Origin of the sequence: Micromonospora sp. CPCC 206061, assembly GCF_036906915.1 — a bacterium.
Lineage (GTDB): Bacteria > Actinomycetota > Actinomycetes > Mycobacteriales > Micromonosporaceae > Phytohabitans.
In genome coordinates, this window is the sequence record NZ_JBAKHX010000034.1 from 1 (window position 1) to 54883 (window position 54883).

Here is a 54883-nt window from a genome sequence, read left to right on the forward strand (position 1 = left end):
CCCGCCGAACCAGCGCCTCGTCGTTGCCTGACCCTGCCCGCGAACACCAGACGTTCACCTCCGATGGCGGTAAGTGCATACCTGCATTGATTGGCCAATTGACCTTAAGCCAACTCGCCACGTTCCGTAGGTCGACCGATCGGCCGACGCGAACAGTTCAACGGTGGTGAGGAATTCTTCGATTCGTTTCCGCTGCGCTGCTCGGATCTTGTGCAACCCGTGCACGTAGCCAAAGATTGCCGTGTAGCACGACGCAACAGATAGATCAGGAGGTGCGAAATCTCGAACAGGTTGCCCCGCTCCACTCTCAGTCGTGACTTCGTCACCGCGATCTCCTGCATGAGACTTCACCGAACCGTGGAGGACGTCGACCTGCCGGCGATCGCCGCGACACTATCCCGCGGGCTGCTCGACGACCCCGTCGCTCTGATCATGGATCTCACCGCCGTCCGCGATGCAGGGTGGAGAACGATCACCGTGTTGGCCGACGCCGGCGGGCAATGCGCGACGCCGGCATTGCCGCACGCGCCCTAACGCAGCGACCCAATCGCCGGCACCGACACCTGCCACCGCAGCCGTGGTCGGTGACGTCGACCCGCCACATGGTGGACGCGGCATGCGCCGCCTGGCAGATCCCTGCGGTGACGCAGCCGGCGCAGGCGATCGTGTCAGAACTCGCCGGCAACGCGGTCCTGCACGCCGCCACCGAGTTCGACGTGACGTTAAGCCTGCTGGCTGGCCACCTGCGCATCAGTGTCCGTGACCGATCCACAACACTTCCCCACCGCAGCATGGATACAAAGTCTGCACTTACCGAAGGCGGCCGGGGCCTGATGATCACCGAGGCGCTGTCGGCCGACGATGGGAAGACCGTCTGGGCGATAGTGCGAACCTGAGCGGTGAGCGACAAGGTTTGACCGCCGGGCCCGAGGGTAGCCGCCGCCCGACGTCGAGGAAAGGAGGACGATGATGTCCACACGTCACATGCGCGGCTCGACGTGGCGCCCCGACGACACGTCCGCATTGAGCGGCGGCGCCGAGAGCTCACGCAGGTACCAGAGCGTCGCCTCTTACCCCAGGTACCCAGACGCCGAACGGGCCGTCGATCGCCTGTCCGACAACGGCTTCCCGGTGCAGAACGTGGCCATCGTAGGGCGCGGGCTCAGAAGCGTCGAACAGGTGACCGGCCGGCGCACCTACTGGACCGCCGCCGGACAGTACGCCCTCGCCGGTGCCATCGGCGGTGCCCTCATCGGCTGGTTCCTCGGCCTGTTCGACCTCGTCGACCCCCTGGTCGCGGCGTTCTGGCTGGCGGCGTCAGGCGCGCTCATCGGCGCCTTCATTGGCACTGCGCTCGGGCTGCTCGTGCACGCCATGACCGACGGCCGGCGCGACTTCTCGTCCGTCGGGACCGTCCAGGCCGACAGGTACGACCTCCAGGTCGACACCCGGTACGCCGACCAGGCTGCCAGGGTCTTGGCCGCCGACCGCGGGCGGTGAGCGGCGATGAAACAGCACCCTGATACCCACTCCCGCGTCGCCGGCCTCTGGATTGGGCTGATCGTGGCGGCGGTAGTGTTCGCGCTACTGCTGATCTTCATCCTGCAGAACGGGCGGCGGGTCGAGATCTCCATCTTTGGCGCGGATGGCACCATGCCGCTCGGCGTGGCCTTGTTGCTAGCCGCCATCGGCGGCGCGCTGCTGGTGGCGATACCAGGCAGCATCCGGATCACTCAACTCCGCCGGATGCTCCGGCCCGAACACCTCCGGCCGGACAGGGAGTGACCGGCCCGGACGACGCAGCGCGCAGGAGGCGGGCGTTTCCATGACACCAGGGCGGGTACCGACCGTTTCAGGCCGATAGCCGGCGTGGTGGAGGTGAATGTGGCGGGCCGCATCGAGGACTACGCGCTGCTGGGCGACCTCCAGACCGGCGCCCTCGTCGGCCGGGACGGCTCCATCGACTGGCTGTGCCTGCCCCGGTTCGACTCGTCGGCGTGCTTCGCCGCGCTCCTGCACGACGAGAGCGCCGGCCACTGGCGCCTCGCCCCCGCCGGCGCCGACCGCGCGAGCCGCCGCCGGTACCGGGACGACAGCCTCGTCCTCGAGACCGAATGGCACACGCCGGACGGGGCGGTGCGGGTGGTCGATTACATGCCGCCGCGCGGCCAGGCGCCCGACATCGTCCGCGTCGTGGAGGGCGTGTCCGGCGCGGTGCCCATGCGGATGCGGCTGCGGCTGCGCTTCGATTACGGCAGCATCGTGCCCTGGGTACGCCACCACGACCGGGACTTCGCCGCGGTCGCCGGGCCGGACGCGGTCTGGCTGCACACCGAGATGCCACTGCACGGCGACGAACGGCTCACCGAGGCAGATTTCACCGTCCGAGCCGGCGACCGGGTGCCGTTCGTGCTCACCTACCAGCGCTCGCACCTGTCTCGCCCGGAGCCGGTCGACCCCGACCGGTCCCTCCACGAGACGCAGCGCTTCTGGAAGTCTTGGATCGATCGCTGCCGTTACCGCGGCCCCTGGAGCGACGCGGTACGTCGCTCGCTGGTGCTGCTCAAGGCCCTCACCTACACACCTACCGGCGGCATCGTGGCCGCGGCCACCACCTCGCTGCCCGAGCAGTTGGGCGGGGCACGCAACTGGGACTACCGGTACTGCTGGCTGCGCGACGCGACGTTCACCCTGCAGGCGTTGCTCGGCACCGGGCACGTCGCCGAGGCCCGGGCGTGGCGGGAGTGGCTACTGCGCGCAGTGGCCGGCGACCCCGCCGACCTGCGCATCATGTACGGGCTTGACGGCACCCGCCGCCTCCCGGAGTCCTCCCTGGACTGGCTGGCCGGGTACGCCAACTCTCGCCCGGTGCGGGTGGGCAACGCGGCCGCCGACCAGTTCCAGCTGGACGTGTGGGGCGAGGTGCTCGACGGGCTGCACCTGGCACGTGAGAGCGGCCTGTCGGCGAATGAAGCCGCCTGGGACCTGCAACGCGCCCTCCTGGACTACCTCGAAGGCAACTGGCGGCGCGTCGACAACAGCCTCTGGGAGGTACGCGGCCCGCGCCGGCAGTTCGTGCACTCCAAGGTGATGGCCTGGGCCGGCTTTGACCGGGCGGTGCGCGCGGTCGAACGGCATCGCCTCGACGGGCCGGCCGACCGGTGGCGCGCGGTGCGAGACGAGATCCACGCGGAGGTGTGCGCCAAGGGCTTCGACACCGGCCGCAACACCTTCACCCAGTTCTACGGCTCCCAGGGTCTGGACGCCGCGCTCCTGCTGATCCCCCGTGTCGGGTTCCTGCCGCCCACCGACCCGCGGGTGCTGGGCACCATCGACGCGATCCAGCGAGAGCTGTGCGTGGACGGGTTCGTGCTGCGCTACCAACCACAGAACGATGACAATGTGGACGGTCTGCCCGGTCACGAGGGCGCGTTCCTCGCCTGCAGCTTCTGGCTGGTCGACGCGCTGCACACGGCGGGGCGCAGCGGTCAGGCGCGGGAGCTGTTCGAACGACTGCTCGACCTGCGCAACGACGTCGGCCTGCTGGCCGAGGAGTACGACCCGGTCAGCCGCCGGCACCTGGGCAACACGCCACAGGCGTTCAGCCTGGTCGGCCTGGTCAACTCCGCTCGCCAGCTGGCCGGCGCCACCACCCGCACCTCGGCCGAACCGTCCGAACAGGACACCCAGACCCGCCGCTTGCGCAGCGCTGGCCGGTCCCGGCGGATGCCGTAGATCCGGTTGGCGCCACGCTCGATCTGGCCCATGGCGACGCGCTCCCGTGGGTCGCCGTGGTCAGGCGGGTCGTTCATCCTCCGCCGCGAGGCCGTGCACCCGGTCCTGGACGGCCCGGCGCACCGTGCGGCCGGCCAGGTCGGCAGTGGTCCTGCCGACGATGCGCAGCGGAGGCGGCCCCGTACCGGACTGGGTAAGCGCGGAACCAGTCATTTGGGCTCGAAGCCGTCCACCCCGCGCAGGGCGGTCAGGGCGCCGGCCGCACCGTGGGGGATGACACTCAACTGGCCGTCGGTCTCCAGCACCACCGCCGCCACGTGGGCCAGGTCGCCGATTCCCTGACTGCGCACGGCTTGGCGGACCTCCCCCTCGGTGACCCGCTGGGCTCGCAAGGCGCCCGGCCGCAGTTGCCCGTCGCGCAGCAGCAGCGTCGGCGTGGACTTGATCGTGGTCCGAAATCCGCCGAACCGAACGGACAGCCACGTCGCCGCGAACTGGAGCAGCACCAGCAGCACGAGCGCGGCCACGCCCTCGACGAGCGAGACGTCGGCCGACAGCAGGATGGTGGCGAGTGTGGAGCCCAGCGCGACCGTGACGACCAGGTCGAAGGCGTTCATCTTGGCCAGCGTCCGCTTGCCGGACAGCCGCAGGACGGCGATCAGCGCCGGGTACACCAGGGCGCCGACGATAACGACCCGTGCCAGGTCGGACCAGCTCTGGAACAGCATGTGCCCGGCCTACCAGGCGCTCACGACTTGTTACCCGGTTCCTGGGTGCGGGACTCGAACTCGGTGTGCCCGTTGGGGCACTTCGGAATCGTCTGGCCCTGCTTGACGGAGACCCTTCTCGTCGCATTTCGCGCAGTGGAACACGCCCGTCTTCTGCGCCTTCTCGCCGGCGTGCGCGGTCATCTCGATCACCTTCCCGACTCGTTGGCTGGTATCGCACCGCCTACCCCGCCTTGGCCGATCCAATCGCCGAGCGCGGACCCGCATGGGGTTTCATCCTGCGGGCGATCTGGTACCCGACGGGCATGAAGCGAACAGCGTCCAGGACGCTGACAGCGGCCGGGCTCGTCGCCGCGCTCGCAGCCGCACCCGGCTGCGTCAGCGACCCGCAGGACGTCGTACAGGCCGGCGTGATGGGCGCCAACGCGGAGGTGGGAGATATCCGGCTACTCAGCGTGTATGTCGAGGCCCCCACGGCGCCGGCCTACCCGGCCGGCGCCGACGCGCGAGTATGGCTCACGCTGCTGAACCAGGGCACCACGCCGGATGCGCTGACCGGGGTCACGACGCCGGCCGCCGATCGGGTGGAGATCCGCTGGGATCAGAACTGTGACGGCGTGTACCAGGCCGTCCCCCAGCTCGCGTTACAGCCCACCCAGCCACCGCGGGCCAGCACTACCGGCGTGCCGCCGTTCGACGCGTACCACCTGCGGGTCGTGGGCTTCCAGGATCCGGTGCTCGCCGGGTCGGCCATCGAGCTGACGTTCGCCTTTCAAAAGGCCGGGACGGTGACCGTCGAGGTCCTCGTACAGCCCAGTGACGCGCCTCGCGCCGAGCCCAGTGTCCGCTGCGCTGGATAGGGCGACTCGACGTTTACCTGGCTGGCCGCCGGGTAGCCGGCGCGCCGGCTGACAACGAGAAAGAGCGGAGGTCGGCTGATGAAAGACGCGGCAACACCGCCGATGCGGCCCAGCAACGAGGCCACCAAGCGTCAACGGGACATCGCCGCCGTGCAGGGCGAGGCGTATCGGCTCGCGGTCGAGGCGATGGCCGTGGAGAACGGCATCCGGGAGACCCGTGCCGGCGGCTACGTGATCGGCTTTACCACGGAGGCGGCCGAAGGCGCGTACACGCCACAGGACAGGCAGTTGGCCAGGGCCGAGCCCGCCGGGGCCAACACGCACATGGAAGTGATCGTTGCCGACGGCAGCGACGGCCGGTTCGTCCCTCAGCTCGACGTCACGGTCACCGTTTTGACCGACGGGCGACAGCTGTTCACCACCGCCGTCCCCTTCCTGTGGCACCCGTTCCTGTACCACTATGGGATCAACGCCGAGGTGCCAGGCGAAGGCCCATTCGACGTGACCGTCCGCATTCAACCGCCGGATTTCATGCGCCACGACCCGGTGAACGGCCAGCGGTTCGCAGAGCCGGCGGAGGCGGCCTTCACCCAGGTGCGGTTCAACACGGGGGTGAAGCGGAGCCCGGACGTCTCACCACACGCCGGCACCGTGCCGGAAGCCAGCCACTGACCTAGGCCCGATCGTCTTGCGCCAGAACCGCCTCACGCCAGCCGCTCGGTCAGGAACTGCTCCCAGGTACGGCGACCGGAGGAATCGGTGGTGAGGTTGGCGCCGGCGCGCAGGGCCGCCGCGGCCTTACCCGGCATGCGGATCGACGCCATCGGCCGGCGCCTGCCGGTCGCCCGCAAGTATCCGCGGTACGCGGTCCGCGCCGACGGTCGGCGAAACCTTCAGCCGCCGTTGAAGCGGGCGACGATGACGCATCGATCCATGTCGTCACCGGCCTCGTCAAGCAGGCCGGACACCGTCTCCGGCTCGATCCGAGCCGCGGCGCCGGCTAGCGTGTGGACGGCCGGTTGGCCCGCCGGCATGTGCACGTGCAGCAGCAGGCGGTCGCCCGCGGCTACCGGAAGCTCCCGTTCCTCGTATGCGGTCGCCGGCTCGGCACCGAGTGGGGGCGCGTCCGCGCTGGCCAGGATCGTGCCGGCGGCCTCGCCACGGAAGTGGATGGGCCTGCCCGTGCCGGCGGACGCCCAGCGGACGCGGCGGTGTGCGTGGGCGTAACGGGCCAGGACGATGCCGGCGGTCAGTCCGGGCCGGTCGAAGCGGACCAGCGCGTTGGTGGCGGTGAGGATCTCGCCCGGACCCCGCCGCACCACGGCATACGAACGGACGGCATGCCGTATCCGCCCAGCGCCCACCATCGCGTCGGGGGCGCTACCCGCCGCGAGTCCGGCCATGAGCAGCACATCGCCGCCGGGCAGTTCGGCCGCGTCGTGCCATGCGGTGCCGAAGGAGTGGGCACCTGGCCGGCAGGCGCCGTCCGCGGTCACATGCTTGGCCGCCAACGGTTTGGGCGCCGGCAGCATCGCGGAGGCCAGAGCAGTCCGGACGGCGGCCGCCTGGCGCTGGCCGGCCAGGTCTATCTCGGTCTTGCGCAACCGCGCTTCCAGCAACCGCTGCTCAGTGACGTCCTGCACGGTGCCGACCACCACGGCTGCGGCCTGGGCTGGCTCCACGGTGACCTGCAGCGATCTGCCAAGGATCCGGCCGGCACCGCGAAAGACCTGCGTCTGCGGCGCCCTTCCGCCGCCCGTCATCAGAGCGCGCAGCAGCCGGCGGGCGGCCGGACGGTCCGCCTCGTCGATCCGGTCGAGGACGGCGTCCACGTCCGTGAGCCGCTCATCATCGAGGCCGAGCAACATCATCAAGTACGGCGACAGGTGTACCACGCCGCTGTGCGGCTCCCAGCGGAAGGAGCCGATCCGGGCCACCGCCTCAGCCCTCAGCAGTTGCTCGTAGCTGGACTCCGCCGAGGTGTGGGGATGCCACACCAGCAACACCTTGTCCGCTACGGCGGCGACCCGGGCGCTCACGCTGCCGGCGTCCTGGCCGCCCACGTCGTCCGGGCGCAACCGGACCAGGTCCAGATGGTGCAGCGCCGTGCCTGCCACAACATCCCGGCAGGCGGCTAAGAGCGCCTGACTGCCCGCATAGGGAAACAGGGACAGCAGCGTCGCTCCAGCCAGCTCGACACCGCCCGCGCGGCACAGCGCCTTCGCATACGAGTTGGCCCGAACCACCCGGAAGTCAGTGGCGATCGCGGCACCGGACGGCACCGGTGCGAGCAGCACGGCCGGGTTGTGCATCGCCTCCAGCGGGATCGACAGCCAGGCGCCGGCGGCCAGGTCCGCCCCTCCCGACAGCTCACTTAGCCGGATGCTAACCGGCTCGGCCAGCGCCAACAGATAACGCTCGGACTCGCCGCGTAGCCGCAGCGGAGTCGACCAGCTCAGGCCCGCACTGCCAACGATGTCCTCACCATCCGTCAGCGGCAGCGCGACAGCGGCGGCCGGCGGGTTGGCGCTGTCCGCCAGCGCCGGGAACTCCTGCTTGACCACGTCCGGGGTACTCGCGACGACCGGCGCCCGGCAGCGCACCGCCCGCGTTACAGGCACCTCCAGCTGCGGCGGCATCCGCGTCCACTGCGACCGCTGCAACACCGTCAGGCCGTGCGCGCCGAGCAGGCGCAAGGCGCCGTCCGGCTCCAGGCCGCAGATGGAGACCGCCCGTGGCTGTGGCCATCCAGGCGCGGCGACCGCCAGCGCCTCGGCGAGTTCGTCGTGATCACGGGCCGCCGCGGCCCGCGCGCCGATGATCTGGTGAAAGGTGTGCAGCGCCTCCACCCCGGCCGGCCGTGCCGGGGGTGTCACCGGCTGCCCACCCTGGCTGGCCGGCAGTTCTTCGGCCACCCGGGTGCGTAACTGGTCGTCGACCACCGGTTCGGTCTCCGGTTGCGGGGGATCCGGGATCGCCGCGCCCACCACCGCCGCGGCCACGCCCGCGACCTTGGTGTTCGTGTCCTGGGACAGCTTCATCAGGCGGTCGAACGCCTCCTGTGGCGGAACCCCGAGCCGGGCCGCCATGACACCCTTGGCCTGCTCGATGACCGCCCGGTTCAGCATCGCGCGACGTAACCCGGCGACCTCCGCACGCAGACGCGCTACCGTCTCCTCCAGCGCACGAGTTGCGGCCTCTCTGTCCGACAGCGCCACCGTTCCCCCTTCCGAACTCTCGCACGGTGGATTCCCCGGCAGCCCTGGGCAAACCTGTCGGTGGGCGCACAGTCTCATGACAGAAGCGTGACGGCCGCGCGCCCCATGACGACTGTGTGACAAAACGCCGCAGTCCAACACATCAGCCCGCGACTGGCGTAACGTTCAGAGGAGCCGTTCGTACAACGCTGGAGCGGCCACTCGACAGGCGAAAGCGATGGCGGAATGCCGATCCTCGCCTGACGGCACTCGAGACCAGGGTGCCCTGCCAACGGCCTTCCCGCCGGCGTCACGTTGCAAACCGCGCCTTACGCGGTGAACGCTGGCCACTGCCTCGCAGGGGTACCCATGACAACCGTCGCCATCTCCCCCGAAACCACCGTCGCCGTCGAACCACCGGCCACGCCCCGGCCCAGCCGACCCGATCCGATCGAACGCGCACACACCGACCAGGCGATTGAGCGGCTGCTGCGCCGGATGGACGCCGAGCCCCCCAACAGCGCCACCCGCGCCCGCCTGCGGGAGCAAGTGATCATGTTGAGCCTGCCGATCGCGCACCGCCTCGTGCGTCGCTACCGCACCCATGGCGAGCCGCTGGAGGACCTGTGCCAGGTGGCGGCCCTCGGGTTGGTCAACGCCGTCGACCGGTACAACCCCAAGTTCGGCGAACACTTCCTCAGCTATGCCATCCCCACCATCCTCGGCGAGGTCAAGCGGCATTTCCGGGACCGCACCTGGAGCGTTCACGTGCCGCGGCGGTTTCAGGAGCTGCGCCAGCAGATCGCGGTCGCCTCCGACCTGCTCGCGCAACGCTTGCACCGCTCCCCCACACTCGACGAGCTCGCCGCTTACCTGGATATCGAGGGGGACGAGCTCATCGACGGCATGTACGCCGCCACCTGCCACGACGCCGTGTCGCTGGACGGGCCGGGCGCGCGCGCCAGCGTGCTCATGGATGAGGTCGGCGGCAACGATCCCAGGTTTGGACGCACGGAGGTGAACCTCGTCGTGCACCCCGCCCTGCGCTGCCTGCCCAAACGGGAGCGGGAGATCTTGTACCTGCGGTTCTTCGAGAATCTGACGCAGTCGCAGATCGCCGCCCGTGTTGGGGTCTCTCAGATGCACATCTCGCGGCTGATCCGCCACTCCCTCGACCAGCTCCGCCAGCATCTGTCCGCCGACCCCGATGCCGCCTACGGGAATGGCTAGCGATCACCGCTGGGCCGGCGCTGCCGGCGCCCCAGCACGGCGTGGATGTGCAACTGCGGCTCACTCCCGCGCAGCCTCATCTTCGGCACCTTCCCCTCACTGATCGGCCATGAGCTCGTGGCGGCCGACCTTGAGAACCACAGTCCCGTTGTCGACCTCGGAGATCTCGTCCGCCGCGACGTACCGGTCGACGCCGTACACGCCGGTACCCAGCACCTTCACGTAGCCATCGGACATCAGCCGGTCGGCCTGCCCATCGACGACGTCCGGGGCGTTGTCGACAGCGCCTCCGACCATCGCGCCACCGTCGTGCCGGCGGGGCCGCAGATCGCCGTCCGCCGGCTGGTCGCCGACGGTGACGTGGCTGACCGTACCGACGGTCTCCCCTTCCGCGTCCACGACTCGCATGCCGGCGCGGACCTTGCCGATCGGGCGAATCGGCCCGTCAGTCAGATCGGTCATTGTTTACTCCTCCCGCCTGTTCACGGTTATGCGCGCTCGCGACCGCCTACCCTCGGCGCGAAATGCGAAACGGTGTGCGGCCTCAGGCGTCGTCCCAACGGAACAGGTACACCGCCAGTGCGGGGACAACCACCGTGAACGCGAGCAAGATGCCCAGGGCCGGCAAGACACTGGCCGGCCCCTCGTCGCGGACCTTGACCGCCTGCATCGCCTCCACCAGATGCTTGAGTTGGAGACGGTGCGCAGCCACGCGAGAGCACCCGCCCTCGTGCCACGCCTCGGCGACCCGCTCGGGGTCACGCCCGGCTCGGACCGGAAGGACACCTCGTGATCCGATTCCTCATCCGCCGCCTACTGTTCGGCGCCGTCGTCCTGTGGCTGATCAGCGTCGCCGTGTTCGTCCTGTTCTACGTGGCGCCCGCCGACGTCGCCCAGCTGCTGGCCTGCCGGCCGGCCAGCCAGACCACCGTCGAGGCGATCGCGTCGACACCTACGTAATCCAGGACGGGTTGATCGTCGCCCAGAGCGAGGGTGAACAGCAGCCGCGGCGGCGACCATGAGGCGCCTTGTGCCGTGCCGTTTCACCGCGCCCTCCTCACCGGTTGACACATCCCGCCTGGTGGGTGGGCCCGAGCGGAGCGATAGCCACATGCCCGGGCCCACCGTTGGCACCGCCGAAGAGCGCCGTTGCGCTACCCCTCGAACTGCCGGCGCCGGTTCCGGTGCCGCCGGCCGACTAGCCGCGGGCCGCCGCGTTCAAACCTCGGCGACGCGATCCGTTCGCCGTGGCGCGGTGAAACCGCGTCAGCGTATGGCGTCGCCGTCCCGCGGCGGGCGCCTGTGCGAAACGAACGGAAACCCGGGATAGAGATATCCGGGACTCCAGAACGGCGGGTAGCCGTAGTAGCCGTAGACATCCTCGTAGTACGGCAACTGGTCGACCAGGTCCGGATCGTAGCGAGGAGCGCCGGCCAAGCGCTCCTTGGACAGGTCGACCACGACCTCGTCATCGTTAACCTCGGCGACGGCCTCGACGGGGATGAACGACGGCGTGGCGCCGAAGCCCAGAATCCCACCGTGATCGACGCGCAGGAAGCGGACTTTCTCCTCATCCGAGTCGACGAGCAACGTCTCCACCTTGCCCAGTTCATCGCCGGCCGTGTTGCGGACCTTGCGGCCGCGTACGTCCTCGGCCGGGTCGGCCACGGCCCGCCCCGAGTCCTTCAACTGGACCAGCGCCGCTTTCTCCTCTGCCATGTCAGGTCTCCCTCCCACGTCTGGACGTCGGGGAACGTCGTGCGGCTACCCACGCGGGCATGTCCGAAACGCCAGCGAGGGCCTGGAGTCACGCTGAACGCCGCCAGTTCAGCGTTCGATCTGCCCTAGGGTGACCTTGGCTGTGGCGGTGTCACCACCGCGCAGGTAGGTGACGTCGACGACCTGGCCCGGCTCCACCGCACGAAGGGCTCCCAGGAACTGCTCGACCGTCGCGGTCTGCTCGCCGTGGAACGTCGTGATGATGTCACCGGCGTGCAGGCCCGCCGCCGCGGCGGGGCCGTCATCGACGACGTCCAGCACCAGGACGCCGCGGTCGGTCGGCGCACCGAGCCGGTCGGCTATCTGCGGGGTGAGCCGGCCTGGCTGGATGCCGACGAAGGGATGCGTGGCCTTGCCGTCGTCGAGCAGATCCTCGGCGACATCCTGGGCGGTGGCCGCCGGGATCGCGAAGCCGATCGACACGGCGCCGCTCTGGGGCGGTAGGTAGGCGTCGTTGATGCCCACCACGCGGCCGGCGGTGTCTACCAGCGCGCCTCCGGAGTTGCCCGGTGAGATCGCCGCGTCGGTCTGGATCAGGTCGACCAACGCCTGGCTCTGCCCGGCGCTGCCAGGGATTTCCCGTCCGACGCCGGAGACCACGCCCATCGTGACGCTGTTGCGGAAACCGAGCGGGGTGCCCATCGCCAGCACGATCTCGCCGGTAGCGGGCAGCTCGGTGCGGAAGCTGGCCGGCGGTAGGTCGGTCCGCTCTGCGCGCAGGACCGCCAGGTCGGTGACGGGGTCCGTGGACACGACGGTGGCCGCGATGCGTTCGCCGCTGGCCAGCGCCAGCTGGACCGTCCGGGCACCCTGAACAACGTGCTCGTTGGTGAGCACCAGACCGCCGTCCCGGAACACCACGCCGGAGCCCAGGCCGCCGCCGACGAGCACGGTGACGACGGAGGGCTCGACGCGGGCGACCACCTCCGAAAAGCCACTCGCCAGGTCGGACGCGGGGGTCGGCGACAGGTCCGCCGCGGATCGTTCGTCGTCGGTGCACGCGGTCAGGGCAGCAGTGGCCAGTGCGGCCGAGGTGGCGAGAGCGGCCAGTGAGCTTCGGGTACGCATGCGGTGCGGCTACCCAACCGCCCGGCGGTTACGCGCGAACCTGGCCTCAACCTCCAGTGCCGCCGGGGCGGCCGCGAACCGCCGATGGTTGACCGAGTCTCCCGGTGGGTAGGCGGCCGGTCCCAACACGGTAGGACGGCGTGAACCGGTCGGGAGGAATCATGCGATCTTCACGACGGGCCGCGATAGTGGCCGCGGCCATGGCGGCGCTGCTGCCGGTCACCGCGTGCGGCGGCGAGGGCGGCAGCGGCGACAATACGGTCGAGGTGTTCACCTGGTGGGCCGACGGCGGTGAGAAGGTGGGCCTTGACGCGCTCGTCGGCGTGTTCGACACCAGGTGCCCAGCGCAGACGTTCGAGAATGGCGCGATCGCGGGCGGCGCCGGGGCGAACGCCAAGCAGGTGCTCGCCTCGCGCCTGCAGACCGGCTCCCCGCCGGACACGTTCCAGGCGCACGCCGGCGCGGAGCTGGTGGACTACATCGCCGCAGGACAGATCGAGGACCTGAGCTCGAGCTACGACGACTGGGGCCTGCGCGAGGCGTTTCCCCCGGGCCTGATCGACAACCTCACCTACGAGGACAAGATCTACTCGGTACCGGCCAACATCCACCGGGCCAACGTCGTGTGGACCAACAAGCAGGTCCTCGCCAAGGCCGGCGTGACGCAGGCCCCCACCAGCATGGCGGAGTTCGTCGACGCGCTCGACGCGGTCAGGGCCAGCGGCGTCACCGCGCCCCTCGCCGTCGGCACGGACTGGACCCAACTGATGCTGCTGGAGACGGTGCTCATCACCGTCCTGGGGCCGGATGAGTTCACCGGCCTGTGGAGCGGCGACACCGACTGGCGCGGCGCCGAGGTCACCAAGGCGATCGCCGACTACGACCGGCTGCTCGGCTACTCCAACGGAGACCGGGACGCGCTGGACTGGACGGACGCCGAACGGATGCTGATGAACGGGCGGGCCGGCTTCCAACTGATGGGCGACTGGGAGGCCGCCGACCTAGATGCCATGGGTTTCCGCGACTACTACGGCTACTTCACCTTCCCGGGTAGCGGCGAGACCTTCCAGTGGCTGGCCGACTCGTTCACCCTGCCGCGCGGCGCGTCGAACGTCGACGGCGCGCGCTGCTGGCTCGAGACGGTCGGCAGCAGCGACGGCCAGCGGGAGTTCAACACCAAGAAGGGCTCCATCCCCGCCCGCACCGACGCCGACCCGGTGAACTACCCGCCATACCAGCAGTCCGCCATGGCCGACTGGAAGACCGCCACCCAGGTGCCATCCTGCGCCCACGGCTCGGCCTGCTCGCAGGGCATGCAGGAGGCGGCGAACTCGGCCGTGGCCAAGTTCTCCACCGACCACGACGCGGCCGCCCTCCAGAACGCGCTGGCGCAGGCCGCCGAACAGTTCGCCACGAGCTGACCCCGCGTTGAGGAGCGGCCCCATGCGAAAGGTGCGGCACTGGGGACCTGGCCTCCTGCTGATATCGCCGTCACTGGTCCTGTTGGCGATCTCTTCTCCACATCGCGCATCAGCACCCTGCTCACGGGACGACGGCATGACCGTGTGGGCCCTGCTGCCAACCTGAGCGACTCAGGCGGCTGATCAATCGTGGGTGATCAGGGAGGCATAGTCGGCGGCGGTAAGGGGCACCTCCGATAGGGAACCGTCAGCGCGCGGGATGCCGATCCGTTCGCCACCACGGGTGAAGGTGATGCTGGTGATCTCCGGCCGGGCCGTTAGCGTCGTGACGACCTGACCGTAGGCGAGGACTTCGTCGCTGCGGCCGGTGCCGGCCACTGGTTCGTCCATCTCGATCGTGATCTGGCTACCGTGCCGGCCGGCGAGCGTGAGCGTGGTGCCGGTCAGCGCGCTGGCCAGCCCTGCGTTGCGCTCGGCATCGTTGGGCCCGGCGACCAGGTCGCGGACGAGTGTTTCGGCGGTGGGAGCCACCCGAACGCGACGCGTCGTCGGTACCAGCGTGCCGTCCCTGGTGAAGTAGAGCAGTTCCTCGGCTGTGCCGGGATCAGGCGTATCCGGCAGGCCGGAGGCCAGGATCCGATGCGGGCCACGCGGTGGCTGTACCTCCTGCGGCTGTTGCTGAACGGTGACACCGCAGCCAGCCGCCAGCACGAGCACGGCGGCGGCGAACGCCGTCAGCGCCCTCCGGCCGGTCATCTCCCGCATCCTGGCAACTCGATCCGGAAGCGGGCGCCGCCGCCGGGACGATCGTGTACGGTGGCGCGGCCACCGTGGGCGCTGGCGTGCTCGGCGACCAGGGCGAGACCGAGACCGGTACCGTCGACGTCACCGCGGGCCCGCGCGGTGCGCCCGCGTACGAACCGATCAAAAATCACTTCCTTGTCCTCCGGACTGACTCCCGGCCCCTCGTCGTCCACCTCGATGTAGTGCGCGCCCTCCTGGCACCCGAGCCGGATGGCGGTGGGGCCCCCGCCGTACCGCAGAGCGTTGTCGACCAGGTTCGCCAACAGTTGCTCGATCCGGTGCTCATCAACCAGCCACGTCCCGTCTTCCCCGTCGATGATCTGGTCGGAGATTCCCCGTGTGCGGCAGACGCGGCGGGCCAGCTCTGACACGCGGACGGGGCGGCGGTCTGCGGGCTGGTCGCTGCGGGCCAATTCCAGCAGGTCGTCGACGAGCGCCTGGAACCGGGCGACTTCGCCGGTAACCAGGTCCGCGGCCATGGCTGTGCGGTCGTCAAGACGCTCGCGGCGCCGGCCCAGCACGCTCGCCGCGGCCGCGAGCGTCTGCAGCGGCGAGCGCAGTTCGTGACTGACGTCGGCGGCGAACCGGCGGTCGCGTTCCATACGCCGGGCCAGCTGGTCGACCATGTGGTTGAACGACGTCGTCAGCTGCACCAAGTCGGGTTCGCTGGCCGGATCCAGACGCGCGCTGAGATCACCGGCGGTGATCTCCTGCGCGGCCGAGGCCACCGACCTCAACGGGCGCAGCACGTATCCGGTGGCGTACCACCCGAGGGCGGCGCCGGCGCCGGTGGTCATGGCCGCTACCAGCGTTAACACCGCCGCGAGGGTCTGGAACGTACGCTCCAACTCCTGCAACGAGTCGATCTGGTAGAACACCGTGGAGTCGGACAGCGGCACGGCGACAACCACCGCCGGCTGGCCATCGGCGCGGATGCGCTGCTTGCCCGGCGTGCCAGCCTCGGCCATGCGCAAGAGCGGGTCCGGGATCGACGCGGTAACGCCGCTGTCCGCGCTGCGCGCATACCAGATTCCGGCGCGGCGCAGCACCGGCCGCCGGTCGCTACCAGTGTCGAGCGAACGCAGGATTTCCACCATGTCCGGCTCGTCACCAATGAGCCCGGCGTTGACGACCGTAGCGTTGAAATAGGCGGCGCGCACCGCGGTGCGCTCCCGCTCGGCCAGCAGCGAACCGCGGATCAGTTGATACGACACCAGCGCCATCGACGCGGACAGGGCTAGCGCGCCGGCGGCGAACCCGGCGATGACCCGGCCGCGCAGCCCAACCGGTCTCATCGCTGCAGCTTGTAACCGAGGCCGCGGACAGTGACCAGATGGCGAGGGGCGCTCGAATCCTCTTCGATCTTCTGCCGGAGCCGTCCGACGTGGACGTCGACAAGCCGATCGTCGCCGACCTCGTACTCCCACACCCGCCGCAGCAACTGCTGTCGCGACAACACCCGGCCCGGATGCTCGGCCAACTCGCACAACAGCCGGAACTCGGTGCGGGTCAGCGCCACCGGCCGCCCCCGCACAGTGACCTCGCCGGCCTCTGGCCTGATCACCAGGTCACCGAAGACCAGCGACGGAACCGGATCCGCCATTGCGCGCCCGCGCCGGCGCAAGGCCCGCAGCCGCGCCGACAGCTCCTTGACCGCCACCGGCTTGACCAGGTAGTCGTCCGCGCCCGCCTCCAGCGCCGCGACGATGTCATGGGTGTCGTCGCGGGCACTGACCACCACGATCGGTACGTCGTCATCGCGACGCAACTGCCGGATGCATTCGAAGCCATCGATTCCCGGTAGCATCAGGTCGACCAGCACCGTCTCGGCAGGGTCATGGCGCTGCTGGCGCAGCCCGTCCTCCGCCGTCGCCGCGCCACGCGCGGCGTACCCCTCGTCCTCCAACGCGAGCACCAGGGACAGCCTGATCCGGTCGTCGTCCTCGATCACCAGCACACCGGTCATACCCGCATCATGCCCACACCGCGCCGGGTGACGGAAACACTCCCCCCGACCACGGCACCTTGTCATGAAACCGTCACATACCCGCGGACCAGCCTCCACATCCGCCGATCACGCTGGGCACGACCGCGAACGAAGGGGATACAGGTGAGCGTGGCAACAACCCAGCCGGGCACCAGAGCCTGCACCGTGCCGCTCGTCGAAATGCGGATCACCGGCCCGTTGGACATGACCGCGACACAGGCGATCCGCACGACGCTGGACACCGCCATCGCCCTCAACCCGCACCAACTCGTACTCGACCTGGCCGAGTGCCCCGTGATCGACGCGGCCGCGATCGGCCTGCTCCTGGACATACACCGGCACCTGTGGCGATCCGGCGCCGTCCTCACGCTGCGCTCACCCACACCCCGCCTGCGCCATATCCTGCGGATCGCACGGGTGGACAACGTCCTGCGCATCGAGCCCAACGTGGCAGCCACCGAGTCCCCGGCGGCTGCCACGGCCGACACCCCACCAGTCGCCGAGGAGGACCAGCAGTGGCGGTCGCTACCGCCTCCGCCGGTGCCCAGCGCCTTCGTGCGGGCCCACGGACGGGCGCGGCCAGGCGGCGCCGGTCGCCAAGGGCAACCGCCCCAGGACCAATCCGAGTGAGCCGCCCTCCCCGTTCGCTGGCTTGGAGCTGACGACCCATGACTGTCGTACCCGGTAGCGACACCGGCAAGTTCAATTTGATCTGTGACCGTTGCGGTGCCGCCGTCACCGACGTGGTCGGTGACCTGCGCGACGAAGAGGTGGTGTGGACGCTGCTCACTGAACAGGGCTGGACCGGCTCGGCGTTCGCCACCGGTCCGCACCGGTGTTCCCGGTGCCTCGACGCACCGCTGCCCGGTCCACTTGCCGCCGTCAGCGACGACCCGGCCGCACCGCCGCCAGCCCGGCCGTGCCGGCTGGAGACGGCCGGCCTCGACACCGCCGTCCTCAGCCTGACCGGTGACATCGACCTACAGGTAGCGGAGCCCGTCCGCGACGCGCTCGCACACGCCATCGCATTGCATCGCGCGGTCATCCTCGATCTTGCCGCCGTCGACACGATCGACTCCACCGGCCTCGGCCTGCTGGTGCGCGCCCACCAGGACGCCAAGCAACGCGGCGGCCAACTCTGCCTCGCGGCGCCGTCCCGGTTCATCCTCACCGTACTGCACACGATGCGCCTGGACCGTGTATTCGCCATGTACGGCAACCGCGAAGAGGCCATCGCGGAACTCACCCGTGCCCGACAGCCGTCACCCGACCTCGAATCTAGGGAGCAGGACGTGATCAACCCCTGGCCGTACCCCGACGACAGCGCTGTCCCCCACCACCGGTCGGACGAGCCGACCCCTCTGGCCAGCATCGACGAGCGCCTGGCCGACAGCGTCGTCGAACAGCTACGCGCCGACGGACGCACCAGTGGCCAGCACATCACAGTCACAGTGCAGAACCGGGTCGCCATCCTCAACGGCTGGGTGGACTCGGTCGACGCCGCCCACGCGGCCAGCGACCAGGCGTGGCGCACCCCCGGGATCATCGACGTCTGCAACAGCCTCGACCAACCCGACGACGACCCCGCCGACAGCTGATCCGGATACCGCGCCCTTTCACATCGCAGGAGCTCATTCGATGGTGACCTTGACCGACAGCGCGATCGCCCTGATTCGCCGCCTGACCGCGGCGCAGGAGGTGGGCGACCACGGTGGTGTGCGGATCGCGTTAGGCCCGGCGCGCGGTTCGCTGTCGGTCCAGATGGCCCACGAGCCACGCGACGGCGACCAGGTGGTCGACGCCGACGGCGCCCGGCTTTTCCTGGACTGGGCGGCCGCGCGGATCCTCGACGGCAGCAAGCTGGACGCGTCGGTGCGTGACGGCAGCGTGCGATTCGCAATCTTGTAATGGGGCACTGCCGCGGGTCGAACCCTCGGTCGGTCGTCGAGCCCATATCATCCAAGGTCAGACTGCGCCGTCCCGGTCGGCGATCATCCGATAAGCGCGGGTACAGCCCTCGACCAGGAGCGCAGTGGTCAAATGCGCAACGCCCGCCCGTGCGGCGCCGCTCTGATGCGCCAGGTAGTCGGCGACCATCACCACCCGGCACAGTCCTCGGGTCAGTGAACGTCGACCGGCCACGCGCGCCGGCGTCGCGCCGACGCTGGCCAGGTCACGCAGTACCTCAGCGGTGTCGAGGCCGCAATGCCGCAGGATCGCGACGGCGCGTTCGGTGTGACAGGCGGCCCACATCAGGTCGTCCGTACCGGTACGCAGGCGGCCCATGGCACCGGCACGCCGCGCAGCCAGGTCGACCATTGCCTTGGCGGGACGATCGAGCAGGCGGGTGAGCCGCGGATCGAGAAGATCGCTTCGGCTGCCAGCGGCCAACAGCCGGCCGTACAGCCCGTCACCGACGTGCTCGGCATCCGGGTCGTAGCCGCCCGGACCGGTCACCCGTCCAGCAACCCGGTCAGACCGTGCCGCCGCAACTCATTCCGCACCATCGGGTGTGGATCGACCAGAACCAGGCTGGCCTCGCGGTCAGCGGCCGCATCGCACCCGGAACGTAGCGCCCCCAGACCGGCCTCGTCGATGGCCGGTACGGCACTGAGGTCGACGACGATACGACGTGGTCGGGTCGCCGCCAGCACGGCGGTGATCCGGTCCCGCAGCATGTACGCGTTGTCCGACACGATCTCGCCCTGCGGTTCCACCGCAATCGTCATCGTGGGATCGGGCGTCCGGTGTGTGGTGATCACGAGTGTCATCGCATCTCCGTCCGGGTCTGAGGCCCAGCCGCGCCGCAGGCCTCGCCAACCCGACCAGACTCAACGGCGGATTTGGCGATCATCATGCGGATGTACAGCGGTTGTGTGACGGTTTCGCCGACGCCGGACGTGCCGCAGTCTCCGCGCATGACGGTGGCCCTGCGGTTACCGCGCCCCAAACGGCGCTACCCGCTCGCGCGCGTTTGAGGTGCGCGGTCACGGGTAGCCGCGCCGAAAGCGATTCTCGCGGCGTTCAGGAGATGGGCGGCAAACCCGTGACAGTGACTCTCCGGCTGGGAAGGATCGCCGGCCATGCCGTCGGTTGGCCTCGTGACGCTCGACCGGGTCCGCCAGGTCGCGGTCGAGTTCCGCGGCCAGACGACAAGGAGCAGAGATGAGAATCATGGTCACGGCGCTCACACTGACCGCGATGGCACTGACCGCGGCAGCGTGCGGTGACGACGAGCCAGCACAGCCCGAGCCGGGCGGCGACGCCAACGCCAGCCCCACGCCCGGCGGCCCGTTCGCCTCCTGTCTGGTGGGCGACTGGCGCAGCACCGGCGTCGAGGGCCGCGCGGGCGGTGACGTGGCCAGCGCGACCATCCAGGGCGGTGGCGGGGTCGCCGTCACCATCCAGGACAGTGGCGAGGTCCGCGCCGACTTCCGCGACATGCGGCCGATCACGTTCACGGCTCGACTCGGCGACGCCGACCTACAGGGCGAGTTCAGCTATGCCGGTGAGGCCAGCGGTACATTCCGCACCGAGACGGTGACGCCCGGCGGCACCGCTCCGGCGTCCGGGTTCGGCGTCTGGGAGCCGGTCGGGCCGGTGGACTGGGAGGCGGTACGCCTCACGCTGCGCCTCACCGATCCCGCCGACGCAACCCTGCTGGACAACGCGCCCGTCGGCGACTATCTGGGCGAGGCCGCGGAACGCACCGGCGACATCGTCGACACCGATCCGGTACTCGGCGAGGGCGGCTATGAGTGCCGCGGCGACACCATCGTCCTGCGGCCGGACGAGGACGAAGAGGGCGGGATCACCTGGGCCCTCGCCCGTGCTTGAGTCCTTCATCGGCTCGCTGGCCCTGGGTCGTGACCGTCTCCGGGTCGCCCAAAGCAGCTGGGTCGTTCATCGTGGCCCCTTGTCGTCGCGTTCGGCCGTATGCCGTTGGTCAGTATCTTTCTCGGGTGGCTCACCGCGGCCAGCGGCATCGTCTGGTACGGCCATCGGCTCGATCGCCCGCCGCGCGGACGCCGGTGACGCCGCTACCCGCCGCGGGCCTGGTCCGGCGGGCGGGCCTCGCCGATCAGCGTGCTGCCGGCCTTGTAGACGACCGCGGTCAGCGGCACGGCGACAAGCGCGCCGGCAATCCCCGCGCTCAACGTGCCGGCGGTCACCGCGACCAGTACCACCGCGGGATGCAGGCGCAGCGAGCGACCCATGATCAACGGTTCGAGGAGGTTGCCCTCGGCCTGCTGGACCGCGATCACCGCCGCCAGCGTGAGCAGCGCGTCGACGGGTCCGTTGCTGGCCAGCGCGACCAGCGCGGCCAGCACCCCGGCAACGGTCGCGCCGACGATAGGCACGAAGGCAGCCAGGAACGTCACCAAGGCGAGCGGCAATGCGAACGGGACCCCGATGACGACCAACGCGATGCCGATACCGACCGCGTCCACGGCGGCGATCACGACCGTGCCGCGGGCGTACTGGCCGAGCGTCCGCCACGCCTCACGGGCGGCGGCAGCCGCCCGTGGCCGGCTGCCCTCCGGGACCTGCGACACCAGCCACCGGGCGATGCCGGGACCGTCCTTGAGCAGGAAGAACACGAGCACCAAGGCGAGCAGTGCGGCCGCCAGAAATTCGATGACAGTGGGTGCGAAGGTGGCCGGGCTGGCGACCGCGTCCCGCGCGTACTCGGCGGCCTGCCGCTCGACTTCGTCCAACCGTTCGGCGCTGATGCCCAGCGGGCCGGTGACGAGCCAGTCCCGGGTGCGGGTCCAGCCCCGTTCGAGCTGGCCCGGCAAATCAGCTAATTGCGGCGCGAGCGCCTGCCACATCAGGATGCCGGCGCCTGGCAACAGGCCCGGCAAGGCCAACGCGCCGCCGAGCGCGGCCAATGGTCGCGGCACCCGCAAACGGTCGAGCACAGCCACGAGCGGTTCGAGCAGCGCCGTGAGCAGCAGGGCGGCCACCACCGCCAGCGTGAGGGGCGCGAGCGCGGCCGCCAGCCGCAGCGCCAGGTAGGCGGTGGCCGCCACCAGCAGGACGCAGGCGCTGCTGACCGCCGCGTACCGCAGCGGCCACGGTATGGCCCGCCACACCGCCGGCGACCTGTCCGGGACGTCGCTCATGGCGGTCGCGTACCCGAATGGGGCGGGCGCACACCGGTCACCGGCCTTGCCTACGGCGCAGCAGCGGCAGCCCGAACCAGGTCGCCGCGGCGAGCACCGCGACACCTGCCCCCGCCAGGGTCGCCGTCGGTCGGCTCGTCCAACCGGCGGTCTTCGGTGCGTTGACGACTGGTGTCTGGCACGTCATTCTGACTGGTCGGCGGACAGCATCCGACGGCTGATACGCCAGCTCACCATCGCCAGCACGATCACCAGCAGACCGACCAGGATGTCGTTCCACGTGGCTCGGGGCGAGTCGGTGCCGTCGTTGTACCCCAGAACGAACGGCGCCGCGATCAACCAGCCGCCGAGAACCACGTTGATCAGGCTCAACTGTGCGCTGATCAACGGGACGATCATCCTGACCAGCGCGAGCAAGGCGATAGCGACGCCGATCACCGTGTCGTTCCACCGGCCGTTGAAACCCTCCCCGGTGGCGCGGTAGTCCAGGGCGAACGGAGCGATCACTAGCCAGACACCGGCCAGGAACACCACCGAGCTCGGCAGGATGGCCATCACTGGTTCAGGAGTCAGGGAAGGGCGGCCAGCTCCGGCGTCGCCGTACGGCATGGAGGCACGCAGGCGCTCGATGTCTGGGCGGGTGCGTCCTTTGGCGGGCCTCATCACGGACACCTCCGATGCGATCGAACGAATCCCTTTTTCACCCCCCGGGGGGGAAGGAAGCGGGGGGAGGACCTGGCGGCTACCCCATCCGGAGCACGCCGAAACCGCCCGAGAACGCCGGCGGGCAGCCGCCAGGTCTGGTCAGTCAGCCAGCATCCCGCCGGTCAACGCCTGCCAGGTCAGAGGAGCGACGATGCCGTCGACGGGGAAGGCGGGCACTGCCCGCGCGACACCTTCCTGGAACATGCGGACCGCTGCGTCCGTCTGTGGTCCGAAGATTCCGTCGACTTCGACCTCGAGGTCAGGGTTACCGGCCTCGACGCGGATAGCCAGCTCCTCCTGGACCGCGCGGACCGCGTCGCCCCTGCTGCCCTGTGCAACTTGGACGATGATGGCCGCCCAGGTGTTCGGGCCGACGATACCGTCGACCACGAGGGACCTGTCCTTCTGGAAGTCGCGTACGGCGCCGTCGGTCAACGGGCCGAAGACGCCGTCGACCGCCAGCTCATACCTGTTCTCGCGAAGCAGGTGCTGCACATCGCGGACCGCCTGCCCGCGGTCACCTTCCCGGACGAGAGGCCACGGCCTCAGTTCGTTCGTCACGTTAACCTGCCTTCCGGTTGTGATGGATTGCGACATCGCCGACTGTGGGGACGCCATTTCCGGACCGGGCGCGCCGGCTACCCGCGGCAACCGGAGCCAAACACGGCATCACATCCGCTTCGTCACCACTCGGTAAGGACGCACGTAAGGTGTCATCCGTCAAAAGGTGGTAGATGTAAAGGTGTAGGCGCCCGTCGCCCCGCTCCTGTCCACTGGTGGGGTGGCGGGCGCCTGTCACCGCCTTTCAGCGGCCCCGACCGGGCCGTATCCTGGTCGGGTTTCGACCCGGTCCACGTGAGTGCCCCGCCGCGGACCGGCCGGACGGCAATGGCGATCCCTGCGGTGTCAACCTGTACGACGCCGGAGATGTCGACCACGATGACGCGAGGAGGAGTGACACGCTCAATCTCCGCCGCGATGGCTCGTAGAACGTGCCGGAGGTGCTGTGTTCCAGCGTTCCTCCCAAACACGAGCACCACGGACGGACTCCCGTACGGCTGCCGGTGAGCGATGGACAACCCCATCGTCCCCTGTAGACGCTCCGTGCTCCTTAGGCCGGACGAGGACTGCCGGTCATAGGCGGGAGTGGCCGGGGCCGCGGCGAACCGCCGCGACCCCGCCCGGGATCGCGTATCGCCTAGCGCAGCAAGCCGATGGCAAACCCGCACGGCGGGCCGCGGCGGCCGCAGCCGCATCACCCCCGGCCACCGCGGCATGCTTCCCCAGTTGCGGTCCCAGCTTCGTGCCGTCCTATGACGCGTTGTCCGCGGACATATGACAGTTCGATGACAACTTCGGCGTTCGAGCGGTTCAGCAGCCCAGGTCGCGACGGCAACGAACGACTTGGTCAGACTGGCGATCTCGACCGCCCCCGTCGTGGGCGTCCACATGAGACTCCCCAGGTCCAGCGGCCGCCTCGGCCGCCGGAGCCGCGAGCCGCCCGGTTGACAACAGAGGAGTTCTTATCGACTATCAATATATCGGTATTCGATAAGGAGGTGGAGGTATGTCGGGCAATCTCCGCGGCGGGCGCGACTGGTTGCGCGTGGCCGAGACCGCCGTCAGCGTCTTCCTGGGCCTGACCATCGTGTTCGCGCTGTTCGTCGTGGCCGGGGCGGTCCGGCGCAACTCGGTGCACGTCCCGGTGGACGCGGCAGGCGCCGGCGCGGCAGACACGCCGACGGGCACCACCTTGGTGCAGAACACCCACGTCGATGTTCACGTGACGGCGGCGACCTGGTGGCAGGCGATCCTGCACGCGGTCACGATCCTGCCGACCCTCGTCGTGGTCATCACGGCGTTGGCGCTGCTGGTGCGGTTGTTGCGGCACGCGCGGCGCGGCGATCCTTTCACAGCGGCTACCGTGCGCCGGTTGCGGTGGCTTGGAGGATTCCTGGTGGTCGCTGGCGTAGCCAGCGACGCGGTGGAGTTCGCCGCCGCTACGCTGCTGGCGCACAGCCTCGAACCGGCCGGCGCCACCGCGCACTACCGGTTCTCCGCGTCGTGGATCCTCGCCGGCGTGGGGCTACTGGCCGTCGCCGAGCTCGTCAACCGGGGTTACCACATGCGTGCCGAGCTCGACCGGGTGATCTGACATGGTGCGAGCGGCTCGGGGCGGCCAAGCTCGCCGCACGAGCCGTCACCCGTCCACCGCGTCTCCCCCGACCTAGCCGAACGACTCCTCGCCTGCCGTCGGGCACTCGAGCAGCCCACCACACCGAACCCGGTGACCTTGCCGGCGGCCGGCAACGAACGTGGCCGGTTGGTTAGCTGTGTCGGTCCTTGGTTCGGAATCGCTGCATATCATAGGGTTGGGGTTCGAGGGGTTGAGGGCGTTACTGGCGGATCGGCGACGGGAGAGGTTCATGCGTGCTGCCGATGTCATGGAGACGCCACCCTCCGTGCGGCTGGACGCTGCCTTCCTGCCGGTGTTGCGGATGGTCTCGCAGCACGGATGGCCGGGCTCGGTCGTCGTCGAGATCGCCAAGCGGGTACCGGTGGCACGCCCCCAGGCGACGGTTGTCGAGGATGGCGACACTCTCGGGGTCGTCAGCGCCAATCGCCTGCTCGGGGTGGTGGCGGCCGCGACCGAGGACAGGTCGAGGTGATCGTTGCCTCCCTGGGTGGCTTGAGCGCTCGTGGTCCCCTGTCAGCCGACGATCTCGCGGTTCTGGCCGCGAAGGCCAGCGACGACGCGGACCGGGTGCCGGCCGAGTTGCTGAACGGTTACCTGCAAACCCTGGTCGAGGTGAGCCAGAGCGGGCGGCGGCTTCACGAGGACGAGTTGGAGCGGTGGCGCGGGATCGGGGCAACGGCGGCCGAGCGCGGCATACCGATGCGGGGGTTGATCAATCTTTACCTGGTTGCGACCCGGTTGGCGTGGCCGTTGTTGCCCGGCGTGCGGGGTGCGGCACGTCCGGAGCAGTTGCGGCTGAGTGGGGAGTCCGTCCTGCGGGCCGCGGACGCGGCCGTTATGACGTTGACGGAAGGTTACGAGGAGGTGCAGCGGTGGGTAGTGCGCCGGGAGGAGTCGCTGCGCCGTGAATTTATCGATGACCTGCTCGACGGGCGCGACGTCGGGCGGCTGGCCGAGCGTGCCGAGCGGTACGGTCTGCATCTCGGCGGCACCCATGTCGTGGCCGCTGCGCGCGCTGCAGAGGCTTTTGTGGACGGAGGGTCGGCGGCGCGACAGGTCGAGTCCGGGCTGCGGTCCCAGTTCGGTCCGCGCGACGTTCTGGTGAGCACGAAGGATGGGTTGTTGATCTGCCTGGCGCCGCACGGCCTTGACCTGGTTCCCGAGGAGTTTGTCCGCCAACTCGCCGGGGCCCTCCGGCCGGACACCTCCTGGAGGGTCGGCATCGGCCAACCCCATTCCGGGCCGGGCGGCGCTGTGCGTTCGTTCGAGCAGGCGCGCAACGCGCTGGACATCGGTGACCGTCTCGACGTGCCCGAGCGAGTCCTTCGTGCCCGCGACCTGCTCGTGTACCAGGTGCTGCGTCGTGACAGCGCCGCGTTGTTCGAACTGGTCGTGGAGGTTCTGGAGCCGCTTCGCAAGAGTCGGCTCGGTCCGGGTCCACTGCTCGAGACGCTGTCGGCCTACTTCATGGCCGGAGGGGTTGCCACGGTGGCCGCTCAGCGCCTGCACATCGGCGTACGGACGGTTACCTACCGACTGCGTCGGGTGAAGGAGCTGACGGGGTACGCCGCCGACGATCCTGCCCAGGCGTTCATCTTGCAGGTTGCGGTACTGGGCGCTCGCCTGATTGGTTGGCCCGAGGACGACGGCGGCTTCGCGTGAGGAGATCCGACGGTGCTGCCGCCGCCGGAGCGGGGTTGAGCGAGGGTGACGAGGCGACGCAGGCGGTGTTGCGGACCGCGCCCGTTCTCGTCTTGTTCTGGCTGGTTCTCTCCGGGCACTTCGAGGTGCTGTTCCTGACCCTCGGTGCGGTGTCGGTCCTGCTCGTGTGTCTGCTCTCGCGTCGTGCTGGCGTCGCCGAGCGCGACGGGGTCACGTTGCCTCTCGTGCTGCGCCTGCTGCGTTACCTGCCATGGCTGGGTCTGGAGGTGCTTGTCTCGGCGTTCGCTGTGGTGCGCAAGGTGTGGTCGCCGCGTCCGGCGCTGCGGCCGGTGGTGGACTCGACGCCTTCCTCGGGCCTGTCGGTGCTCTCGCAGGTGGTTTACGCGAACTCCATCACGTTCACGCCGGGCACTCTGTCCTTCGACGTGGACGACGACAGTATCAAGGTTCACAGCCTGGACGAGTCAGGCGTCGAGGGCCTGCGGGCCGGGGCGATGCTGCGTCAGGTCCGCCGCCTGGAGCCGCGCCGATGATGTTCGCTGTGATGGCCGCGCTGCTGGTCACCATGCTTCTCGCGCTGGTCCGTGCGTTCGTGGGTCCAGGTCGTTACAACCGCATCCTCGCGATCAACACCTTTGGGACGAAGACCGTGCTGTTTGTCGCGGTCGCCGGGTTCCTATTCGGTCGGCCGGAGTTCCTCGACATCGGGATCCTCTACGCGCTGGTCAACTTCGTCGCGGTCGTCGCGGTGCTGCGACTGACCCACGACGACCCGGTCAGTAGCCAGAACGGGGAGGACGGGACTTGACCGTACTCGACGTCGTCAGCGGCGTGCTGTTGTCCGTAGGCGCTGTCTTTGTCCTGTCCGGCGGGGTAGGACTGCTGCGGTTCCCGGATTTCTACACGCGCATCCACGCCGCCGGCATCACGGACTCGGCCGGCGCCGGACTGATCCTTCTCGGCCTGCTGGTGCAGACGCCGAGCTGGGAGACCGGTGTCCGCCTGATGATCATCATGCTGTTCATGGTGTTGACGGGCCCGACCGCGACCTATGTGCTTGCCTTCGCCGCCCGCCGGGACGGCCTACCCATCTGGCACGAAGGTGACGGGCGCCGCTGATGACGACGTTCGTACTGATCAATGTCACCTTGCTCGTGATCCTGACCGCGACGGCGCTGACCATCTCGCGGATGCGTGCGCTCTATGAGGCCACCATGCTGACCGCGTTGTTCAGCCTGGTAACCGCGTGCCTGTTCGTGTTGTTGGACGCGGTGGACGTGGCGTTCACCGAGGCCGCGGTCGGTGTCGGCATCAGCACGGTGCTGCTGCTCGGCGGGCTGAGCCTGACCCGTTCGCGGGAGACGGTCACGCCGCGCCGTCGTCGGCTGCCCGGTGCCGCCGTTGCCGCGCTGACCGGTGGCACGCTCATCTACGCCGCTCAGGATCTGCCCGGGTTCGGTGCAGCGGATACCCCGGTGCAGAGCCACCCCATCACCGACGTCTACTTGCGACAGTCCCAAGAGGACATCGGCATTCCGAATACGGTCACCTCCGTGCTGGCCAGCTATCGCGGGCTGGACACGCTCGGCGAACTGGTCGTGGTGGTTACCGCCGGGGTCGCCGTCCTGCTGCTGCTGGGGCCGCTCACACGGCCGGAGGACGCCGGCTGGCGTAAGGCTCTCGACCTGGTCGACTATCGGGTGCTGCGTGTGGTCAGCGGCCTGTTAATGCCGTTCATCCTGCTGTTCGCACTGTATGTGCTGTTCCATGGTGACTTCGGGCCGGGCGGTGGATTCCAGGCCGGTGTGATCTTCGCGACCGGGTTCGTGCTGTACGGGCTGGTCTTCGGCTTGGACAAGGCTCAGCGGGTGCTGCCGAAGGCGGTGCTGTGGTCGCTGATCCCGCTAGGCCTTGTCCTGTTCATCGGCCTCGGCGTGGTGAGCATGCTGCTCGGCGGCTCGTTCCTCGATTACGACACCCTCAGCCCTGGCGATCCCGCGGCCGGACAGCACCTGGGGATCCTCTTGGTCGAGGCGGCCATCGGTATCACGGTCGCGGCCGTCATGACGTCGGTCTTCTTCAGCTTCGCCGGCCGGAGGGCGACGCGGTGATCAGGTCCCACTATGTCTTCTGGCTGGTCTTCGCGCTCATGATGATCGGCCTCTACGTCGTCATCAGCCACGGCAACCTGCTCAAGAAGCTGATCGGCCTCTCCATGTTCCAAGTCGGGGTGTTTCTGTTCTTCATCAGCCTCGGCAAGGTCGATGGCGGCAGCGCGCCGATCATCTCCGAGGGCGTTGAGACCTATTCCCATCCGCTACCTCAGGTGCTGATCCTGACCGCGATCGTGGTGGGTGTGGCCACTTTGGCGGTGGGCCTGGCTTTGGCCGTCCGCGTGTTCGAGGCGTACGGCACGGTCGAGGAAGAGGAACTGCTCGAACGCGACCAGGACGAGGCCACCACGTGACGGCGCACCTGCCCGTGCTGCCGGTCCTGGTGCCGTTGGCCTGCACGCCGCTTTGCCTGCTGCTGCGGTCCCGGACCATGGCCTGGTTGATCTTCATGCTGGCGGCCCTTGGCTCGCTGCTCAGTGCAGTGCTGCTGGCGGTACGCGTGGCCGACGGCGAGACGATGCGCTACGCGATGGGCGGCTGGCCGGCGCCCCAGGGCATCGAGTTCGTGATCAGCGGTTTCAACACGCCGGTGCTGCTGCTGGTGTCGTTGATCGCCGTGATCGCCGCGGTCTACGCTCGGCGCAGTGTCGCCGCCGAGATCGACGCCCGCCGCGTTCCCCTGCTCTACACGTGCCTGTGCCTCACACTGACCGGGCTGCTGGGCATCACGGTCACCGGCGACGCGTTCAACGTGTTCGTTTTCCTGGAGATCAGCTCGCTGTCGTCCTACGCGCTGATCGCCATGGGGCGGCGCCGACGGGCACTGGTTGCCAGCTTCCGCTACCTGGTGATCGGCACCGTCGGCGCCACGTTCGTCCTGATCGGCATCGGCCTGGCCTACGCGGTCACCGGCACCCTCAACATGGCCGACCTGGCGCGGCGGCTGGCCGACATCGACGGCAACCGCGCTTTGCTCGCCTCGGTGGTGTTCGTCTTCGTCGGCCTCGCGGTCAAGATGGCCGTGTTCCCGCTACACGCCTGGCTACCGGCCGCGTACGCGGAAGCTCCCTCGGCGGTCAGCACGTTCCTCGCCGCGGCCAGCACCAAGGTCGCGATCTACGTGTTCTGCCGGTTCGCATTCACCGTTTTCGGCGCCACTCTGGTATTCGGAACCATGCCGATCGGCCGGGTGGGTCTACTGCTCGCCAGCTTGGCGATGCTGATCGGGTCCGCTGTCGCCTGTTTCCAGACCGACCTCAAGTACCTGCTGGCCTGGTCGAGCGTCGCGCAGATCGGCTACATCGTGGCCGGCATCAGCTTGGCGACCTCAGCCGGCGTGTCGGCGGGCTACCTGCACATGATCAACCATGCCGTGCTCAAAGCGGCGCTGTTCGGCGCGGCCGGACTGCTGTTGTTGCGGCTGGGTTCGGTGCGGCTCACCGCGCTGGCCGGCCTTGGCCGCCGGATGCCCTGGACCTTCGCCGCCGTCGTGATCGCAGGCCTTGGCCTGGTCGGTGTGCCACCTACCGCCGGTTTCGTCAGCAAGTGGGCACTGGCGGCCGCGCTGCTCGACCAGGGGCAATGGCCGGTGCTGGTGGTCATGCTGGTCAGCTCGCTGCTCGCATTGGTCTACATCGGGCGCATCGTCGAGGTCGCCTGGTTCCGGAACCCGGTGGAGCTCGGCGAGACACCGAAGCCACCGGCCTCGATGGTCGCGGCGATCTGGGTCCTGGTCATTGCCTCGCTCTACTTCGGACTCGACGCGACGTTGCCGGCCGGCCTCGCCGACGCCGCGGCGGATGCCCTGCTCGGGAACCGGGGTGAGTGAGCTGTTCGCCGCGTGGACCTCACCAGGCCAGGCCCTGGCGCTGCCGGTCACGGTGGCCCTTCCGCTGCTGGGCCTGGGCGCCCTGCTGCTGTTGCGGCGCCACCCCAACGCGCGCGAAGGCGCGTCGCTGCTCAGCGGCATCCTCCTCGCCGCCGCCGTGCTCGCGTTGTGGCCGGTAGTCGACCGCGGCCTGCGCTTCGAGCTGTGGACCTGGCTGCCCGGACTGTCGCTCGAGTTCTCCCTGGAGCCGCTGGGGTTGCTGTTCGCGACGGTCGCCGCCGTGCTGTGGCCGGTGACGACCGTGTTCGCCACCGGCTACCTGCGCGCCGACGACGAGCGCGACCAGACCCGCTTCTTTGCCTTTTTCGCGCTGACAATCACGGCAGCTATGTGGATCGCGCTGTCGGCGAACCTGGTCACCCTGTTCATCGGCTACGAGCTCATGACCCTGGCAACCTGGCCGCTGGTCGCCCACAAGGGCAGCGCGGACGCCAGGCGGGGGAGCCGAACCTATCTCGTGGTGCTGCTGGCCACGTCCATCGGGCTGCTGCTGCCGGCGATCGTGTGGACCTGGCTGCTGGCCGGCAGCACCGATTTTCGGCCCGGCGGGCTGCTGGCAGGCCAGGCCGGGACAGGCGTGCTCACCGTGCTGTTCGCCCTCTACCTGTTCGGTATCGGCAAGGCGGCGCTGATGCCGGTGCACCGCTGGCTACCAGCGGCGATGGTCGCACCCACCCCGGTGTCAGCGTTGCTGCACGCGGTGGCCGTGGTCAAGGCCGGGGTGTTCACGGTCCTCAAGGTCGCCGTCTACGTGTTCGGGCTCGACACGCTCAGCGGCAGCGGCGCCGCTCGGCCGATGATGTGGGTCGCGGCGTTCACGTTGCTCGCCGCGGCATTGGTCGCGCTCCGGTCGGACGACCTCAAGCGGCGCCTGGCCTACTCCACGGTGAGCCAGCTGGCCTACATCGTGCTGGCCGCGACTGTGGCCCGCGACGTGGCCGTGGCCGGCGGTGCGCTGCACATGGTGACCCACGCCGTCGGCAAGATCACCCTTTTCTTCTGCGCCGGCGCCATCTACATCACGGCCAGGAAGTCCCGCGTGAGCGAGTTGGACGGGCTGGGCCGCGCCATGCCGTGGACCTTCGCCGCCTTTCTTGTGGCCTCGATCTCCATCGTCGGCCTGCCACCGCTCGGGGGCACGTGGAGCAAATGGCTCCTGCTACTGGGCGCCGCCGAGGCCGACCAGGTGGTGATGCTGGTGGTCCTGCTGGTGGGCTCGCTGCTGGCTCTGGCCTACCTGATGCCGATTCCGATGCGCGGGTTCTTCCTGCCGCCACCCGGCCCGCTGGCGCACGGCGAGGCCCGCTTGACCATCGCCGGGCCGCTGGTCTTGACCGCGGTCGGCTGCGTCGCCCTCTTCTTCGGCGCGCAAGCGGTGCTGGCACCGCTGGCCGGGATTCTGGAGCTGCCGTGAACGACGACGACCCTCGCTGGTTGGACAACCCCCGCAATGTGACCCGCGTGGTGTATGGGCTGGCCGTGCTCTGCGCCCTGGCGCTCGTCGCCGACCTGTTCTACCGCAAGCATCCACACTTCGGCTTCGAAGGCTGGTTCGGCTTCTACCCGGTTTACGGATTCATCGGAAGCGTGGGGCTGGTGCTCTCGGCCAAGTGGCTGCGGCGGTGGCTGCGACGCGACGAGGACTACTACCAGCGGCCGGAGCACCGCGATGACGACTAGCCCCGCCCTGTTGCTGATGGTCGGCGCGCTCGGCGTGCCGCTGCTGCGCGGCTGGCCGCGCAGGGTCCTGATGGTGGCGCTGCCCATCGCGGCGCTCGTTGTGCTGTGGCTGCTGCCCGAGGGCACCGGCGCCACCTTCGAGTTCCTCGGCCTGGTCCTGAACCCGGTGCGGGTGGACGGGCTGTCCCGCGTGTTCGCCACCGGGTTCCTGATCGCCGCCGTGCTGACCGCCGTCTACGCACTCCACCTGCGGGACTCGGTGCAGCAGACGGTGATCCTGATCTACGCGGCCAGCGCCGTCGGCGGCACCCTCGCCGGGGATCTACTGACCTTGTTCGTGTTCTGGGAGCTGGCTGGCCTGTCCTCGGCCTTGCTGATCTGGGCGGGTCGAACCGAGCGCAGCCATCGCGCCGCCATGCGCTACCTCGTCGCGCAAACGATCTCCGGACTGCTGATGCTGGCCGGAATCGTATTCCGCGTAGCGTCAGGCGAAGGGCTGGAGTTCAGCTACCTCGGGCTGGACGGACCGGGCGGAGTGCTGATCCTGCTCGCGGTCGGCATCAAGTGCGCCTTCCCCGTGCTGCACGCCTGGTTGACCGACACGTACCCGGAAGCGACGATCGTCGGCGCGGTGGCACTGTCGGCGTTCACCACCAAGTTCGCGGTCTACACCCTGGCGCGCGGCTTCCCGGGCGCCGAACCGCTGGTGTGGATCGGCGCGATCATGACGGTGTTCCCGATCTTCTACGCGGTCATCGAGAACGACCTGCGCCGCGTGCTCGCCTACAGCATGATCAACCAGCTCGGGTTCATGGTGGTGGGCGTCGGTATCGGCGGCTCGCTGGGGATCAACGGTGCCAGCGCGCACGCCGTGGCCGACATGGTGTTCAAGGGGCTGCTGTTCATGAGCATGGGCGCGGTGCTGATGCGGACCGGCACCGTCAAGGGCTCAGAACTCGGTGGGCTCTACAAGTCCATGCCGCAAACCACCGCGCTGTGCATCGTCGGCGCCGCCTCGATCTCGGCCTTCCCGCTGTTCTCCGGCTTTGCGACAAAGTCGCTGATCCTGGAGGCGGTCGCGCAGGAACACCGGACCGTGATCTGGCTACTGCTCCTGTTCGCCTCCGCAGGCGTGTTCCACCACGCCGGCATCAAAATCCCCTACTTCGCCTTCTTCGCGCACGACCGCGGCTACCGCGTCGCCGAGCCCCCGGTGAACATGCGCGCGGCAATGGCGCTGGCCGCCGTGGTCTGCGTCGCGATCGGCGTGGCACCGGCGCTGCTGTACGGAATTTTGCCCCACGACATGGACTACGTGCCCTACACGACGCCGCACGTGGTCAACCAGCTGCAGCTGCTGCTGCTGGCCTCGATGGCCTTCACCGTGCTGATCCGGACCGGCCTCTACCCGCCCGAGCTCCGGTCGGTGAACCTGGACTTCGACGTGGTCTACCGTCGAATCCTGCCGTCGAGCTGGCACGCCCTCAACGACGGCGTGGTGCGCGTGCGCAACCTCGGCGCTCCGCTACGCCGTCACGCGGCACGCGTGTGGGAGGTCGGGACAGGCCCGCTGCGGCTGGAGGGACAGACCGCCGTGGGCTGGTCGACACATTTGATGGTGTGGTGGGTCGTGCTGCTCCTCGGCCTCGTGCTCCTGCTGACACTGCTGTGAGTCAGGACACCTGAGACCAACACGTTCTCCACCTGGCTGGTCGACCGCTGACGATGAGGACGAACCACGCCTCGATGTCGTCGTCGGCCACAGGGAGGCGGTCGCGTTCGCCGGGCACTCTAGGCTGGATCGGCCTCTGCCGCCGCACCGCCTGCCTGGCCCGCCGCACAGGAACCTGCCCGTCGCACGGGTTCGTACACTGTCGAAGTGGACCCCGGCAGTGACGCCTCTCCAGTCAGCTACTGGAAGGACGGCCAGCACAGGCGCATCGGCACTGACGCGGACGTCGCGTGGATCAAGGAATCGACTACGCCAGGCCTGACCATCACGTCGGCGATCCCGCCGGTCTTCGCGGCATACGCGACCGTCGTCGTCCCGGACAAGGACGAGGGACGATCAGAGCACCTCAATCTCATACTGCGGTTGCTCACCGAACAGTCCCGCGACCAGCCGTGGTGGCTGGGCTACCTGGACACCGGCGCCGACGATCTGGTCTTCCCGGACGCGCCTCGGGTGACCCTGTACGCGGGCTGGCAATACGTGCTCGTTCAGGCGGGCCAAGCCCAAGCGGCACGGTGGCGCCACGACCTGCGATCGTGGCGGGCTCCCGGCCCAGATTTGATCTTCCCGGCCAATCACTCATGGCTACTGTCGTGGCTCTGGGACGACGACTGGCGATGCCTCGGAGGGCCGGCCGCGCTCGTCAACCGGTTCATGGAACAAGCGCAACTGCAGGTGCGCAGAGTCAATCTCGGCGAGGACGCCACACCACCGGGTTACACGGCGCGCTGACAGTCAGGTCCGCCCGCTCGTGGCCAGCCCGCCAGCACGACGCGACACACGAAGCATGTGTGGCCGCGGTGCTATGTGTGGTGGGCGGGTTGGGTTGTGGCTGCCGGGCGTGGGTTGGCACCGTCGGCTCGGGCGGTGAGGGTGTCGACGAGGCGGAGCAGTTCGATCGGTAGCGGGAAGATGAGGGTGGAGTTCCGTTCGGAGGCGACTTCGGCCATGGTGGACAGTACTCGCAGCTGCATGGCGGCGGGGTGGGCCTCGAGTACCTCGGCGGCGCGGCCGAGGTTGGCGGCGGCCTCGAACTCGCCGATGGCGTGGATGACTTTGGCGCGGCGGTCCCGTTCGGATTCGGCCTGGCGGGCCATGGCCCGGCGCATGGATTCCGGGAGTTCGACGTCTTTGACCTCGACCAGGGTGACCTTGACACCCCACGGGTCGGTGACCTCGTCGATGATCTGCTGCAAACGTTGGTTGATCTCGTCGCGCTTGATCAGCAGCTCGTCGAGGTCGACCTGGCCGAGGATGCTGCGCAGGGTGGTCTGCGCGATCTGCGAGGTGCCGACGATATGGTCCTCGATGGCGATGACCGACCGGACCGGGTCGGTGACGTTGAAGTAGGTGACCGCGTTGACCTTGACGGTGACGTTGTCCTTGGTGATGACGTCCTGCGGTGGGATGTCCATGGTGACGGTGCGCAGGGAGACCCGGACCATCCGGTCGACGATCGGGATGATGAAGAACAGGCCGGGGCCCTTGGCGGCGATCACCCGGCCGAGCCGGAAGATCACCCCACGCTCGTACTCGTTGACGATGCGCACCGACGCGGACAGCAACAGCAGGAGCGCGGCGGCGGCGATGAGCCAGGCCAGGATGCTAGTGGACATCGGGGTCCTCCGTGGCGTCGGCGGGTTCGACGAGCAGGGTCAGGCCCTGCACGTCGGTGACCCGTACGGCTTGGCCATCGTGTAGGTCGGCGCCCGGGCTGCGGGCGTTCCACCAGGCGCCCTGCAGTTGCACCCGGCCGGTGTGACCGGTGGCGGCGTTGACGACGGCGGTGGCGCCGAGCAGGGTGTGCGGACCGGACAGGGGCGGGTTCTTGCGGGCACGCCAGGCGAGCCGGCCGGCCAGCAGCGACCCGCCGCCGACGACCAGCGCGGTGGGTAGCAGGACGGCCGGGTTGACGCGCACCGCCTGGTCCTCGAACAGGAACAGGCCGGCGACCAGCAGCGCGATCGCCCCACCGGTGGCGAACACGCCCACGCCGGGGGTAAATACCTCGGCGGCGAACAGCGCCGCGGCCAGGACCAGCAGGGCGATGCCGGCGACGTTGACCGGTAGGACGCTGAGAGCGAAGAAGCCGAGGACCAGCAGGATCGCGCCGGTGACGCCGCCGAGGCCCATGCCGGGGGTGGCCAACTCGTAGATCACGGCGAGGGTGCCGATGGAGATGAACAGGAACGCCAGGTTCGGGTCGGCGATCAGGGCCAGCAGTTGCCGCAGCAGCCCCATCTCGTACTCCACCGCCCGGGCGCCTGCGGTGTCCAGCCGCACCTGCTCGCCGCCGGCGAGGGTGACGGTCCGACCGTCGACGGCGGCCAGCAGCGCGGCCCGGTCGGCGGCGATCAGATCGACCGCGCCGATGCGCTGGGCTTCGTCGGCGGTCGCGGCGCGGCCCTCCCGGACGGTGGCGACGGCGAAGTCGACGTTCCGGCCGCGCTGGCGGGCCACGGACTCGGCGAACGCCGCCGCATCGTTGATCACCTTGTCGCTGGCGGTCTCGCCGGTCTCGGCGTTCACCGGCGTCGCCGCCCCGATGGTGGTGCCCGGCGCCATACCCGCGATGTGGGCGGAGAAGGTGATCAGTGCCCCGGCGGAGGCAGCCCGGCCGCCCGGCGGCGACACGTACACGATCACGGGGGTGTCGGCGGCCAGGAACGCCTTGATGATCTGCCGCATCGAGCTGTCCAGCCCGCCGGGAGTGTCCATCTCCACGAGCAGCGCCTGATGCCCGCCGGTCGAGGCCTCCTCGACGCCGTCGACGAGGTGCTGCGCCACCACCGGGGTGATCGGCCCGTCCACTGTGGCCACCAGCACTGTGGACGACTGGGCCATGGCGGCGGCCGGCGCGGCCAGCAGCGCACCGAAAACGCAGACCGCCGCCCACAGTCCACCGAACGCCGCCCACCGCGTCCGGGTACGGTCGACGCGCCGGCTATCCCGCCCTCGCGCTGACATCGATCCACTCCCCGCCCGGCGTACCGGGCTCCGTGGTCTCGCCAACCGGCCCGGTCAGGTCCGGCCCGTCGTGCCGCCGGTCCTTGGGCATCCCGAGCAGCTGACGGATCAGCGGCGACGGGTTGGACACCGCGAGCTCGACACCGACCTGGGCGCAGATGCGGTTACCCACGACCAGGGTGCCCACACCCGTGCGGTCGATGAACGTCACCCCACTCAAGTCCAACACGATCATCGGCGGGCGCGGGTCGCGGACCGCGACGGCGGAGATCACGGCCCGCAGATCGGGCGCACTGGCGTAGTCGAGTTGACCGCGCAGCGCCAACACGACCGACCGGTCAAGGGTGTACCGCAAACCCATGGACAGCGTCACCGCAGCGCCCTCCCCACCCTCGGTAGGGCCCCAACACACGAAGACCGACACGACCCAAGCGGACCGCGAGCCACGGTCCAACGAACGGTCGATGTCAACCCACGCAGCGTCGAACTCGCGGACCCATCAGCCCGCACCACGCAAAAGGGAGGGTCACGCTCATTAGATGCGATACCGGGAGCCGCGTTACCGCCATGGTCAGCCTCCTCGTGCTCGCCGACCAGGCTTCCCGGCACACCAACCACAACGTAGCTCGCCCGGTGCTGGCAAGCAACTGTCCCGCGCCCCGGAGTAGCCTCCGCGATCGTGGAAGACCGGGCACCCCGCAAAGAGAAGTGCTCTGTTCGTTACGAACGACCCCGCCGCCGGACGCGCGGCGATACCGACGTCGTTATCCGGCCACTGTCGGCAAATCAGTCATCCCTATCCCGTCGACCCCGCGACTAGGTCATCAGTCGCCACGCCGCGCACACGTTGGTCACCAGCAGGTCCGTTATGCTCGGCGGGCACTATTGGAGCGCCGGGAAGTCTGGTCGGCACGTGACGTTCGCCGTGCCGTCTGGAGGGGGACCCGATGTTGTTGCTGTGCTTCGCCGTGGTGTTGCTGGCCGCGGTGCTGCTGTCGAGTCTCGCGCATCGCACGATCCTGTCCACGGCGGTGCTGTTCCTGGCGGCCGGGTTCGTGCTCGGGCCGGAGACGCTCGGCGTACTGGAAGTGACGCCGGAGTCGTCGATCGTGTCGACGTTGGCGGAGCTGGCTCTATTCGCGGTGTTGTTCACCGACGGCATGCGGGTCGGCTGGGCAGATCTGCGCACCGCGTGGCGGCTGCCGGGTCGGGCGTTGGGCTGGGGTCTGCCGCTCACCTTGCTCATCACCGCGTTGTTGGCCCGGTACGTGGCCGGGCTGGACTGGCCGGAGGCGCTGCTGATCGGCGCGGTCCTCGCCCCGACCGACCCGGTTTTCGCGGCCGCGCTGGTCGGCAACGAGAAGGTACCGGCCCGGCTGCGGCATCTGCTCAATGTGGAGTCCGGCGTCAACGACGGCCTGGCGCTGCCGTTCGTCATCCTGTTTCTCGCGGTGGCGGCCGGCTCCGACGACCTGCACCTGGGTGAGCTCAGCACGGAGCTGGCCGTCGGCCTGGTGATCGGGGTGGCGGTGCCGTGGCTGGCGCTGCGGCTGGAGAAGTCCCGGTTCTTCTCGGCGTCCACGGCCTACGAGCCGCTCAACGCGGTCGCGATCGGGGTGCTGGTGCTCGCGCTCGGCAAGGTCACGCACGGCAACCTGTTCCTGGCCGCGTTCGCGGCCGGCATCACGGTCGCGACGTTCGGCCCGCGGCAGCGGGAAGCGTTCGAACACTTCGGTGAGCTGATCGCCGAACTGTTCAAGCTGGGCGCGCTGCTGGTGTTCGGTGCACTGATCTCGCTGGAGTTCCTGGGTGAGATCCCGTGGACCGGATGGGTGTTCGCGGTGCTCGCGATCGTCGTGGCCCGGCCGGTGGCTTTGTGGGTATCGTTCCTGCGCTCCGGCTTGTCAGCCCGGGAGCAGGCCGCCGCGATGTGGTTCGGGCCCAAAGGCTTCGCCTCGGTGGTGTACGGACTGCTGGTCCTGGAGGCGGCCATCCCGCAAGCCGACGAGGTGTTTCATCTGGTGGCGCTGACGATCGTACTGTCCATTGTGGCCCACTCCTCCACCGACATCGTCGTGGCCCGCTCGTTCGAACGCAGCGGCGGATACCGAGGCTGGCGCGGCACACTACGGGCGGCCGCCGCCCGCCGCGCCAACCACCACAACGGGTCCGGTGCCACCGCGACGGCCACGCGGGAGCCCGACGAGAGCGAGCCGGACGCGTAGGCGGGCCTGCCGTGATCGTCGGTGCCAGCGAACTCCGCTCGGCGCGCCGAACCGTCCACCGTGTACTCCGCCACGACGGTCCGCGCCCCGTGCGCCAGCCGCAAACGGCTACGTGATGATCGCCACGTGCGGCGAAGGGGAACTCTTCTCTGACTGGAGGGTAGGGTCAGGATCGGTCGTCGAGGTGTGGCGTCTGACCCCTCGCGGCATTGTGTGACCGGGCAACCGCGTCCGGTGCCGGTCGTTGAAGCCGGCTGGGAGCCTCTGGTGGTCTGGCGGCGTCCCATCGTGGGCGTGTTTGTGCGTGCGGCGTAATACGTACGCCCAAGTGGAAAAGGCTGTATGTCTTCGTTGCTGTCAGCGGTCCGCGGGCCGCGGTTGTCCCGCCCGGCGTGGCTGTCCCCGTCCGTGTTGCGTACCGAGGTTCTGGCCGGTTTGGTGGTCGCGCTCGCGCTGATCCCGGAGGCGATCTCGTTTTCGATCCTGGCCGGGGTCGACCCGCGGGTCGGGCTGTTCGCCTCGTTCACCATGGCGGTGACCATCGCATTCTGCGGCGGCCGCCCGGCGATGATCTCCGCGGCCACGGGCGCGATCGCTCTGGTCGTGGCGCCCCTGGCCCGCGAGCACGGCCTGGGCTACCTGATCGCGGCGGTCATCCTGGGCGGCGTCATCCAGGTAGTCCTGGCGGTGCTCGGGGTGGCGAAGCTGATGCGGTTCATCCCCCGTAGCGTCATGGTCGGGTTCGTCAACGCTCTGGCCATCCTGATCTTCGCCGCCCAGGTGCCGCATCTGCTGGGCGTGCCATGGCTGGTCTACCCGCTCGTGGCCGTCGCCCTGGTCATCATGATCGGGTTGCCCCGACTGACCAAGGCCGTCCCGGCGCCGCTGGTCGCCATCGTGGTGCTTACCGCGGTCACCGTCATCGCCCACCTCGCGGTGCCTAACGTCGGCGACGAGGGTGAACTGCCCAGCAGTTTGCCGCTGTTCGGCCTACCGGAGATCGCCTACACATGGGACACGCTGCGGCTGATCGCACCGTACGCGGTGGGGGTCGCGTTGGTCGGCCTGATGGAATCCCTGATGACCGCCAAACTGGTCGACGACATCACCGACACCCACTCCAACAAGACCCGCGAGTCCTGGGGTCAGGGCGTGGCCAACATCGTCACCGGCTTCTTCGGCGGCATGGGCGGCTGCGCCATGATCGGCCAAACGATGATCAACGTGAAGGCGTCCGGGGCCCGTACCCGGCTGTCCACGTTCCTGTCCGGGGTGTTCCTGTTGATCCTGGTGGTCGCGCTCGGCGATGTCGTGGCGGTGATCCCGATGGCGGCGCTGGTCGCCGTCATGATCATCGTCGCGGTGTCGACCTTCGACTGGCACAGCATCGCCCCGGCGACCCTCAAACGGATGCCGTGGGGCGAGACACTGGTGATGGTTTCCACCGTCGCCGTTGTCCTGGCCACCCACAACCTGGCCATCGGCGTCGTGTTCGGTGTCCTGGTCGCTATGGTCATCTTCGCCCGCCGCGTCGCCCACCTGGTCGAAGTGACCAGCGTCCTGGACCCGGACGGCGGCACCCGGATCTACTCCGTGCACGGCGAGTTGTTCTTCGCCTCCAGCAACGACCTGGTCTACCAGTTCGACTACGCCGGCGACCCGGAAAACGTGGTGATCGACATGACGCACGCCCACATCTGGGACGCCTCCTCCGTCGCCGCCCTGGACGCGATCACCACCAAGTACACCGCCCGCGGCAAGACAGTGGAGATTGTCGAGTTGAACAAGCCCAGCGCCCGCATGCACGGCACCCTCGCTGGACAGCTCAACACCGGCCACTGAGCCCGATGGCGCGCCTCCCACCCCGATGACCGGACTGGTCGGGCATGGACGACGCGCTCACTGTCGGAGGCGTTAAGGCAACGCGGCCACCAGATGAGCCACACCAAGAGTCGATCGTGGGCATCGTGTACGCCCAGGCACGCACCACCCGGCTCTACACGGGCATACCCGACGCGGCCGCCTGCGGCGCGGCAGACGACGAGCACCGGGTGATCGTCGAACGCATCAAGGCGCGGGACGCGCTCGGTGCGGCGCAGGCCATGAGCTCCCACATCGAGCAGGCGTGGAGCAGACGGCGGACCCCGGCGCCCGGGCGGGACGTGGCGGTGACGTGAACAGGGCGGGCACGGGGCCCGAAGCCTGACACGCAGTCGCGAAGCGCTACCGAAATGCGTGGTCAGGTAGGGCAGCATCGCGTCGACGACGCGGGGGTCGGTCGGAGTGGTGGCGCTGTAATCCAGGGTAAATGGGCCGGTCCGTCAGGCCGGGGTGGGTGTTCATCTACGTCTCTGTGCGAGTGCGGGCGGCGCCGCGTGGCGGGTCTCGTACATGCGGATGGCGACGATGAGGCCCGATAGCGCGGTGATGGCGGCGACGAGCCAGACGGCGGCGCGGAGGCCGAGCAGGTCGGCGGTGATGCCGGCGATTAGGGCGCCGATGGCGTAGCCGGAGTCGCGCCAGAGCCGGTAGACGCCGACGGCTCTGGCTCGCCAGGCGGGGTGGGCGACGTCGCCGATGACGGCGAGGAGGGTGGGATACACGAGGGCGGTGCCGGCGCCCATGAGTACGGCGGCGAGCGCCCAGACGGCGAAGCCGGTGCTGGCGGCGACGAGGGCGATGCCGGCGGCTTGGGTGAGCATGCCGGCGGTAATGAGGTGTTTGCGTCCCCACCGGTCCGAGAGCCATCCGGTGAGCATCTGGCCTAGGCCCCAGACGGCCGGGTAGATCGCGATGAGGATACCGGTGCGGGCCAGGCCGAGGCCGGAGGTGGCGAACAGGATCGGGTAGAGGCCCCAGGCGAGGCCGTCGTTGAGGTTGTTGACCATGCCGGCCTGGCTGGCCGCTGACAGCGCCTTTTCCCGGAAGCTGGTGAGGGTGAAGATCTGCCAGCCGGTCAATCCGTCGTGGTGTTCGCCCTTGCGGGGGGTGTGGTTGGTGGCTTCGTGCCGGGCGTGGTGGTGGGTTTCGCGGACGAATACGGCAGATAGGCCGAGGCCGAGTGCGGCGACCGCCAGACCGAGCAGGAACGGCGCGGGGCGTAGTCCGTGTTCGGCGGCGAGCCATCCGGTGGCCCAGCCCATGGCGGCGACGGCGAGGTAGCCAGCGGCCTCGTTGAAGCCCATGGCCAGGCCGCGACGGTTCGGACCGGCCAGGTCGATTTTCATGACGATGGTGGTGGACCAGGTCAAGCCCTGGTTCACACCGAGCAGCAGGTTCGCCGCGATGACCCATCCCCAGGAGGGTGCCCAGATCAGTAGCAGCGGCACCGGGATACCGATGAGCCAGCCGGCGATCAGGACGGGTTTGCGGCCGTACCGGTCGGACAGGCCGCCGGCGGCAAGGTTGGTGAGTGCTTTGGTGAAGCCGAACACGACGATGAACGTCAGCGAGGCGGTGAACGCGCCGATGGCGAAGGCCTGCTCGGCAAGCAGCGGTACGACGATGCGTTCCTGCCCGACCATCGCACCGACCAGGGCGTTGACCGCCACGAGCAGCGCGAACTGGGGCAGGTTTGCTCGCAAACCCAACCGAACCGCGCCGACGGCGGTGGGCGCGGTCATCCGCTGGTGTCCAGGGCGCGGCCGGTCGCGGTGGCCCAGTCGTTCGGCCCACCGACCATGATGGACAGATCGGTGCGGCCGGCGCGTTCGAGGATGCTGGCGGCGGTGGCGGCGCGTTCGCCGTGCCCGCACATCACCGTGGCCGGTCCATTAGGTAGGTCGGCGGTGTGGCCGGCGAGGTCGCCGAGTTCGATCAGCTCGGCGCTGGGAAGGTGCCCGGCGTCGTGTTCGCTGTGCTGACGTACGTCCACAACGACGGGTGTGTCGAGTCCACCCGGTTTGACGAGGCGGGTGGCGCGAATGTCGCCGCCGTCGGCGGCCCACGCGGCGACGCCGCCGGCCAGCTCCCCGGCGATGCTGGCGTAGCCGATGTTCAGGGCGGGCCAGAGGATGTCGTCCGGCTCCTGGCCGGGGTCGCGCACGATCACGATAGGGGCGTCGGGTGGTAGGAGCCAGCCGAGCCAGGTGGCGTACTGGGCGCGCAGGGGGATCGACACCGACCCGGGGATGTGTCCGGCGGCGTAGTCGGCCACCGGCCGCACGTCCACCACGTACCCGCCGTCGGCGAGCACAGTCCGTACCCGGGCGGGGTCGAGCGGGACGAGGGTGGGCGGCGTAGTGATCAGGTCGGGGCCGCGGCGGTTGACCTCGGCGAGCCGGTCGAAGTACGCCGGGTAGGAGCCCAGGCTGGCCAGCAGCCTGGTGACGAAGGTGTCCTCGCCTGGCGCGGCCAGCAACGCGTTGGCGGCCTTCTCTGCGCCGATGGTGGAGGTGCGGGCCGATCCGGGCGGGGCGGAGCAGAACGATCCGGCGCCGTGGGTCGGCCACACCGCGGTCGCGTCGGGCAGCTCGGCGAGCCGGCGCAGGGAGCGGTACTGAGCCCGGGCCAGCTGTTCGGTGCGGTCGGAGCCGACCAGGTCGGTGCGGGCGGCGGCGCCGACGATCAGCGACCCGCCGGTGAAAACCCCGACCTCACGGGTGCCGTCGAGGATCAGGTAGGACAGGTGCTCCGGTGTGTGGCCGGGGGTTTCCAGCGCGCGCAGGGTCAGCCCGCCCAGGTCGACCTCGTCCCCGTCGGCCAAACTGGTGTGCCCGAACTCGCGGTTGCCGGCGGCGGAGGCGAGGATGTGGGCGTCGTGGTCGGCGGACAGCTGCCGGGCGCCGGATAGGAAGTCGGCGTGCAGGTGGGTTTCGGCGGCGTACGCGATCCGCAGCCCACGCTTGGCCGCCGTGCGATCCACCGCGCGCAGGTCGAGTGACGGGTCCACCGCCAGTGCGCGCCCGTCGCCGAGGTCGATCAGGTAGGCGCTGTTGCCCAGCCCTTCGTCAACCAGCGGGATCAACCCGTCGTGCAGATCCATCACGTCCTCCAACCATCGGGATGGCGCCCACCGGCCACATCTCCTACACTATTCCACGGAATGTTGGAGGAGGCTGGGTGTGGGTGACCGGGACCGCAAGACCGCGCTGTTCGAGCAGTTCGCCCGCGTCGGCAAGGCCCTAGCGTCGGGCAAGCGTCTGGAGCTGCTGGACCTGCTTGCCCAAGGCGAGCGCGACGTGGCCTCCCTAGCCGCGGCGGCCGAGCTGGGCGTGACCACCGCGTCTGCCCATCTGCAGACGCTGCGGCAGGCGAACCTGGTCGCCACCCGCCGGGACGGCACCCGCATCCTGTACCGGCTCGCCGGCCGGGACGTCGCCGACCTGTATGCCCGCCTGCGCGAGGTCGCCCAGTCGCACCTGCCCGACGTGGAGGCCACCCGGATCGCGTACCTGGGTGAGGACGGCGGGCAGCCGGTCACCCGCTACCAGCTCCAGCGGCTCACCAAAACGGGCACCGTCACGGTGCTGGACGTACGCCCCCCGGAGGAGTACGCCGCTGGGCACATCCCCGGCGCGGTCAGCATCCCCCTGGGCGAGCTGGCCGACCGGCTCGCCGAAGTCCCCGACGGGCAGATCGTCGCCTACTGCCGGGGCGCCTACTGCGTACTCGCCCACGACGCCGTCCGCCTCCTCGCGGCCAACGGCCGCGCCGCGACCCGACTGACGGACGGGATGCTCGAATGGCGGCTGGCTGACCTGCCCGTCGCGGTGCCGTGACCAATCCACCGCCGAGCGGCCCGGTATGCCCGGATCATCCCAGCACCCTCCCGCGCATGCCGCGTATCAGACAGCGGCTGGCTTGCGAGCAAAGATGCGCTCGATCGAGCCTGCCTTGAGGCGCTGGGCCTCGACGATGTCGAATCCGGCCGACCGCACCAGCGGAAGCTGGCGGCGGGTGAAGTGCTCACCGGCGGCACGGATGGTCACGCGTTCCAACAGCCACTGCGCTGCCCGGATCGGCGGCCAGCTGCTGCCGATGTGGTCGAGCAGCAGCAGCCGTCCGCCAGGCATCAGCACCCGCCGCATCTCACTGATCGCGGCGGCTGGGTCGGGGATCGTGCACAGCGACAGCGCGCAGACCACGGTGTCGAACGTTTGGTCGTCGAACGGCAGCGCCTGCGCGTCGCCGGTGCGCAGATCGACGTCCACACCGAGGTCGGCGGCGCGCTGCCGGGCGATGGCCAGCATCGCCGGGCTAAGCTCGATCCCGGTGATGGTCACATCGGCCGGGTACAGCGGCAGGTTGCGGCCGGTGCCGATGGCCACCTCCAGGACCCGCCCGTGTGCGCGGGCGGTGAGCCATTCGCGGCCCCCGCCGAACCAAACCTTCTCGAAGAAGGCGATCTGTTTGTCGTAGCCGGGCGCTGATTTCTCCCACACGCGCAGGGCTTTAGCGGTCGCGTCTTCCTTGATCTTCACGCGGAGCCTCCCGATCCGGGACGGTCAGGAACAAGTGCGGTGTGGTCCATGGTGGACTGTGCGGCGGCGGCGATGACGCCGCCGATCGCGGCGCGGATCCGGTCGGCCGCCCGTGCCGGATCGGGTTGGCCGGCGTCCAGCCAGGCGATCACCGCCTCGATCGCGACGGTCGGCGCGAGGTGGGATGCCCACTGTGCCCATGCCGAATCGGCGACGACGGCCTTGATCTGCACGTGCGCGATGTCGTGGATCTCGGTGCGGAAGCGGTCGGTCAGGGCCCGGAACTCTGGCTCCCGGGCGGCGTGCTGGAACAGCAATCGGAACCCGGCCGGTTCGGCCGCGGCGGCGGCCAGCAGGCCGTCGATGCTGGCCTCGGTGAACTCACCAACCTGTTCCCCGACATGTGTCGCGAGCAGCGCGCAGACCCGGTCGAGGACCGCCTGGTACAGGTCGGTTTTGGACTCGAAATGCCGGTACAAGATCACCTTCGTGATACCCGCCTCGACCGCGACGTCGTCCAGGCTGGTGTTAGCAAACCCCGCGCGGGCGAACGCCTGTGTGCCTGCGGCCAGGATTTGCTCCCGCCGCTGCGCCCGGGGCAGCCGTCGCACCGGCTTCGGCCCGCTCGTCGCCATCCACGCCCTCCCGCAAATCGTTGTTGACGTCTGAGTGTACTACTGTTTATGTTGACTCTGAAAGATACAAGCCGAAGGTGACATGCCCAACCCCTCTGGAGCGCGACGATGACTGACCAGGACGGCCGGATCGTGGTTTCCGGCCTGACCAAGACCTTCGGGACGGTCAAGGCCGTCGACGGCTTAACCTTCACTGTGCAACCAGGCTCGATCACCGGGTTCCTCGGCCCCAACGGCGCCGGAAAGACCACCACACTGCGGATGCTGCTCGGCCTGGTCCGCCCGGACGCCGGGACCGCCACGATCGGTGGCCGCGCCTACACCGACCTGCCCGCGCCCGGTGACCGAGTGGGGGCGGTGCTGGAGGCGACCGCGTTCCACCCGGCCCGCACCGGGCGTGCCCACCTGCGCATCTACTGCACCATCAACGGCTACCCCCGCACACGCGCCGACGAGGTCCTGGAACTGGTAGGCCTGGCCGGCGCCGGCCGACGGGCAGTGCGCGGCTACTCCCTCGGCATGCGGCAACGCCTCGCCCTCGCCACCGCCCTGCTTGGCGACCCAAAGGTGCTCGTGCTCGACGAGCCGGCAAACGGCCTGGACCCCGAAGGCATCGCCTGGATGCGCCGCCTACTACGCGACCTCGCCGCGCAGGGCCGCACCGTGCTCGTCTCCAGCCACGTACTGTCCGAAGTCCAGCAACTGGTCGACCACGTGGTGATCATCAACCGCGGTCGGTGCGTACGCCAAGGCCCACTCACCGCGCTATCCGACCTGCACGGACCGATCGTGTCCGTGCGCACCCCGGACCCCGGCCGGCTGCACGCCGCGCTGATCCGCACCGGCATCGACGAAGGCCGCATCACCCGCACCGGCGACCAGCTGCGCGTCACCGGGATCCAGGCCGACGACGTGGGCCAGTTGGCCTTCATCGAACAGGTACCCGTGCTGTGGCTGGCCGCCGAGCAGTCCGACCTGGAACAGGTGTTCTTCGCCCTCACCACCGACAACAGCCGGCAACCGGCCCTGACCGCAACCGCGGGAGCCTGACATGCGACGCCTCATCGCCGGCGAGTTCCAAAAACTCTTCGCAACCCGGCTGTGGCTGTGGCTGCTGCTCGGCTCGATGGCCATCACCGCCCTCTACGCGAGCCTGCAGATCGCCTTCTCCGACGACCCGGACACCTGGACCCTGCCGCTGTCCACAGCAGACGGTCAGCAGACCCTGTTCGCCGCCGCTGCGAGCGCCGCCAGCCCACTCGTCGCGGTCCTCGCAGCGATCGGGATCACCGGCGAGTACCGGCACCGCACCGCCACCACCACATTCCTGGCCACGCCCCATCGCGACCGGGTCATCGCCGCCAAACTCATCACCTACGGCCTCACCGGCATCGGCTATGCACTCGCCTGCACGGCGGTCGTCACCGCGATCGCCGTACCGTGGCTGTCCGCCAAGAACGTCGACCTGTCGCTGGCCGGCAACGGCCTGCCCGCCACCATGGCCGGCGGGATCGCCGCAGTCGCCCTCTACGCGCTGATCGGGGTCGGCCTCGGAGCGCTGCTCCGCGAACAGGTCGCCACCGTGGTCGGGCTGCTCATCTACCTGTTCGTCATCGAGGCCATCCTCACCAACATCCGCGCCCTCGACGCATGGACGCGCTACCTCCCCGGACCAGCGGACAACGCCCTCACCGGCATCACCCTGACCAACCAGGATTACCTGCGACCGTGGCAAGGCGGCCTCATCCTCACCACCTACTGCGTCGCGATCGCCGCCGCCGGCACCTACCTCGCCAACCGCAGAGACGTAGCCTGACGCAACACAGCCGCAGGGTGCCGTCGCAACTGGCCATCCCACCGCGACCGCGGCCGTTGCGTGCTCCTGGCGGATGCTCAGCTACAGGCGGTGCCGTTGAGGGTGAACCCACTCGGAGCGGCGTTGTTGCCGCTATGGCTGGCTTGGAAGCCGATATTGATCGAGCCGCCCGGTGGTATTGACGCGTTATGGCTGACGTTCGTCGCGGTCACCTGACCACTGGCTGGTGAGTACGTGGCGTTCCAGCCGGAGGTGATGGTCTGCCCAGATCCGAGGGTGAATCGCAGCGACCAGCCGTTGACAGCGCTCGTGCCGGTGTTGGTGATGGTGATGTTGTCGACCAGGCCGGTGTTCCACGCGCTGACCACGTTGTTCACCTGGCAGGTGCCGGTGGGCGGGGTCGTGGGCGGGGTCGTTGGCGGCGTCGTGGGCGGGGTTGTTGGCGGCGTGGTGGGCGGCGTGGTCGGCGCGGGGCCCTCGCTCAGCGTGACGGTGGAGATGCTTCGTGCAGGGATGTTGACGGTCGCCTGTCCGCCGCTGACACTCGCTGGCTGAGACTGGGCGCTCAGGTTTTGTGAGGTGACGAAATGCTCGGCCTTCGAAATGCTCTGCGGCACCTGGACGACGGCATTGTTGACCGCGCTGTTCGAACGATTGAGAATCACCAGCACGACCTTGCCTCTCCCCTGGTAGGCCGTGACCTCCAGAGAGGAAGCTTTCGAGCTCTTCGAGAGAGCGACCCGCTTGTCGCCGGGCCGGACGTACTTGGAGTACTGCGAGAATGCGTAGCCGCGCTTGAGGACCGCGCCCTTCGTCGTCCCGAACTGCGACTCGCCGTCACCGATGAAGGAGTAGAAGCGGCGGCCGTACCACCAGATGTACGCGCTCCAACTGGACTCCATCGACTTGTGCACGGTACGCATGATGTCGTCCAGGGTCTCGTTCCAGACGGCCGCGTTGCTGGGGTTCCCCCAGATGTTCGAACCATCCCCGTCGGCCTTGTGCAGGTTCCACTCCGTCATCCACTGGTTCTTGCCGTACTGGTTGGCGAGCGGGTAGGGCGACAGGTTTCCACTGTTCTCGGTGTCGTACAGGTGGCCGCCGACGTAGCCGATGTTGTTGCGCGCGGTGGCGTCCTGCAGCGTGGGGTCGGTGTACTGGCGGTTGAATCTCAGGGACTCGGCGACCATGAGCTTGGTGTCCTTGACCTTTGCGCCCTGGTCGCGGACGAAATTGCGCAACTCGGCGCCGGTCCAGTCCATCGAATCGTAGTCTGGGTGCCAGTCCGGCTCATTCTGGACCGAGGTCACGTCGATCGTGACGCCCTGGTTCTTCATGTACTGCACGTAACCGTTCAGGTGCTCGGCATAGTCGTCGTAGTAGTCGGTCTTGAGCTTGCCGCCGCCGACCCTGCTGTTGTTCGTCTTGAAGTTCGCGGGGGCCGTCCAGGGCGAGGCAAGAATCTTGACATTGGAGCCGTAGGACTTCGCCGTCTTCAGGCTGTTCACCGCATAGCTCCACTCGCTGGACACAGGCGACAGCCCGGTCCGAACGATCGAGAGGCCGAGCTGCCCCGGGCCCATACCGACTAGGGTCTGGGTTTCGTCGGTCGTCCAGTGGCCGCTGGCACTTCCCCAGATCGGGGTCGCGGCCCCGAACCCGTCGATCGTCTGGTACGACGAGGCGGTATTGACGGTGATATCAGGTGTTGCGGCCAGCAGAGGCGGGGCGGTCAGGAGGCTCGCCACGGTGGCCAACGCGGCCGTCGCGGCCACCAACGGAATTCGGGACCGTTTCACGGTTCCTCCACAGTTCGTCAGCAGCAACCTTGAGATTCGACGGCAGAGTGCGGCCTGGTGGCTCTCGATCGACGGACGCTCTCAACCAACCTTGGAAACGTTTAGTTGATACCTGTCGATGTTTAGATATTGCATCATAGGTCGAGGACTGCCGCCGCCAGAGTGACATTCATCACAGGACGTGGCCCCAGCCCCCAGTCAGCGAGCTGAGCTACTGCCGCCCGAGCACGAAACGGAGGCCCGCCGGGAAGCTGCGGGCCCGGCCGGTCCGAAAGGTTTCCATCCCTTTCAGAATCGGTGCGGCGGTGCGGTGCTCTGGCGGACCACGAGCGCCGTCGCCAGTTCGACCCGGGTCTGCAGAGGAATCTTGGCGGCGGCGAGGGAGAGCAGCATGTGCGCGGCCGCCTCTCCCATATCGGCGAACGGCTGCCGCACGGTGGTCAGCGGCGGGGGAAAGCAGCGCGCCAGGTTGATGTCGTCGAAGCCGACCACGCTGAGGTCCTGCGGAATGCGCAGGCCCGCCTGACGGGCGGCCTCGTACACACCCAGAGCCTGCAGGTCGTTGCCGCAGACGATGGCGCTCGGGCGATCGGTCAGGTCTATCAGCTCCGCCGCCAACCGCAGGCCGTCGTTGGTCTGGAAGCGGCCCGAGCGCACCAGCTTTTCGTCCAGCGGCGCACCGGCGGTGTCCAGCGCCGCTCGGCACGCGTCCAGCCGGGCCCGCGCGCACATGAAGTCGCTCGGCCCGCTGATCACGCCGATGCGCCGGTGACCGAGTTCGAGCAGGTGCCGGGCGACGGTGACACCGCCGCTCCAGTTCGTCGCACCCACCGACGGCGTGGGGTGAGCCGGCTCCCCCATGGGATCCAGCGCCACCACCGGGATACCGCTGACCGCCAGCTGCTCATGCTGCTCGGGGGTGAAATGGGAGTGCACGACGATCGCCCCAAGGGGCCGCCGGGCAAGCAACTGCTCCGCCCACGAGCGGGTGACGGGCGCCTGGTTCAGGGCGTTGGTGAACCCCACCGCGACGTCGTGTTGGCGGGCCACCCGCTCCGCGCCAGCGACGATCTCGATCGTGAGGTCGCCCTCGAGCCCGTAGGACACCACCTCGATGGCGGCTGCGGGCTCGGTCACCTGTGGCCGCCGGTAGCCGTGCTCGCGCAGCATGGCTTCCACTCGCTGTCGGGTGTTGACCGCCACGCCCGCGTGTCCGTTCAAGACCTTCGACACGGTGGCCGGCGAGACGCCCGCCAGCCCGGCGATCATCGCCACCGTCAGCTCGCCCCGCCGGCGCCCGCGCCGGTGCACTGCCCAGGTACCACCCGTCACCCCGGAAGTGTATGTATCGACCTCAAACAATATCCACCGGGCACACCGCCGCCGGACGGCTGGCCTCAGGCGGCAGGCAGTTGGACGACGAAACGGCATCCGCCGTCGGTGTTCTTTACGCTGACCTGGCCGCCGTGGGCCTCGACGAGTCCCCGCACGATGGCCAGACCGAGACCGCCGACAGCGGCCTGCCCCGCGGCGACTGGGGTGCGGGCCCGTTCGCCGCGAAACGCCACGTCGAAGACGCGGGGCAGGTCCCTTTCCGGGATGCCGCCGCAGGTGTCGGCGACCTCCAGCCAGACGCGATCGCGGTCACGGCCGCCACTGATCCGGACGGTGCCGTCCTCGGGCGTGTAGCGAACCGCGTTGAGTAGCAGGTTGGCCACCACGCGGGCGAGCTCCGGCTCGCTGGCGTTGACGGTGGGCCAGCCCGTGTGGGCGGTGATCAGGCGGATGCGCCGGGCGTCGGCGATAGGGGCGGTGGCGGCGACAGCGTCGGATACGACCTCGCCGAGCGGGACCGTGGAGATCGAGAGGTTGAGCGCGCCGGCGTTGATGCGGGACAGTTCGAACAGGTCGTCGACGAGGCGGGTCATCCGGTCAGTTTCGGTCCGGATCCGCCGGTGGTACTCGGCCACCGTGGCCCGGTCGTCCACCACACGGTCCTCGAGCGCCTCGGCCATCGCCCGTAGACCAGCCAGCGGGGTACGCAGGTCGTGCGAGACCCAAGCGACGAGGTCCCGGCGGCCCTTTTCCAGCTGCCGCTCCCGCTGCCGGGCCTGCTCGGCCCAGACCGCGGCCGCGGCCAGCCGGCTGCCGAAGAACCACCCGACCGCCAGGCTGACAGCGGTGGCAGCCGCCACCGTGACCAGCACGACCTGCAGGTCGTGCGCCGACAGGAACATCGCCTCGGCGATGGTGACGACGCCAGCGGTCACGCTGCCTACCGTGATCGCGACCAGGACCCAGATGTGGGCCATGATCGAAGACCCGCGCAGCAGGCGCAGCGCAGCGGCGCCCAGCGCGCCGACGACCAGCGCCCCACCGAGCGCGGCCAAGAAGATCAGCAACAGGTCGCGCACGTCACGAGGCCATCTCGTACCGGTAGCCGACGCCCCACACCGTGACGACCCGCCGCGGCGCCGCCGGATCGTCCTCGAGCTTCTCGCGCAACCGCCGGACGTGAACCGTGACCGTGGACTGGTCACCAAAGTCCCAGCCCCACACCCGTTCGAGCAGCTCGGCGCGGCGGAAGGCCCGCGAGGGATTGCGCATGAGGAACGCGAGCAGGTCGAACTCCCGGACCGTCAACGTCAGCTCGTCACCGCGGAGCCAGGCGACCCGGCGGCCGACGTCCAGGACCAGATCGCCGTCGACCAGACGGGCCGCGATGCCCGGGGCGGTATCGGTGCCGGCCCGGCGTAGCACGGACTGCGCCCGCAGCACGAGCTCCCGCGGCGAAAACGGCTTGGTCATGTAGTCGTCGGCACCGAGTTCGAGGCCGAGCACCCGGTCCGACTCCTCGCCGAGAGCGGTGAGCATCACGATCGGGATCTGGTCCGGGCGGGTCCGCAGTCGACGGCACACTTCGAGGCCGTCGATGCCCGGCAGCATCAGGTCGAGCACGACCAGGTCGGGCGGATCGCGGTCGACGACGGCGAGCGCGGTGGCGCCGTCGGCCGCCATGCCGACCTCGAAGCCGGCCAGGCGCAGGTACCGGCACACCACGTCGCTGATCGTCGGGTCGTCGTCGACCACAAGTATCCGCTGCCCCACACTGGCTACGCTACCGGCGCCGCACGCCGGTCCCGCCTTGATGATCTATTTCGGAACCCTTACGTGATCACCACCCGTGGCGATGCCGCGCTTACCGTGGCGCTGTGCGAATTCTGATCACCGGCGGCGCCGGCTTCATCGGTTCACACGTCGCCGACGCGCTCGTCGCGGCCGGTCACGACGTCATCCTGCTCGACGCGCTGCTGCCACAGGCGCACGGCGGGCAGCCACCGCAGTGGAGCAGCCGGCATCAGATGGTGCGCGGCGACGTCCGCGACCCCGACCTGCTGGCTGGGGTTCTGCGCGGCGTGGACGCCGTGTGCCATCAGGCCGCGATGGTCGGGCACGGCGTCGATCCGTCGGACGCGCCGCTGTATGCCGCCCACAACGACCACGCCACGGCGGTGCTGCTCGCCGCCATGCACGGCGCGAACATACGGCGGCTGGTGCTGGCCAGCTCCATGGTGGTCTACGGCGAGGGCCGGTACACGTGCCCGGAGCACGCGGTGGTGCCGCCGGCGCCCCGCCGCGCCGAAGACATCACGGCCGGCCGGTTCGATCCGACCTGCCCACGGTGCGGTGCGACCCTCGTGCCCGGCCTTGTCCCGGAGGACGCTCCCCTGCGGCCACGCAGCATCTACGCGGCCACGAAGGTGGCGCAGGAACACCTGGCGCAGGCGTGGGCGACGCAGGCCGGCGGCGAGGTGTACGCGCTGAGGTACCACAACGTTTACGGGCCGCGGATGCCGCGCGACACCCCGTACGCCGGAGTCGCGTCGATCTTCCGGTCCGCGCTGGCGCGCGGGCACGCCCCGCGGGTGCTGGAGGACGGCGAGCAGCGCCGCGACTTCGTGCACGTTACCGATGTGGCGCGCGCCAACCTGCTGGCGTTGACCGCACCCCGCCCGCCGGAGGGTTTCGCGGCGCTCAACGTGTGCTCGGGTGAGCCGCACACGGTCGGCGACCTGGCGCGCGTGCTGGCGGCCGCGCTCGGCGGCCCGGAGCCGATCATCGTCGGTGGCGCCCGAGCCGCGGACGTGCGGCACGTGGTGGCCTCGCCGGAACGTGCGGCCGAGTTGCTGGGCTTCCGCGCCCGGGTCGGCTTCACCGACGGGGTCACCGCGTTCGCCACCGACCCGCTGCGCGAGCCCGCCGCCTGGCACGGCCAGCGGCGACCGGCAGTCACCACCACGTCCACAGTAGATGGTTGACGGCGAGCGCGGTCACCGCCTGGGCGGCCAGCCAGCCGCGCCGGTGCCGCTCGGGTAGCGCGGCCATGGCGACCACCAACCATACGGCGAATGGCAGCCAGATCCGCTCCACCTCCGCCTTGCTGAGGCCGGACAGGTCCGCGGCCAGGATGGCGGCCGCGGCAGCCGCCGGTAACCACCAGGCCGGGCCACGGCGGGCGGACATGAAGGTACGGCGCAGCGCCGGCCCGACGGCCGGGCCGGCGCACAGCACCAGCGCCGCCAGGTTGGCCCACACCCAGTAGGCGTACGGACGGTCCGCGGCCCAGCCCTGGTAGTAGCGTTCGACGACCAGTTGGTACCCGTCCAGCCACCAGAAGCCGGCGGCGGTGAACGCGACGACCACCGCGGCGACACCGGCCAACCCACCGGCCAGCGCGGCGACTCGATGCCGTGCGCGCAACAGCAGCACCGCCAGCGCCAGCGGTCCCACGAGAACGAAGCCATACGACAGGTACAGCGCGAAACCCAGCACCAGGCCGCCGAGCGGTGCCAGCCACCACCGCCCCGCTGCCAGCAGCGCCAGCCCGGCCGCCACCACACCCGCGAAGACCGCGTCGGCGGACACACCGAGCCAGACGGCGCCGGGAAGCAGCACGAGAAACGGCAGCGCTGCCCGGGCCTGCGCCTCGGCGCCCAGCGAACGCAGCGCCAGCGGCACCGACACCACGACCGTGGCGCCGGCCAGCACGCACGCCAGCGCGGCCGGCCCACCACCACCGAGACCGACGCGGTCGAGTGCGACGAA

At 69.4% G+C, this 54883-nt stretch carries 61 protein-coding genes and 1 pseudogene (1 of these 62 cut by a window edge); 35 read left to right on the forward strand and 27 right to left on the reverse strand.

Features of this window, described 5'->3' with window-relative positions; all coding sequences use genetic code 11:
* Positions 1–339 precede the first annotated feature (339 nt).
* The 5 genes from V6V89_RS22190 to V6V89_RS22210 all read left to right on the forward strand — a co-directional run bounded on the left by V6V89_RS22190 (position 340) and on the right by V6V89_RS22210 (position 3735).
* A complete protein-coding gene (locus V6V89_RS22190) occupies positions 340–534 on the forward strand; it encodes a hypothetical protein (protein ID WP_334621146.1) in 195 nt (64 codons plus the stop codon).
* Positions 501–896, forward strand: a complete 396-nt coding sequence (locus V6V89_RS22195) for an ATP-binding protein (RefSeq protein WP_334621147.1) — start codon at positions 501–503, stop codon at positions 894–896. The genes V6V89_RS22190 and V6V89_RS22195 overlap by 34 nt, the downstream gene beginning before the upstream one ends.
* 73 nt (positions 897–969) lie before the next feature.
* A complete protein-coding gene (locus V6V89_RS22200; RefSeq protein WP_334621148.1) occupies positions 970–1500 on the forward strand; it encodes a general stress protein in 531 nt (176 codons plus the stop codon).
* Between the two features lie 6 nt (positions 1501–1506).
* Positions 1507–1785, forward strand: a complete 279-nt coding sequence (locus V6V89_RS22205) for a LapA family protein (protein WP_334621150.1) — start codon at positions 1507–1509, stop codon at positions 1783–1785.
* Between the two features lie 84 nt (positions 1786–1869).
* Complete coding sequence (locus V6V89_RS22210) at positions 1870–3735, forward strand: glycoside hydrolase family 15 protein (RefSeq protein WP_334621151.1); 1866 nt, start codon at positions 1870–1872, stop codon at positions 3733–3735.
* A gap of 60 nt (positions 3736–3795) precedes the next feature.
* Here V6V89_RS22210 and V6V89_RS22215 read toward each other — a convergent pair whose 3' ends face one another.
* A complete protein-coding gene (locus tag V6V89_RS22215) occupies positions 3796–3948 on the reverse strand; it encodes a hypothetical protein (RefSeq protein ID WP_334621152.1) in 153 nt (50 codons plus the stop codon).
* A complete protein-coding gene (locus V6V89_RS22220; RefSeq protein ID WP_334621153.1) occupies positions 3945–4463 on the reverse strand; it encodes a DUF421 domain-containing protein in 519 nt (172 codons plus the stop codon). The genes V6V89_RS22215 and V6V89_RS22220 overlap by 4 nt, the downstream gene beginning before the upstream one ends.
* 305 nt (positions 4464–4768) lie before the next feature.
* Here V6V89_RS22220 and V6V89_RS22225 point away from each other — a divergent pair, with 305 nt between their 5' ends.
* Together V6V89_RS22225 and V6V89_RS22230 are read left to right on the forward strand one after the other, a co-directional pair.
* The gene (locus tag V6V89_RS22225) at positions 4769–5323 is read left to right on the forward strand and encodes a copper chaperone PCu(A)C (RefSeq protein ID WP_334621154.1); all 555 of its coding nucleotides are present in this window, start codon (positions 4769–4771) and stop codon (positions 5321–5323) included.
* 78 nt (positions 5324–5401) lie between these two features.
* Positions 5402–5995, forward strand: a complete 594-nt coding sequence (locus V6V89_RS22230) for an iron transporter (protein ID WP_334621155.1) — start codon at positions 5402–5404, stop codon at positions 5993–5995.
* A gap of 221 nt (positions 5996–6216) precedes the next feature.
* Here V6V89_RS22230 and V6V89_RS22235 read toward each other — a convergent pair whose 3' ends face one another.
* On the reverse strand, positions 6217–8451 hold the full coding sequence (locus V6V89_RS22235; protein WP_334621156.1) for a SpoIIE family protein phosphatase: 2235 nt from the start codon (positions 8449–8451) through the stop codon (positions 6217–6219).
* Positions 8452–8889: 438 nt separating this feature from the next.
* Between V6V89_RS22235 and V6V89_RS22240 the strand changes: the two genes are divergently transcribed.
* Entirely contained in the window at positions 8890–9750 is an 861-nt protein-coding gene (locus V6V89_RS22240; RefSeq protein ID WP_334621157.1) for a SigB/SigF/SigG family RNA polymerase sigma factor, read from the forward strand.
* A 96-nt stretch (positions 9751–9846) separates the two neighbouring features.
* Here V6V89_RS22240 and V6V89_RS22245 read toward each other — a convergent pair whose 3' ends face one another.
* Together V6V89_RS22245 and V6V89_RS22250 are read right to left on the reverse strand one after the other, a co-directional pair.
* Positions 9847–10212: a hypothetical protein gene (locus V6V89_RS22245; protein ID WP_334621158.1), complete on the reverse strand. Its 366-nt coding sequence runs from the start codon at positions 10210–10212 to the stop codon at positions 9847–9849.
* Positions 10213–10294: 82 nt separating this feature from the next.
* The gene (locus V6V89_RS22250; RefSeq protein ID WP_334621159.1) at positions 10295–10462 is read right to left on the reverse strand and encodes a hypothetical protein; all 168 of its coding nucleotides are present in this window, start codon (positions 10460–10462) and stop codon (positions 10295–10297) included.
* A gap of 77 nt (positions 10463–10539) precedes the next feature.
* On the opposite strand from V6V89_RS22250, the gene V6V89_RS22255 reads away from it, so the two are divergent.
* A complete protein-coding gene (locus V6V89_RS22255) occupies positions 10540–10710 on the forward strand; it encodes a hypothetical protein (protein ID WP_334621160.1) in 171 nt (56 codons plus the stop codon).
* A gap of 306 nt (positions 10711–11016) precedes the next feature.
* Here V6V89_RS22255 and V6V89_RS22260 read toward each other — a convergent pair whose 3' ends face one another.
* Positions 11017–11469 carry a PRC-barrel domain-containing protein gene (locus V6V89_RS22260; RefSeq protein WP_334621162.1) on the reverse strand — a complete coding sequence of 151 codons (453 nt, stop codon included), beginning with the start codon at positions 11467–11469 and terminating at the stop codon, positions 11017–11019.
* Positions 11470–11577: 108 nt separating this feature from the next.
* Complete coding sequence (locus tag V6V89_RS22265) at positions 11578–12597, reverse strand: S1C family serine protease (RefSeq protein WP_334621163.1); 1020 nt, start codon at positions 12595–12597, stop codon at positions 11578–11580.
* A gap of 161 nt (positions 12598–12758) precedes the next feature.
* Here V6V89_RS22265 and V6V89_RS22270 point away from each other — a divergent pair, with 161 nt between their 5' ends.
* Positions 12759–14018, forward strand: a complete 1260-nt coding sequence (locus tag V6V89_RS22270; RefSeq protein ID WP_334621164.1) for an ABC transporter substrate-binding protein — start codon at positions 12759–12761, stop codon at positions 14016–14018.
* A gap of 183 nt (positions 14019–14201) precedes the next feature.
* Here V6V89_RS22270 and V6V89_RS22275 read toward each other — a convergent pair whose 3' ends face one another.
* Genes V6V89_RS22275 through V6V89_RS22285 form a run of 3 tightly spaced genes read right to left on the reverse strand, consistent with a single transcriptional unit; the run spans position 14202 to position 16788 of the window.
* Positions 14202–14774: a GerMN domain-containing protein gene (locus tag V6V89_RS22275; RefSeq protein ID WP_334621165.1), complete on the reverse strand. Its 573-nt coding sequence runs from the start codon at positions 14772–14774 to the stop codon at positions 14202–14204.
* Positions 14771–16117 carry a sensor histidine kinase gene (locus V6V89_RS22280; RefSeq protein WP_334621166.1) on the reverse strand — a complete coding sequence of 449 codons (1347 nt, stop codon included), beginning with the start codon at positions 16115–16117 and terminating at the stop codon, positions 14771–14773. Before V6V89_RS22280 ends, V6V89_RS22275 begins: the two co-directional genes overlap by 4 nt.
* Positions 16114–16788 (reverse strand): response regulator transcription factor, encoded by a 675-nt coding sequence (locus V6V89_RS22285; protein WP_334621167.1) that lies wholly within the window; start codon positions 16786–16788, stop codon positions 16114–16116. Before V6V89_RS22285 ends, V6V89_RS22280 begins: the two co-directional genes overlap by 4 nt.
* A 144-nt stretch (positions 16789–16932) precedes the next feature.
* On the opposite strand from V6V89_RS22285, the gene V6V89_RS22290 reads away from it, so the two are divergent.
* From V6V89_RS22290 to V6V89_RS22300, 4 genes and pseudogenes are all read left to right on the forward strand, one after another.
* The gene (locus V6V89_RS22290; RefSeq protein ID WP_334621168.1) at positions 16933–17439 is read left to right on the forward strand and encodes an STAS domain-containing protein; all 507 of its coding nucleotides are present in this window, start codon (positions 16933–16935) and stop codon (positions 17437–17439) included.
* A gap of 38 nt (positions 17440–17477) precedes the next feature.
* Positions 17478–18050: pseudogene (locus V6V89_RS41765) on the forward strand (STAS domain-containing protein); the annotation flags it as partial.
* Positions 18051–18101: 51 nt separating this feature from the next.
* Complete coding sequence (locus V6V89_RS41770; protein ID WP_442935198.1) at positions 18102–18407, forward strand: BON domain-containing protein; 306 nt, start codon at positions 18102–18104, stop codon at positions 18405–18407.
* 40 nt (positions 18408–18447) lie between these two features.
* Positions 18448–18717, forward strand: coding sequence for a HesB/IscA family protein (locus V6V89_RS22300; protein WP_334621170.1), 270 nt, complete (start codon positions 18448–18450; stop codon positions 18715–18717).
* A 57-nt stretch (positions 18718–18774) separates the two neighbouring features.
* Here the strand turns inward: V6V89_RS22300 and V6V89_RS22305 are convergent, their stop codons facing one another.
* A complete protein-coding gene (locus tag V6V89_RS22305; RefSeq protein ID WP_334621171.1) occupies positions 18775–19266 on the reverse strand; it encodes a hypothetical protein in 492 nt (163 codons plus the stop codon).
* Entirely contained in the window at positions 19263–19580 is a 318-nt protein-coding gene (locus V6V89_RS22310) for an STAS domain-containing protein (RefSeq protein ID WP_334621172.1), read from the reverse strand. The genes V6V89_RS22305 and V6V89_RS22310 overlap by 4 nt, the downstream gene beginning before the upstream one ends.
* Positions 19581–19974: 394 nt before the next feature.
* Here V6V89_RS22310 and V6V89_RS22315 point away from each other — a divergent pair, with 394 nt between their 5' ends.
* A complete protein-coding gene (locus tag V6V89_RS22315; RefSeq protein ID WP_334621173.1) occupies positions 19975–20646 on the forward strand; it encodes a hypothetical protein in 672 nt (223 codons plus the stop codon).
* A gap of 203 nt (positions 20647–20849) precedes the next feature.
* On the opposite strand, the gene V6V89_RS22320 is transcribed toward V6V89_RS22315, so the two are convergent.
* The 3 genes from V6V89_RS22320 to V6V89_RS22330 form a co-directional block, all read right to left on the reverse strand.
* Positions 20850–21935 carry an AI-2E family transporter gene (locus V6V89_RS22320; protein ID WP_334621174.1) on the reverse strand — a complete coding sequence of 362 codons (1086 nt, stop codon included), beginning with the start codon at positions 21933–21935 and terminating at the stop codon, positions 20850–20852.
* 183 nt (positions 21936–22118) lie between these two features.
* The gene (locus V6V89_RS22325; RefSeq protein WP_334621175.1) at positions 22119–22598 is read right to left on the reverse strand and encodes an SPW repeat protein; all 480 of its coding nucleotides are present in this window, start codon (positions 22596–22598) and stop codon (positions 22119–22121) included.
* A 141-nt stretch (positions 22599–22739) separates the two neighbouring features.
* Positions 22740–23201, reverse strand: a complete 462-nt coding sequence (locus V6V89_RS22330) for a peptidoglycan-binding domain-containing protein (protein ID WP_334621176.1) — start codon at positions 23199–23201, stop codon at positions 22740–22742.
* A gap of 1006 nt (positions 23202–24207) precedes the next feature.
* Between V6V89_RS22330 and V6V89_RS22335 the strand changes: the two genes are divergently transcribed.
* The 13 genes from V6V89_RS22335 (at position 24208) to V6V89_RS22395 (ending at position 34645) form a co-directional block, all read left to right on the forward strand.
* On the forward strand, positions 24208–24795 hold the full coding sequence (locus V6V89_RS22335) for a DUF2975 domain-containing protein (RefSeq protein ID WP_334621177.1): 588 nt from the start codon (positions 24208–24210) through the stop codon (positions 24793–24795).
* Between the two features lie 271 nt (positions 24796–25066).
* Positions 25067–25309: a hypothetical protein gene (locus V6V89_RS22340; RefSeq protein ID WP_334621178.1), complete on the forward strand. Its 243-nt coding sequence runs from the start codon at positions 25067–25069 to the stop codon at positions 25307–25309.
* On the forward strand, positions 25306–26499 hold the full coding sequence (locus tag V6V89_RS22345) for a PucR family transcriptional regulator (protein WP_334621179.1): 1194 nt from the start codon (positions 25306–25308) through the stop codon (positions 26497–26499). Before V6V89_RS22340 ends, V6V89_RS22345 begins: the two co-directional genes overlap by 4 nt.
* A complete protein-coding gene (locus V6V89_RS22350; RefSeq protein ID WP_334621180.1) occupies positions 26496–27032 on the forward strand; it encodes a Na+/H+ antiporter subunit E in 537 nt (178 codons plus the stop codon). Before V6V89_RS22345 ends, V6V89_RS22350 begins: the two co-directional genes overlap by 4 nt.
* Positions 27029–27307: a monovalent cation/H+ antiporter complex subunit F gene (locus V6V89_RS22355; protein WP_334621181.1), complete on the forward strand. Its 279-nt coding sequence runs from the start codon at positions 27029–27031 to the stop codon at positions 27305–27307. Before V6V89_RS22350 ends, V6V89_RS22355 begins: the two co-directional genes overlap by 4 nt.
* A complete protein-coding gene (mnhG, locus tag V6V89_RS22360) occupies positions 27304–27618 on the forward strand; it encodes a monovalent cation/H(+) antiporter subunit G (protein WP_334621182.1) in 315 nt (104 codons plus the stop codon). Before V6V89_RS22355 ends, mnhG begins: the two co-directional genes overlap by 4 nt.
* On the forward strand, positions 27618–28610 hold the full coding sequence (locus V6V89_RS22365; RefSeq protein WP_334621183.1) for a DUF4040 domain-containing protein: 993 nt from the start codon (positions 27618–27620) through the stop codon (positions 28608–28610). Before mnhG ends, V6V89_RS22365 begins: the two co-directional genes overlap by 1 nt.
* Positions 28607–28966, forward strand: coding sequence for a cation:proton antiporter subunit C (locus tag V6V89_RS22370; RefSeq protein ID WP_334621184.1), 360 nt, complete (start codon positions 28607–28609; stop codon positions 28964–28966). Before V6V89_RS22365 ends, V6V89_RS22370 begins: the two co-directional genes overlap by 4 nt.
* The gene (locus V6V89_RS22375) at positions 28963–30441 is read left to right on the forward strand and encodes a monovalent cation/H+ antiporter subunit D family protein (protein WP_334621185.1); all 1479 of its coding nucleotides are present in this window, start codon (positions 28963–28965) and stop codon (positions 30439–30441) included. Before V6V89_RS22370 ends, V6V89_RS22375 begins: the two co-directional genes overlap by 4 nt.
* Positions 30434–31915, forward strand: coding sequence for a proton-conducting transporter transmembrane domain-containing protein (locus V6V89_RS22380; protein WP_334621186.1), 1482 nt, complete (start codon positions 30434–30436; stop codon positions 31913–31915). Before V6V89_RS22375 ends, V6V89_RS22380 begins: the two co-directional genes overlap by 8 nt.
* Complete coding sequence (locus V6V89_RS22385; RefSeq protein WP_334621187.1) at positions 31912–32181, forward strand: hypothetical protein; 270 nt, start codon at positions 31912–31914, stop codon at positions 32179–32181. Before V6V89_RS22380 ends, V6V89_RS22385 begins: the two co-directional genes overlap by 4 nt.
* A complete protein-coding gene (locus tag V6V89_RS22390; RefSeq protein ID WP_334621188.1) occupies positions 32171–33853 on the forward strand; it encodes a Na(+)/H(+) antiporter subunit D in 1683 nt (560 codons plus the stop codon). Before V6V89_RS22385 ends, V6V89_RS22390 begins: the two co-directional genes overlap by 11 nt.
* A gap of 207 nt (positions 33854–34060) precedes the next feature.
* Positions 34061–34645 (forward strand): hypothetical protein, encoded by a 585-nt coding sequence (locus V6V89_RS22395; protein ID WP_334621190.1) that lies wholly within the window; start codon positions 34061–34063, stop codon positions 34643–34645.
* Positions 34646–34716: 71 nt separating this feature from the next.
* Here V6V89_RS22395 and V6V89_RS22400 read toward each other — a convergent pair whose 3' ends face one another.
* From V6V89_RS22400 to V6V89_RS22410, 3 genes are read right to left on the reverse strand one after another with little or no spacing between them, the layout of a single operon-like run.
* The gene (locus V6V89_RS22400) at positions 34717–35529 is read right to left on the reverse strand and encodes a slipin family protein (protein WP_334621191.1); all 813 of its coding nucleotides are present in this window, start codon (positions 35527–35529) and stop codon (positions 34717–34719) included.
* A complete protein-coding gene (locus V6V89_RS22405) occupies positions 35519–36880 on the reverse strand; it encodes an NfeD family protein (protein WP_334621192.1) in 1362 nt (453 codons plus the stop codon). Before V6V89_RS22405 ends, V6V89_RS22400 begins: the two co-directional genes overlap by 11 nt.
* Entirely contained in the window at positions 36858–37304 is a 447-nt protein-coding gene (locus V6V89_RS22410) for an STAS domain-containing protein (protein ID WP_334621193.1), read from the reverse strand. Before V6V89_RS22410 ends, V6V89_RS22405 begins: the two co-directional genes overlap by 23 nt.
* Before the next feature lie 523 nt (positions 37305–37827).
* On the opposite strand from V6V89_RS22410, the gene V6V89_RS22415 reads away from it, so the two are divergent.
* The 3 genes from V6V89_RS22415 to V6V89_RS22425 all read left to right on the forward strand — a co-directional run bounded on the left by V6V89_RS22415 (position 37828) and on the right by V6V89_RS22425 (position 41282).
* Positions 37828–39105: a cation:proton antiporter gene (locus tag V6V89_RS22415; protein ID WP_334621194.1), complete on the forward strand. Its 1278-nt coding sequence runs from the start codon at positions 37828–37830 to the stop codon at positions 39103–39105.
* A 342-nt stretch (positions 39106–39447) separates the two neighbouring features.
* Positions 39448–40947 carry a SulP family inorganic anion transporter gene (locus V6V89_RS22420; RefSeq protein ID WP_334621195.1) on the forward strand — a complete coding sequence of 500 codons (1500 nt, stop codon included), beginning with the start codon at positions 39448–39450 and terminating at the stop codon, positions 40945–40947.
* Positions 40948–41063: 116 nt separating this feature from the next.
* A complete protein-coding gene (locus V6V89_RS22425; protein WP_334621196.1) occupies positions 41064–41282 on the forward strand; it encodes an FCD domain-containing protein in 219 nt (72 codons plus the stop codon).
* A gap of 162 nt (positions 41283–41444) precedes the next feature.
* Here the strand turns inward: V6V89_RS22425 and V6V89_RS22430 are convergent, their stop codons facing one another.
* Positions 41445–42728 carry an MFS transporter gene (locus V6V89_RS22430; RefSeq protein ID WP_334621197.1) on the reverse strand — a complete coding sequence of 428 codons (1284 nt, stop codon included), beginning with the start codon at positions 42726–42728 and terminating at the stop codon, positions 41445–41447.
* Positions 42725–44089 carry an MBL fold metallo-hydrolase gene (locus V6V89_RS22435; protein WP_334621198.1) on the reverse strand — a complete coding sequence of 455 codons (1365 nt, stop codon included), beginning with the start codon at positions 44087–44089 and terminating at the stop codon, positions 42725–42727. The genes V6V89_RS22430 and V6V89_RS22435 overlap by 4 nt, the downstream gene beginning before the upstream one ends.
* Positions 44090–44168: 79 nt before the next feature.
* On the opposite strand from V6V89_RS22435, the gene V6V89_RS41775 reads away from it, so the two are divergent.
* Positions 44169–44825: an ArsR/SmtB family transcription factor gene (locus V6V89_RS41775; RefSeq protein WP_442935197.1), complete on the forward strand. Its 657-nt coding sequence runs from the start codon at positions 44169–44171 to the stop codon at positions 44823–44825.
* 66 nt (positions 44826–44891) lie between these two features.
* Here V6V89_RS41775 and V6V89_RS22450 read toward each other — a convergent pair whose 3' ends face one another.
* Both V6V89_RS22450 and V6V89_RS22455 read right to left on the reverse strand, forming a co-directional pair.
* Entirely contained in the window at positions 44892–45527 is a 636-nt protein-coding gene (locus V6V89_RS22450) for a class I SAM-dependent methyltransferase (protein ID WP_334621199.1), read from the reverse strand.
* The gene (locus V6V89_RS22455) at positions 45524–46162 is read right to left on the reverse strand and encodes a TetR/AcrR family transcriptional regulator (protein WP_334621200.1); all 639 of its coding nucleotides are present in this window, start codon (positions 46160–46162) and stop codon (positions 45524–45526) included. The genes V6V89_RS22450 and V6V89_RS22455 overlap by 4 nt, the downstream gene beginning before the upstream one ends.
* 108 nt (positions 46163–46270) lie before the next feature.
* Here V6V89_RS22455 and V6V89_RS22460 point away from each other — a divergent pair, with 108 nt between their 5' ends.
* Together V6V89_RS22460 and V6V89_RS22465 are read left to right on the forward strand one after the other, a co-directional pair.
* Complete coding sequence (locus V6V89_RS22460; protein ID WP_334621201.1) at positions 46271–47212, forward strand: ABC transporter ATP-binding protein; 942 nt, start codon at positions 46271–46273, stop codon at positions 47210–47212.
* Position 47213: 1 nt separating this feature from the next.
* Positions 47214–47978 (forward strand): ABC transporter permease, encoded by a 765-nt coding sequence (locus V6V89_RS22465; RefSeq protein WP_334621202.1) that lies wholly within the window; start codon positions 47214–47216, stop codon positions 47976–47978.
* Between the two features lie 77 nt (positions 47979–48055).
* On the opposite strand, the gene V6V89_RS22470 is transcribed toward V6V89_RS22465, so the two are convergent.
* The 4 genes from V6V89_RS22470 to V6V89_RS22485 form a co-directional block, all read right to left on the reverse strand.
* Positions 48056–49804 carry a cellulose binding domain-containing protein gene (locus V6V89_RS22470; protein ID WP_334621203.1) on the reverse strand — a complete coding sequence of 583 codons (1749 nt, stop codon included), beginning with the start codon at positions 49802–49804 and terminating at the stop codon, positions 48056–48058.
* A gap of 261 nt (positions 49805–50065) precedes the next feature.
* Entirely contained in the window at positions 50066–51109 is a 1044-nt protein-coding gene (locus V6V89_RS22475) for a LacI family DNA-binding transcriptional regulator (RefSeq protein ID WP_334621204.1), read from the reverse strand.
* Positions 51110–51174: 65 nt separating this feature from the next.
* A complete protein-coding gene (locus V6V89_RS22480) occupies positions 51175–52191 on the reverse strand; it encodes a sensor histidine kinase (protein WP_334621205.1) in 1017 nt (338 codons plus the stop codon).
* A 1-nt stretch (position 52192) separates the two neighbouring features.
* Positions 52193–52885 (reverse strand): response regulator transcription factor, encoded by a 693-nt coding sequence (locus tag V6V89_RS22485; RefSeq protein WP_334621206.1) that lies wholly within the window; start codon positions 52883–52885, stop codon positions 52193–52195.
* Between the two features lie 104 nt (positions 52886–52989).
* Between V6V89_RS22485 and V6V89_RS22490 the strand changes: the two genes are divergently transcribed.
* Positions 52990–54096: an NAD-dependent epimerase/dehydratase family protein gene (locus V6V89_RS22490; RefSeq protein ID WP_334621207.1), complete on the forward strand. Its 1107-nt coding sequence runs from the start codon at positions 52990–52992 to the stop codon at positions 54094–54096.
* Here the strand turns inward: V6V89_RS22490 and V6V89_RS22495 are convergent.
* Positions 54068–54883, reverse strand: partial view of a hypothetical protein gene (locus V6V89_RS22495; RefSeq protein WP_334621208.1) — the 3' portion only. 477 nt of this gene lie beyond the right edge of the window; only the last 816 of its 1293 coding nucleotides appear in the window; the start codon falls outside the window, past its right edge — the gene reads right to left on this strand; it ends in the stop codon at positions 54068–54070. The two genes, V6V89_RS22490 and V6V89_RS22495, sit on opposite strands and share 29 nt — an antisense overlap.

Excerpts from the sequence above, each read along its gene's own strand:
- V6V89_RS22190 (WP_334621146.1), top strand. The coding sequence starts at position 340 with ATGAGACTTCACCGAACCGTGGAGGACGTCGACCTGCCGGCGATCGCC.
- V6V89_RS22195 (WP_334621147.1), top strand. The coding sequence starts at position 501 with ATGCGCGACGCCGGCATTGCCGCACGCGCCCTAACGCAGCGACCCAAT.
- V6V89_RS22200 (WP_334621148.1), top strand. The coding sequence starts at position 970 with ATGTCCACACGTCACATGCGCGGCTCGACGTGGCGCCCCGACGACACG.
- V6V89_RS22205 (WP_334621150.1), top strand. The coding sequence starts at position 1,507 with ATGAAACAGCACCCTGATACCCACTCCCGCGTCGCCGGCCTCTGGATT.
- V6V89_RS22215 (WP_334621152.1), bottom strand. The coding sequence starts at position 3,948 with ATGACTGGTTCCGCGCTTACCCAGTCCGGTACGGGGCCGCCTCCGCTG.
- V6V89_RS22220 (WP_334621153.1), bottom strand. The coding sequence starts at position 4,463 with ATGCTGTTCCAGAGCTGGTCCGACCTGGCACGGGTCGTTATCGTCGGC.
- V6V89_RS22225 (WP_334621154.1), top strand. The coding sequence starts at position 4,769 with ATGAAGCGAACAGCGTCCAGGACGCTGACAGCGGCCGGGCTCGTCGCC.
- V6V89_RS22230 (WP_334621155.1), top strand. The coding sequence starts at position 5,402 with ATGAAAGACGCGGCAACACCGCCGATGCGGCCCAGCAACGAGGCCACC.
- V6V89_RS22235 (WP_334621156.1), bottom strand. The coding sequence starts at position 8,451 with ATGCTGAACCGGGCGGTCATCGAGCAGGCCAAGGGTGTCATGGCGGCC.
- V6V89_RS22240 (WP_334621157.1), top strand. The coding sequence starts at position 8,890 with ATGACAACCGTCGCCATCTCCCCCGAAACCACCGTCGCCGTCGAACCA.
- V6V89_RS22245 (WP_334621158.1), bottom strand. The coding sequence starts at position 10,212 with ATGACCGATCTGACTGACGGGCCGATTCGCCCGATCGGCAAGGTCCGC.
- V6V89_RS22260 (WP_334621162.1), bottom strand. The coding sequence starts at position 11,469 with ATGGCAGAGGAGAAAGCGGCGCTGGTCCAGTTGAAGGACTCGGGGCGG.
- V6V89_RS22265 (WP_334621163.1), bottom strand. The coding sequence starts at position 12,597 with ATGCGTACCCGAAGCTCACTGGCCGCTCTCGCCACCTCGGCCGCACTG.
- V6V89_RS22270 (WP_334621164.1), top strand. The coding sequence starts at position 12,759 with ATGCGATCTTCACGACGGGCCGCGATAGTGGCCGCGGCCATGGCGGCG.
- V6V89_RS22275 (WP_334621165.1), bottom strand. The coding sequence starts at position 14,774 with ATGACCGGCCGGAGGGCGCTGACGGCGTTCGCCGCCGCCGTGCTCGTG.
- V6V89_RS22280 (WP_334621166.1), bottom strand. The coding sequence starts at position 16,117 with ATGAGACCGGTTGGGCTGCGCGGCCGGGTCATCGCCGGGTTCGCCGCC.
- V6V89_RS22285 (WP_334621167.1), bottom strand. The coding sequence starts at position 16,788 with ATGACCGGTGTGCTGGTGATCGAGGACGACGACCGGATCAGGCTGTCC.
- V6V89_RS22300 (WP_334621170.1), top strand. The coding sequence starts at position 18,448 with ATGGTGACCTTGACCGACAGCGCGATCGCCCTGATTCGCCGCCTGACC.
- V6V89_RS22310 (WP_334621172.1), bottom strand. The coding sequence starts at position 19,580 with ATGACACTCGTGATCACCACACACCGGACGCCCGATCCCACGATGACG.
- V6V89_RS22315 (WP_334621173.1), top strand. The coding sequence starts at position 19,975 with ATGAGAATCATGGTCACGGCGCTCACACTGACCGCGATGGCACTGACC.
- V6V89_RS22320 (WP_334621174.1), bottom strand. The coding sequence starts at position 21,935 with ATGAGCGACGTCCCGGACAGGTCGCCGGCGGTGTGGCGGGCCATACCG.
- V6V89_RS22325 (WP_334621175.1), bottom strand. The coding sequence starts at position 22,598 with ATGAGGCCCGCCAAAGGACGCACCCGCCCAGACATCGAGCGCCTGCGT.
- V6V89_RS22335 (WP_334621177.1), top strand. The coding sequence starts at position 24,208 with ATGTCGGGCAATCTCCGCGGCGGGCGCGACTGGTTGCGCGTGGCCGAG.
- V6V89_RS22340 (WP_334621178.1), top strand. The coding sequence starts at position 25,067 with ATGCGTGCTGCCGATGTCATGGAGACGCCACCCTCCGTGCGGCTGGAC.
- V6V89_RS22355 (WP_334621181.1), top strand. The coding sequence starts at position 27,029 with ATGATGTTCGCTGTGATGGCCGCGCTGCTGGTCACCATGCTTCTCGCG.
- V6V89_RS22365 (WP_334621183.1), top strand. The coding sequence starts at position 27,618 with ATGACGACGTTCGTACTGATCAATGTCACCTTGCTCGTGATCCTGACC.
- V6V89_RS22390 (WP_334621188.1), top strand. The coding sequence starts at position 32,171 with ATGACGACTAGCCCCGCCCTGTTGCTGATGGTCGGCGCGCTCGGCGTG.
- V6V89_RS22400 (WP_334621191.1), bottom strand. The coding sequence starts at position 35,529 with ATGTCCACTAGCATCCTGGCCTGGCTCATCGCCGCCGCCGCGCTCCTG.
- V6V89_RS22405 (WP_334621192.1), bottom strand. The coding sequence starts at position 36,880 with ATGTCAGCGCGAGGGCGGGATAGCCGGCGCGTCGACCGTACCCGGACG.
- V6V89_RS22415 (WP_334621194.1), top strand. The coding sequence starts at position 37,828 with ATGTTGTTGCTGTGCTTCGCCGTGGTGTTGCTGGCCGCGGTGCTGCTG.
- V6V89_RS22420 (WP_334621195.1), top strand. The coding sequence starts at position 39,448 with ATGTCTTCGTTGCTGTCAGCGGTCCGCGGGCCGCGGTTGTCCCGCCCG.
- V6V89_RS22430 (WP_334621197.1), bottom strand. The coding sequence starts at position 42,728 with ATGACCGCGCCCACCGCCGTCGGCGCGGTTCGGTTGGGTTTGCGAGCA.
- V6V89_RS22435 (WP_334621198.1), bottom strand. The coding sequence starts at position 44,089 with ATGGATCTGCACGACGGGTTGATCCCGCTGGTTGACGAAGGGCTGGGC.
- V6V89_RS22455 (WP_334621200.1), bottom strand. The coding sequence starts at position 46,162 with ATGGCGACGAGCGGGCCGAAGCCGGTGCGACGGCTGCCCCGGGCGCAG.
- V6V89_RS22460 (WP_334621201.1), top strand. The coding sequence starts at position 46,271 with ATGACTGACCAGGACGGCCGGATCGTGGTTTCCGGCCTGACCAAGACC.
- V6V89_RS22465 (WP_334621202.1), top strand. The coding sequence starts at position 47,214 with ATGCGACGCCTCATCGCCGGCGAGTTCCAAAAACTCTTCGCAACCCGG.